The organism is Microbaculum marinisediminis (genome assembly GCF_025397915.1).
GTDB classification, from domain to species: domain Bacteria; phylum Pseudomonadota; class Alphaproteobacteria; order Rhizobiales; family Tepidamorphaceae; genus Microbaculum; species Microbaculum marinisediminis.
The window spans coordinates 1-54,537 of sequence record NZ_JALIDZ010000002.1; the positions used below are offsets into that span (position 1 = coordinate 1).

The following is a 54,537-nucleotide window of genomic DNA, read 5'->3' on the forward strand; positions in this document are numbered from 1 at the left end:
CCGCTTAGAGATCGAGGGCCAGCCGCAACATGCAGGTGAGCTGGGGCAAGGCGAAGGCGATTGTAGCCGCTTAGAGATCGAGGGCCAGCCGCAACGCTCCATGTCGTCTTGGTGGCCTCAAGTGAATTGTAGCCGCTTAGAGATCGAGGGCCAGCCCCTAAGGAACTGGCGGAGACGGAGACCGCCAATTCATTGTCGCCCTAATGCGCTGTGCGTCTTACGCGGGCCTTGAATTCCCTGATTAACTGCGATTTCTGTGTCGCTAGGTGTTGCTATCGGTCTCTATAAATCCTATCTAATTTTGTGGGTAGGGTTGAATATTGCGAGGCCATCATGGGCGCGGTCAACAAACTCTCCGCTACGCAGGTTCGTAACCTGTCGGAGCCCGGCATGTACGGCGACGGCGCCGGGCTCTGGCTTCAAGTCACGGCCGGCGCGAACGGCCCGGCCAAGAGCTGGCTATTCCGGTACATGGTCAACGGGAAGGCGCGAGCTATGGGGCTCGGTCGCGTTAGCCTCGTATCGAATGACGGCGGCGTATCCTTGGCGGATGCCCGTGAGCAGCGCCACCGCTATCATGCGATGATACGCGAGGGCCGCGACCCGATCGATGAACGCAAGGCGAGCAAGGAAGCCGCCCGCGCCGAAGCCGCCAAGATGTTGAAATTCTCCGAGGCTGCCGAGCGGTACATCAAGGCGCACAAAGCCGGATGGAAGAACGCGAAGCACGGCGACCAGTGGGAAAACACACTGAGGGATTACGCTTACCCCGTCATCGGCTCGCTATCTGTCGCGTCCATCGAGACGCCGCACGTTCTAAAGATCCTCGAACCGATCTGGACCGAGAAGACCGAGACGGCTTCGCGCGTACGGGGGCGGATCGAACGAATTCTGGATTGGGCGAAGGTGCAACGCTACCGGGACGGTGAGAACCCCGCCCGCTGGAAAGGTCATCTTGAAAACCTGCTGCCCAAGCGGTCTGCGGTGCGGCCGGTGCGACATCATCCGGCGATGCCCTACCAGGACGTTCCCGCGTTCATGCAAAAGCTGAACGCCAATGGCAGCCTGTCCGCCAAGGCGTTGGCCCTCACCATTCATACCGCGCTGCGCACCGGTGAGGTTGTCGGCGCCCGCTGGCCTGAAATCGATCTAAAGGCCAAGGTGTGGACGGTTCCCGCCGATCGGATGAAAATGAAACGTGAGCACCGCGTACCGCTTTCCGATGCGGCTATAGCCATCCTGGAAAGCCTGCCTCGCGAGGCCGGAACCGATTACGTCCTTCCCGGTGCCCGACGCGGGCGACCGATATCGACCGCCGCGATGTCCAAGGCGCTTAAGACGATAGACGGCGACGCCTACACGGTGCACGGCTTCCGGTCATCGTTCAGGGATTGGGCAGCCGAGACGACGAACTATCAGAACCATGTTGTTGAAATGGCGTTGGCCCATGTCGTCGGCGACAAGGTCGAAAAGGCGTACAGGCGCGGTGCCCTTCTGGAACAGCGCGCCCGCTTGATGCGCGACTGGTCCCGCTACTGCGAAACCCCGAATGCTGCCAAGCAGGGTGACAACGTGGTGACGATTGGGGAGGCGCGGGCATGACCGTCAAAGAGGATCTAGGGCACCCCGGCGCCAACGATATGAAATTTATCGACGCTGCGTTAACGATTGGGATAGCCCTGACAGGGATGACCGACGCAGAATATAGGGCGCTCATTGATGAGCTCGCGATGTATCGAGATGATTGCGATAAAGCAAAAAACGAGGCGATACGTCAGAGACAGGGCGAATTAGAGCAGCAAATTCAGCGAGCCAATTTCATTGAGCGCGGCACCGAGCACCTTATTGTTGATCTGGAGGCGGAAAGGTGTTTGGCATCCGGGCGCGACGCACTCGACGGCAAGATACGCAAACCCATACCGCATAGTCATTGGGAAGGTGCGGCAGCCTACATAAAGAAATGCATTGGGGAGTCGATTTCTTATGAATTTCCACCGGCCGATTTTACCGGCCCTGTAGTCGAGTGGTTCGACCCCGTTGCCAACGACAGTATGGCGGCGCGTGGGGAGGTGCCGAGCGGGCTGGGTGCATGCCTCAGGCTTCCCCAATCTATCGACCACACGCAGCCGCAACAGAAGTGGCACGATGTCCGCGTGTTCGAGTGGCAGGCGCAAGCCATCGCGGACATGATAAGAGAGCGCGACGCGCCTGCGGCTGTCGAATCCTCAACTCCCCTTGAATGCACCGACGAGGCGCTTTTAGCGTTCCTGACGCGTGAGGCCGATGGCGTGAAAAAAGAGGCTGAGTTACGGGAGAGCGCCGCACAGCACTTCGGCACTGGAACCTCTACGACGCGATGGAAAAAGGCTTGGCGTGAATTGCCGGAGCATAAGAGGCGCCCCAGAGGCTTCCATGACAAAAAACTGGAATACGACCAGCGGAATAAAGAATAGACCTCGAAAATAATTCAGGACCGGCGACAACGCACTGAAAGCCCCGAAATGCGGGGCTTTTTCTTTTGCAAGAGAATAGGACCGAGATAATCATACCAAAGTATTTTTGCGGTCCTATTTGTATATTATAGCGCGCATCTTCCGCCTCTCCTAGATTAGCCACGCTTCACCAAGACGGCGCTAGTCGTCTTACATGCTAATGGAGGCGTTCAGAGTGTCTGAGCTTCAAGAGTTTCTTAGAATCGCTGATGTGACGCGGGCGACAGGCCTGCATCGCAGTTCAATCTATCGCCTTATGACAGCCGGCGACTTTCCCGCCCCCGTCAAGGCGATGGGCCAGGGTGGAAGCCGGTGGCTAGCGTCGGAAATCGCAGCTTGGCAGGCGGGGCGCATCGCCGCCCGGAATGCCGAGAAAGTAGCGGCGTGACGCGATGGGCCAGATAAAATGCAACCCCGGTGTTGGGGACACCGGGGCCGCTGGGATTGTTCGGTTACGAAGCCTGAACTACCCACAAAATAGCAAAATCCCCGAAGAACTTCAAGCGCATTATGTGCGCCTGCATTGTGGGCTCCCCGCCTCTACTGCTGCGGCGGTGGCTGAACTGGCGTTCGCCGTCCCCGAGCATCACCGGAGGGCAGCCCCATGACAGCGAAGCGCCCAACGTTCCGGCTGACGATCCGCAAGGCTGCGGATCTATCCGGCTCTGAGCGGCTTATCACGCTGACCGGTCAGATAGCCGTTTTCGCCTGCAAGCTGATTGAAGCCGGGGGCGATGGTGTCACGGTCCGGGACTTCCCGACCGGCTGGCGTATCTCCGATTTGGTCCTGCGGCTGCGTCAGCGGCATGGCCTTATCATCCGCACGGCCGAAGAAGCGAACACCGGAATTTTCGCCGGGCATCATGCCCGTTACGTGATGCTATCCCCTGTATCGATCGACCGGGACGAGACGCAGGGGGCAGCGGCATGACGAACATCGCCGTCATTTCCCAAGGCGACCTTATCGGCCTCACCGTCCCGCACGATACCGGCGGCGGGTTTGTCTGGTGGGCTGCGTCCATCGCAACCGGACAGGGCCGCAACCTGGGTGAGTTTGCGAGCGAATACGAGGCTCGGCAGGCGGTGCTTGACGCTGCCAGGGGCGTCATAAGCATGGCGTCTCGCCCCCGCCCACAGGCGGCACCGGAGCCCCGTAACGGCCCCTGCGTAGTGCTGCCGTTCAAGCGGCATCAATCCGACGCGGCTTCCGAAAGGATCTAACCCGGTGGCCAGTGGCGGTTACATCAAGATTACGCGCGCGGTGTTCGACCATCCGAGCTTCGCGCGCGAAGCCTTCACCGAGCGTGAGGCGTGGCTATGGCTGATAGCCGAGGCGGCTTGGCGGGAACGCGCGGCGGATATCAACGGCGAAGCGGTGCCGCTAGGGCGCGGTGAGCTAGCCCATTCCGAGCGATGGCTTGCAAGGCGGTGGCGTTGGTCGCGGTCAAGAGTGCAGCGGTTCCGGGACCGCCTGGAGCGTGACGGCATGATTGAGAGCGTGCCGGGCAAGGTCGGAACCGTCGTGCGGATCGTCAATTACGACCGCTATCAAAGCGGGCCACCTAGCGGGCCACCCCAGCGCGAAAAATCGGGCCACGCAAACCCTTGTGACAACAGCGAAAACGGCGATGCGCGGGCCACCATCACCGGCGCAAGCGGGCCACCTAGCGGGCCAGAACTAGAAGTAATTACACAAGAAGGAAAAGAATATATGCGCAATGCGACCCAGGACGGCGGCAAGGTCATTTCCCTGAACGCCAAGCGCACGGGCAATGAACCGGATGCGACCAAGGCAAAACTTCCCGCCGGCGGGAAGTTTCAGGGCGTTGACGACTGGTTTGAACAGGCGTTCTGGCCAGCCTATCCGTTGAAGCGCGGAAAGAAGGAAGCACGAAGGGCGTTCGCCAAGGCGGTGGCGTCCGGTGTTGACCCTGCGGACATGCTGGCCGGCGCGGAGCGGTACGCCGTCGAATGCCGCAGGCGCGGAACACCGCCCGACAAGATCAAGTACGCCCAAGGCTGGATTAGTGGCGAGCGTTGGACCGACGAGCCGTTGGATAGCGGATCAACTGGCAGCCTTGCCGAAATCGCCATGCAACAAGCCGTAGCGGCCGGTGGCCGCACTGGTGGCACAGGGGATGACTGGTGAGCGCGACAGCCGCCCTACCCGCGTCGGTTGACCGTGAGGGCCACAGCGCCCTCCCCGCCCCTCCGCGTGAGGTAAAGGCGGAGGCGGCGATTGCCGAGCTAGCCGATACGTTGTCACTGGTGCGTCACCACCGGCATGACCGGTTTATATCGGCGAACGGCCTGGAGGAAGCCGAACGGCTCGCGGCCGTCTTCGAGGGGCAGGACTTCCAATCGAAAATTGCCCGCGCCGTGGCCTATGTCGAGGCACGAGCCCGCCCCGCCACCGGTGATGAGGTCGGTCGACAAATCGCGTTGTTGCTCGGCAGCTATCCGAACGCGCGACCGTCCGACCCGGCTGTTTATTCGCGGATGCTTATCGAAGACGTGAGGGCCGCACAGCCGACGTGGGCCGCTCTTGATAGCGCCTGCCGTCATTGGCGGCAAAACCAGAAGTGGCCCCCGTCCGTTGCCGAGCTTCTGGACGAACTCGGCAGGGCCGAAAGCCGCTGGCGTGTCCGCGCCGACATGATGCGCAGCGCGACAGAGACCATACAGCACCACCGCGAATTGATCGATCGAACGAAGGCCCGCGACGCACTGATTGAAGCCGAGCGCGCGGACCTGTCCGAACCGGAGTAAGCAATGTTCGCTGAGCCTGCGATAAAGCGAAATCCCGATCAGGCCGCTTTCGAATGCGAGCTAGCCGTTATTGGCTCGCTGCTTGTACCGCTCACCGGAGCCGAAGCCGCCGGCATCGTCCGCGCCCGGCTTCGCCCCGAGCATTTCAGCGATGGCGCACTCAGTGCGGTATATCGTGCTGTTCTCGATACCCTAGATCAGCGCGGCTGTGTGTCCCTGGCCCTGCTAAAGCCGCGCCTGCCGAGCGACCCCGAGTTTATCAGGCTGTGGCCGGGATTCATGGCCAGCGCCGCTGCGTCCGCCGCGACGGTCTACGACCTGCCCGGCTATGTCGACGCGGTTATCCAGGCAGCAAACCGCCGCATGTTGGCACAAGCGGCGTCGGACACGATGACCGCGCTTCGCGCCGGTGCAGATCCCACCGAGCACGCGCGGCTTCTAATCGAGACCGGCGACGCGGTACTGAGTGCGGCCGAATGGTCCCGCCCGTCGAATGCGAGCCTTGGCGATGCGATAGACCGGGCACTTAACGACGCCGAACAGCGCAAGGCCAACGGTAGCGTCCCCGCCATTAGCTGGGGCCTTACCGACCTGGACCGACAGACGGGCGGACTGGAGCCCGGCGACTATGCGGTGTTGGCCGGACGCCCCGGCATGGGGAAGACCGCTTTGATGATTGCCATCATGCTGGCAGCCGCCCAACGGGGCAGCGGCAGCGTTTTGTTCAGCCTCGAAATGAAGACGGAACAAATCGCCTTGCGGGCGGTATGTGCATGGGCTTCGCGATGGGGTGAGCCGATCGACTTTTTCGAGGTAAGACAGGGGCGCTACACGAGCGATGAGATACGGCGCTTGCGAGAGGCAAAAGCCGAATTGTCGAGCCTCCCCGTTCGGATTGATTCCGCCGCTGGCCTGTCTGTTCCAGAAATGACAGCCCGCGCCCGTCGCTACCGGGACGACTTCGCGCGCAAGGGGCATCGGCTCGGAATCGTGGGGGTGGACTACATCGGCCTTGTACCCGCGTCCGGCCGCTACGGCGGCAATCGGACAAACGAGGTTGGCGAGATATCGGCCGGGTTGAAGCGGCTCGGCATGGCCCTTGATGTTGCCTGCGTCGCGGCTTCGCAGCTAAGCCGGCAAGTCGAGACCCGCGACAACAAACGCCCAATGCTGTCCGACCTGAGAGACAGCGGCACGATTGAACAAGACGCCGACCTTGTTCTTTTCCCCTATCGAGAAAGCTATTACGCCGCCAAGGAACTGGAGAAACTTCGCGCCGCTCCTAACGCCGACCAAGCCGCCATCATGGACGCGGAGCAAACGGCGATGGACACCGAGAACGTTCTTGAAGTCGCCGTTGAAAAGCAACGCCAGGGGCCAACCGGGTCTGTCAGGCTGTTTTGCAACATGGGCGCCGGTGTAATCCGCGACCGTGCGGGGTGCTGACATGGCGGGGATGAACTGGTGCCGCGCGCGCCGCGCTCGCCGGAAACTGAACATCGCGGATGACGCCGAACGCCTGGAGTGGGACAGGGCCGCGCGATGGCTCAAAAGCCGAGACGGGCGCGAAGCCGCTCGATTGGCTCGCGAGCGACGCCAGGATTCAACCAGCGCAGGCCAGCGCGACGCGCATATCCGGCGGTATGCGGAACTGATTGAGGCGAAAGAGAAATCCGAGACTGCCGCAGCATCTTGCGGCACCAGTCTTTCCGACGGAAGAAGGGCAGGCCCACAGCATCAGAAGCAAACCGCCCGCAAGGTCGCCGAAGAAACGGGGGGCAGAACTTCCCGGCGCCGGGAAGTTTCGCGGGGCGTGGAACTTGTTACGCATAACGCGCAACAATTACCCCAGGGCGTTACCTGGGGCGATGAATGGCCGGACGATGCGCTAGGGGCAAGCATAGACCCCTTTGCCGAGCCCCCTGGACCGTCGCAATAAGGTCACTACGGCGGAAATTATATCCGCCTGTCGCCCGGCCGCAGCCATTGGATTTATTGCATTCTCGCGCTGCCCGTGCTATGCTACAAACAAAGCTACCCACAAAAGCTAAGGGTGGCCAGCCGGCTTGGGGGCGACATGCCGGCGCGATTGTTCCGGGAAACGCGATGCGGCTTGAACAAATGAACACGACAGACCCGCTTGGAAATTTGATCGGGGGCCAGCCATGATGGCCGCCCCCCTTGCCTCTCCCGAGACGAGCACGGCCGGGATGACGCGGACCCAGGCCATCACGCAGTTGTTGCGTATGGGCTACAGCCAGACAGAGGCAACCCGCATCGCGGATGCTGGTGACTCCAGCGCCGCGCGGGCCATGCCTACGCCCGGTGATGGCGGGACACCTGCAGCGATGGCTGCAATCAAAACGCAGGACATGGACAGGCAAAACCGTGATGAGCGGAGAACCGGCAGGGGCGGCTTTGCCCCGCAAGGCCAGTCCATCGCTAGCGCAATGATGAGCGCGCCGGACCCGCTCAATCCGGGCGGCTTTCATGCCGCTGGTAGGGGGCGGGACTACGCCGCCGCACCATTCGAGGCACAGAGTCCAGGCGCAGCGTTGGGAGCGGTTCAGGCAGCCTACGGGCGGGGAGAAATGACCGGCCATGAGGCAACGCAGGCCATCAGGGGAATTCAGCAGCCTGGGGCTACCCGTCAGGGCATGGGGTTCATGTCTGGGGTTGGTGATTTCCTTGGTGGGCTGCTTAACCCCGAAGGCGCATCCCGGACCCGCGTTGCTACGGCGCTGATGAAAGAGGGTGTCCCGCCTAATACGGCGATGCTGCTTGCCAGCGACAAGGGCTTGCTGCGGGGCTATGTGCAGTCCCGCATGTCCGGGACAAAGCCCATCGTCATCAACGACAAGCTGATTGACCCTAGCACGGGCCGCGTCCTGGGGGACTATGGCGACCCGGAGAAGCCGGCCGCGCCTATTTCGGTTGGCAAGGATTCCCGCCTGTTCGATCCGACGACGGGTCAGTGGATAGCGTCGCCCGGCGCCGATGAGATGGAAAGGCCGGACTTCAAGGACATTGCTGGAGTTCGGAAGGAAATCCAGTCGCTGCCGAGCTACAAGAACTATGCGCAGGCCGCGCCTATCTGGTCGTCAATCGTCGACGCCGAAGGACGCGACACCAAGGCCTCCGACCTGAACTTCATTTACGGTATCGGCAAGCTGTTCGATCCGGGCAGCGTCGTGCGTGAGGGCGAAATGGTCATGGTGCAGAGCACCGCGAACCTTCCCCAACGCATTCTGGCTGCAATCAGCATCGTGAACAGCAAGGGGCGCCTGACCCCTGATATGCGGTCCGAACTGTTGGCGGAAGCGCAGTCGCGCATGAATGCCTACGACGATGCGCTACGGACCGACATTCGGTCTTACCGAGGCCTTGCCCGTAGGTATGGCGTGAACCCGCGAGACATGATACCGCGCCGCGCCCCAATGGCGGAATCGGCACCGACCACACCCGGAGACCCCGAACCCGCGCCCGAGCTCGAACCCGGCGGCTTCAGCCCGGCACTACAGCACGGCAGCATGTCGCCGGCCCCGACCCGGAGCGGGGGCCGCTCTGGCACTACGTCGAGCGGCATTCGCTGGAGGCTCGAAGACTAATGCCAACGCTCAATATTGAAGGCGTTGGCCGCGTCACGGTTGACGAGAATTTCGCCACCCTGCCCCCGGATGAGCAGGAACGCGTCATCGGTGATATCGTCTCGCAAACCGGCAGCGGCGGGGATAGCGCCAATGACGTTACCGCGCTGGCCGCTGGCGAATACATCGAAGGCATTCCGATTGTCGGCCCCTACATTCGCGGTGGCGCGGATAGGCTCGGTGCGGGGATTCGATCGGCCATCTATGACACCGATTACGAGGACGAGCTGGCCTTTATCCAGGGCCGAAACGCGGATCTCGAAGAAAGCCACCCCAATCTCGCCACAGGGGCGAACATCGTCGGTGGCGTTGTCGGCATAGCTCCGGCCGTCATGGCGGCACCCGCTGCGTTCGGCGCCGGGGGCGGTTCGCTATTGGCGCGCTCCGGTGCGGGGGCGCTGTCCGGTGGTGCTATTGGCGGCGCCGACGCCGCTGTTAGATCGGACGGTGATATTGGAGAGACTGCACAAGGCGCGCTCTTTGGGGGCGCGCTAGGCGGTGTATCTCCGCTGGCTGGCGACCTTATCAGCGGCGGTTACAACCGTGTGATGAACTGGTTTCAAGGCCCGTCGCGGGCGCAGGCGAATTTCGGCCGCGCCGCACAGGCTGACGACGTTGCCGGCGACATGGCGGACAGGCTCGCTGCGCTCGGTGATGACGCCATGCCGATGGACCTTGGCCCCAACCTGCAACAACAGGCCGGGGCACTGGCAGCGACTCCAGGGCCGGGACAGCAAACCATTCGATCGGCGGTCCGCGCGCGCAATGCCGGGGCCACAGGCCGCATTACCGGTGCGCTTGACGACACATTCGGGCCGGCTCGCGACCCCGGTATGATTGACGACGCAATCCGTATTCGGCAGCGCGCGCTAGGCCCCGACTATGAGGACGCATTCTTGAATGCGCGCCGCGTCGACACGTCGCCGATAGCCCAAAACCTTGATGCGATGAAAACGCGGCTTCGGGGCGATGCACAGCGCGCCATCGGCCGCGTTCGGGACATGCTGAATATCACCGGGACCGATCAACTGGACCCGAACCCGAGAACCCTCTTTGAGACGCGCCACGCCATCGATGCAATGATGGATACGGCGGACAGGAACACCGCCCCTGCCCTAACCATTGCACGACAGCAAATCGACCGCGAGCTTACCCGCGCCGTTCCCGGTATCAAGGCGGTTGATGCCCGTCATGCCGAACTTGCGCGACAGTCGGAAGCCCTGGCCCTTGGCCAACGCGTCCTGGAGGCCGGCAAGACCGCGCCGCGCCCGACCACCTTCGCCGATGACTTCGCCAGCCGGACGCCAAGGCAACAGGTTCGAATGCGCCAGGGCGCCAGAGCCGAGATTGATAGGATCGTCGGAAACAATGCGAACGACCGCGTTGCGCTCAACAAGATCCTGAAGGGTGAAGGCGATTGGAACCGTGACCGCCTCGTGACGCTGTTCGGCGCAAAGAAAGCCGATCGGATTCTTGGCGTCATGGACCGCGAGGCCCGTTACTACGGCACGAGCCAGACCGTAACGCAAAATTCGCAGACGGCAGCCCGCCAGGCGGGGCAAGCCGAGATTGGCACCCCAGGCGGATTCCCCGAACCGCCCCAGACGATTTGGGGGACGGTCATCAAGGGTGGTCAGAAGCTCGTCGGCGCACTCCGCAACGAAACCCGCACGGCAAGCAATGCCGAGCTTGCCGACTTGCTGGCAGCCCGCGACCCTAGAACCGTCACCGCTGCAATTCGTGCCGTGCAGGCTGCACAGCGGCGCGGAGACATTACGCAGGCGGTGGCTCGCGAGACGTTGCAGGCGCTTGGAATCGGCGTCGTGCCGGCTGCCAGCGGCGCTAGCTCGATGCCCCGGAACGTCCAACCATGAACCTGCCCGACGTTGATGACACGGACCCATGACCAGTCGGCAGATTGCGCAGTCGATTGTGCAGGTAAGCGGTCACGACGCCCGCGACAGGCGGCACGTGTCGGGTCTGGTCAAGCGGGTCGGTAAGGCTTTGCCGAAAATGGACGGAAGCAGGCATGTCCAGTGCGGATCCGACGCGCATGGAAACGTCGTGTGGACGTGCTGACGGTCGGAAAGCACTAGGGGTGAAACTGTGAGACTAGGGTCAAAAAGTAACTTGACATTAACAACGGACATCATATGCTCCGTCATGAGGTCGTAAGGCCTTTCAGGTTCACCGTATGGGGGCCGCGAAAAGCCGGGTTCATCCCGGCTTTTTCGTTTTGGGATCAAAGCAATAGTATTTGATGCCAAGATGTGGCAAGTGTTCCCTTGAGAGAGCGAAGTCGGCTATTCTTCGACTGTCTCTCAGGCTTCTATAAAGCCAGAACTTCTTATCATACCTCCACCTAGAAATCGAATATATGTAGCTATCCGCGACCTGCAGCAGTGGGTGATTTTTTGGCTTGTGTTGAATCCTCCCAAGCGTTTCCTGAAAATCACTCACTCCTAATGGATTATATTTTTCACTACTTTTTGCACTAAATCCCATCCCATTAGATTTGAGATTTCTAAAATAATTAGTCACGATTTCGTTTACAGCGGGATCTTGCTCAAAAACCACGTGAAGTTTACGTTGCTCTAAACGAGCAATTTTTGCGGCGCGCTCTACTGTTATGTCGAACGCGCTGCGGCACAATAACCACTTATCATTATACTCCTCTAAGTACCCTCGCGCGACATATCCGGGGCGATCAATGACGCACCCAATGCCGATAACGGGTGATGTGCACAAGACTCCGCGCCAATCATCCCAAAACTCATCGCGAACGTGCTGGCTTTTGCGCCCAAGCCACGAAAAGCCTTTATTCTCGGATAACATATCCGTTATGTGGGCGGGTTTTCGAAGTTTCCATTTTTGTGAGAATGCAGAAACGAGCTCTCTAACCGCATTGTTGTCCTCCCCGCGAACTAAGATGCCTCCAAATCCAAACCAATCACGCCCCTTGCGCGATGCGTCGGATTTCTTGTCTGGATGACGATTCCCCGTTTCATCCATGTAAAGAGTGTAGGGCCGCTGCATGTCACGTCCTTCTGTTACATAAACTTCATGCCAGTTAAGCTGCCCGCTGCCAATACCCGGCCCAGTTCCGACTAACCGGATGTATTGGAGAGTGTCGAACTGACCAAGGACCAGCGCGACGCGCATATCCGGCGGTACGCGGAACTGATTGAAGCGCGGGAGACTGCTGCGACAGAGTGTCGTACCAGTCTCGAAGACGGCCGTAGGGCAGGCCCACAGCATCAGAAGCAAACCGCCCGCAAGGTTGCCGAGGAAACCGGACTGAGTGTCCGAACAGTACAGCGCGTTCTCAATCCCGCGCCGCCCAAGCATCCTGTATAGTTAGAGAATGCAATTCATGTTATTGTTTCGAGTGAATTTCAACCGGAGGGCGATATGGCTGAGCCTGGAAACGCGACGATTACGATGACAGTTAATTGGGCCATCGGTTTTATTGCCAGCAGTGCTATCGCTTTGGCGAGCGGTGCTTGGGTGCTTTGGACATTTACAATGGGTAGCCTGCAATCCGATGTTGCTGAAATTCGGGCTGCTGTTACTAAAACACAAGACGGAGTTACTGGAGCGCGGGACTATACGCGTGAATCAGACGCCGCCCTTCGTACGGAGTTCTCCAATCTTACGGCTGAACTCCGAGTTACCAACGCTCGCCTTTCCGATCTGACTGGTTCTGTATCGCGCTTGGACAGCAGCATTCAGGATGTCGATCAAAAGCTATCCGCGTCGGTTTTAAGGCAGCAAGATTTCGAGCGTTGGGTCGTGACTAGACTGGGGCCAATTGGCATTGCGCCGACACAGCTTATGACACCAGAAGAGTGGGGGAAGCAGCAATCGGAAATCATCCTGAAGCTTCAAAAGGAAGATGATCCTCTGACGGGCTGGTATAACGCAACGCTTAAACCCTGAGAGGACCTTCAAATTTGCTTTTGCGGCACTTGTTGTTCCGCTTGCAATCCACCTCGCATAAGCGCACGATAGGCGCGCCGATCGGGAGTTGGAGCTCCCGACCGGCACTTGCCACCCAACGCCGTGAGGAGGCGTTCGATGACCGATAACACTTCTACCAAAAACACGGCTCGGCACGAGTCCCTTCCGGCACAATCCGAAAGGGAGAATAGCCATGTCGAAGACAATCACCCGCCGCACCGCCGTCACGGGTCTGGCAGCCGCTCCGGCCGCCCTTGCCGCTACCCAAGCGCCCGCATTTGCTGCTGTCGATCCTGACGCCGACCTTTTGGCGCTTTGCCGCGATTGGCACGGGGCCAACGCTGCATTTCGCGCGTATCAGAACCCACGATGGGCTTCTGGTGAAGATCCCGACGCCGAGGCAAACAGGCTTTCCGAAGGAGCATGGGCACTGTTGCGCAGGATCGCGGATACACCTGCACGGTCAAATGCGGGGCTTATCGCCAAAGCGAAGGTTGCCCGCGCCGAGGTCGAAGGCGATCGGTGGGGCGACGGCGATATCCTCGAACAGCTAGCCATTTCCGTAATTGATGATGCCGCTTCGGGACGCGCGATATGACCGCCCCCGATCTTGTTGAATTCGCCGCTATTCCGGATGTCTTCGCGTCTGGTCTCGGGCGGGCGGAGGATGTGGGAGGCGGATGCATCCGCCTAACTTTCTTCGCAAACGACAACGGCCAACGTGTCGTGGCGGCGAAAGTCGTCATGCCGGCGGAAGCGGTCGCCGATCTGGTGAAGGCGATTCACAACGGGCGCCGACAGACCATCGATGAAGCGGGCGAAGTTGCGTCCGTAAACTGATCAATCTGGAGACCACAACCATGAATGCAACCGAAAAGCGCCTGGCCGACGCCCTTAACGGCTACGGCGATGCGACCACCTACATTTCCAATTTGTCGGTGTTGCTCGATAAGGCAGTCGAGGAACTGTTAAGCGCCGACCGGGAAAGCATCTCCGGGGCTGTGGCAGCCATTGATCGGTGCACGGCCCTGATGATTATCGCTCGGGACAGTGCGGAAGGTGAGGTCAAGGCGATGGACGCTAGGGCGGGCATCACAGCTTCCGCCCGTGAGGCGCCGGAGATGGGCGCCCCATGCGCCTAATCCGTCTCATCCTCGCATCATGGACCATGCAGGCCGGTAGTAAGGCCCTGGGCGGCGCGATTGCCATTGCCGAGCGGTACGACACCGGAGACTCATGGGCGCGCCTTGTCGCCCCTGTCGTGCGGCTTGGCGCGGCCTGTACGTCCGTTGCGGACTGGCTGGCGCCGGAAATCCGTTTGCCCCGGCGCTGAGCAGAGCACGGCGGCACCCGAGCCCGTCGCGGGGAAACTTGCGGCGGGCTTTATTGCGCCAATCGGCAGTGTGTTTTTGGGCGGTACAGCGATTGTTTAGATAGCAGGCCTGGGCTTGAATGACATCAAGCGGTCACTTGGGGATGAACCGCGACCGACGCATGTCCAACTGCCGCCGCGCAACAGCGCCCTACCCGCCCGCGCGGCGGCATCTAGTTATCTTCGGTCTACTAACAACGATTTCGCTTCGCCTCATATGCGGGGCGTCTACACTGGCCACTGTGGCGCGTAGCGCATAAGCGTGTCGTAGAACCGTTCGGACGCTTCCGACCAGGTCCAGGGCTCATCAATCGCGGACAATGGCTCCGGCAGGGGTGCCCACGGCCGCGGTTCAGGCGCCATGAAGGCGCGCTTTTCGGCGGCGACCGCACGGGCATTTGCCCGATCGATGGCTGCGGCAATCTCGACCGGAGGGGGCCAGGACAGGCCGAACCGCGCATGTATGGCGGCGGCGGCACGCAGTCTGAGTTGCGCCAGGATGGCAAGCGTTATTGGCGCTAGCGCAGTCAACGCATTCAGTTTCGGCCCCTGATCGTTGCCTAGATAGGCTTCATGGCCATCGTGCAGCAGCCCATAGGCCCGCGCCTCGGCCGGCAGCGCCTCGGCGACGAGAACGGAATGCTGCGCAACGGAAATCACAACATTCGGTGTAGCCCCGGCAAAGCGAGGGATCTTGGAGAGATGTTCCGCCAGATCCTCAGGATGAACCTGCTCGGGAGACGGTGCCAGCAAGTCGAAGGCCGCTCCGCTTGCCGTCTGCACCCAGGTAAAGGGATGGTTGGTCATTCCGTTCGATCTTCGAGCCCCATTCTCGAATTCAACTCCGCAATCGCCACCGACAAGAACCGATGCAATCGCAATGCCGGTCTTTCGGTGCCTAACAAGGTGCGGGCTAGCCGTCGTCCCACTTATGATTGTGAGCATGATTAGTGGCTAGTTTGTGAACAACAATTCCGGGACGCGGGAGCAATGCGAGTCATGCAAGCTGGTCAGTTGCGCGCCCTCCGCCAGCCAGCGGCTCTGGCCTCATCTTCGGTACAGAACCAGCGTTCCCCGTACTCAGGCCGGATAATCGTCGCCGAATAGTCCGCCTGCCCGGGCATGTGATAGATGCGCTCGCCGGAGTTGATGCTGATATTGCCCTTGATATCGCAGCCCGGCGCGAGCCCGACGGAGGCCGTCTTGTCTTTGATTATTGACAGAGCATTCGGATCCAGGACAGCCCAGGACGCTCCGGCCCCAAGACCGGCAGCCAATACAAGCGCCAGTATGTTCGGACGACCGTTGTTGTTCCTTTGCCGCGCCATACTCGTTACTCCCTAGAGGGAAGTATGCCGACACAACAACTATGAGTCGACAGAGTGCGGAATGCAGTCGGAAAGAGGCGGGTCCAGCGAAATGCCGGACCCAATTTGACCCACGGGCGCCTAAGCCCTAGTGGCAGTGGACGGAGCCGGCGCGGTTGTCCATGTGGCAGCACTGGCCAGGCGGTGAGCTCTTCCGGCAGCCTCCGCCATGGGCGTTGGCGATAGTCGGGACCACCAGGGTCGAAATCACGAACGCAAGAACAGGGATTCTCATCTGTTGCCTCCCACGATTGGTGACTTTCGGTACTTACGCAGGATGGCATACAGCCGGAAGTTGATACAAGCGATGATTGGTTGTTTGGTGAATCGCAGCTTTATATTGCAACGCTGACTTGCGGGGCTTTGGCAACGCTTCAGCGACGGCGCCATTCCCAAGGCGGTTCGAATTCCCCGCCCCATACGCCACGCCCCGCGTCCTTCGCGGTTGCCTCCGCCGCGGCATATGCGCCCTTCGAATACTGACGATAGTCGAGCGCCCAGCCCTCGCTCACCAGCCAGTCGCCGACATCCCGACCGCGCGCCTCGCATGTAGCGACGACGCGGCGATATCGGTCGATGTCCCGGACTGTGCAGGCGACCGTAGCGCCGTCCAGGTGCCTGTCGAGCGCGTTGGCTGCTTCAGCACCGCAGCGCCAAGCCTTGCCGTCCCTGGTACATGGCTGGCGGCCCTCCGGCGCGTCTATGCCCCACAACCGAATCCGCTTGCCGTGTATCTCGATGGTGTCCCCGTCGATTACGGATGCACGGCCCGTTATCGCTTCTGTCGCGGCGGCTGGCGTCAGGAGAACAAGGAACAGGAGTGGTGCCAGTTTCATTGGTTCGTCGCGCTCCGGGCATCAAGCTCACGCCGAGCGGTCGCGAGCAAATAGCCGATCAATTCAAGACCGAGGTCGTCCGCCTCTGCCTCGCATTTCGCCAACAGTTCCGCCAGTTGGGCTATCCGTTCTTCCCGGTCGCTCATTGCCGGTTTTTCCTTGGTCGCATCAGGTCGGGCAGACGAGCAACGCCCTTGACGATCCGCCGTGCCTCATCTCGGCTTAATAGCCCCGCGGCACTGCGTCGACCGGGTTCGTCTTCATAATAGACGTAGGCAAGCCGCTGGCCGGTAGCGTCTTCAACAACAAACGCGGCGCCGAGGTCTCGGATATTCCAGGGGGGCGGAAGGTGGCGTCGTGTCATCCCGCAAACCAAGGAAAAATGACCGGAGAGGCGACTCGGCTTCGGCTGTCTGGCTGCACTTTCGCGAACCTACCCGGAACGCCAATATTAGAAGTCGGCTTATATATCTCGATTATTCGGAACATTTCATGAACACACGTTCGGGTCAAGCACATGCCGTCAGGCGTCCAACCATCGAGGATGTGAATCGAATCCTAGAAAAGCCGAACGAAATCATTCCAACGCGTGATTTCGCATGAAGAATGTGGTAATATGCTACCTCAATCAGAGTGAGGCCTCACATCGCCATGACCACGCAGAACGCAAGGACCGCCCGCGCGGCCCGACTGCTTGGCCGAACCGGTGCGCCGTGGAGCTAACGCGCAATGGATAGGCCTAAGGATCATTCCCCGAACGAAAGGGCGCTGGTTCATCTAGAGGGCAGGTTGAATGCGCTGGAGGTCGTGATTCTCGCCCTGCTTACCAAGAGCGCCCCGACCGGTTCGGCCAATCAAGCCCATGTGCTGGAAGTGTTCGACCTGGCGAGCGCAACCATCACCAGCGCGCGCAACATCGAAGACAGTATCGATTGGGAATTGGCAGCGGAGAAGATGAACGAACTTCGCGAGCATTATCTTGCAGCCGCGCACTTGGCAGCCGTTGGCCAGGGCAACGAAACCGACAAGGTGACGATACAATGACGACACGCGGTAACGCCGGGAAAGGCCGGCCGAAGGGCTCACGCAACAAGACGACCACGGCGCTAAAGGAAGCTGTCCTTGAAGCCGCCCGCCTTCACGGCAGCGACGGCAACGGGACTGATGAACTGGTCGGCTATTGCCGCATGGTCGCCGCGAAGGACCACAAGGCCTTCACATCCCTGCTGGGGCGCGTGTTGCCGCTATCCGTCAGGGGGGACATCGAGGAAGGCGGACCGGTGTCCTACAAAGTAACCATCAGCTTTGATTGAGGTAGCAGCACCATGACCAATCGCGGCAATGCGGGAAAAGGCAGGCCGAAGGGCAGCCCGAACAAGGTTACGTCTCGATTGCGCGAGGCCATCATCGCCGCCGCAGATGACCACGGCCGGGATGGCGAAGGCAGCGACGGATTGAAGGGATATCTAGCGATGCTGGCACGGGACGAGAAAAAGACATTCGCCACCCTGCTAGGCCGGATCGTCCCCGCCCATGTGGAAGGCGATATGACCGTGAGCGCAAATCCTGTTGCGGACCTGATGAATCAAATTGCCGAGCGCGGCCGGCACATTACCGAGACCGACGCGCAATACGATATCCGCATGAAAGCCAGAAACGATGCCCAAGACAAAGCCGCTCACTGACGACAAGCCCGCCCCGGTTCCCGTCGAGCCCGTCAACCTTGGTGGTCGCCCCTCGAAATATGATTCGGGCTTCTGTGCCCGCGTCCTGGATCTCGGGAAGGACGGCAAGAGCAAGATCCAGATTGCCGCCTCGCTCGGTGTGAACAGGCAGACCCTCGACAACTGGTCGGATAGATACCCGGAATTCGCCGCTGCCCTGTCGGACGCTATCGAGCTATCGCAAGCGTGGTGGGAGGACAGAGGGCAAGAGGGAATCACCAGCCGGGAATTCAACGCGAACGCCTATCGGCTTCAAATGATGAACCGGTTCGGCTGGCAGGAAAAGCAGGCCAGCGACAATACGCACAGGGGCGATGCGTTCGTTGACATATGGACCGCCATTTCCAGCGGTTCCATCAAATCCGCCACCGGAAAAGCCGGATAGGGCCACCGTCTAAACTAGGTCTATTTAGGCCTAGATCCTCACCGGCCCCCACCGCCCCCCGCAAAAACGCCCTGGTATGCAGCGCCGCGACGGCAGCCGGTTATTCGGCACCGCCTACGCGCGCGACGACAGGCCCGCGACCGGGGCAAGCCCTCACGCCCTGCCGAGAATCGACGACCATCCGGCGGGATGGGCTCAAACCCCGGTTATCGCGAAACGTATTGTTGGTTAGCTTGTGGGTAGAACGGCGCCATTTCCTGAAACGCCATATACTTCAATATCTTAGATGAAAAATTGGCGGAGACGGAGGGATTCGAACCCTCGAGACGGGTTTACCCCGCCTAACGGTTTAGCAAACCGCCGCCTTCGACCACTCGGCCACGTCTCCGCTGCGCATCGAATAGCCGACCCTGCGCTCGCGAACAAGGGTGATAACCACTCATTTGCCCTATCGGCGCCGCACCGGCGCCCTGAAATTATAATGAAACACCGGTTTTGATATGGTCCGCCGCTCGACAGACCGCAAGAATTGTCAACAGGAGACGAGAATGCGCAGAACCATGCGGCTTGCGACAGCATTCCTGGTGTCCGCAGGGCTGACCACCCCGGCCCTGGCAGGCGACGCGCCGCCGGCGGTGACGACGAACGACACCGCGATCGGCAAGGTGCTCGCCGACAAGCAGGGCATGACGCTCTATATGTTCGACGAGGACCCGCGCGGCGGATCGTCGTGTTTCGGCAAATGCGCCGAGAACTGGCCGCCCCTGAAGGCATCGGGGAACGCCGGCCCGATCGGCGATTTCACCATCATCACGCGGCAGGACGGGATCGCGCAGTGGGCCTACAAGGGCAAACCGCTGTATCTTTGGGTGCGCGACAAGGCGCCCGGCGAGACCAGTGGGGACGGCGTTCGTGGCTGGCAGGCGGCGCGCCCCTGACACCAGAAGAGGAAACGTGACGCCGAGGCTCACCCTGGGAACGATACGGCTCTGGACGGGCCTGATCCTGTTCGCCTTCGTCCTGAGCCACCTGCTCAATCACGCCTTCGGCATCGTTTCGGTGCGGGCCCAGAACCAGGCGGTGGACGTCCTCCTGTGGCCATGGACGAACACGGTCGGTCTGGTGGTGCTGTCCAGCGCCGCGCTGATCCACATCGGCGTGAACCTGTACACGCTCTGGCGGCGGCGCACGCTGCGCCTGAAGGCGTGGGAAGCGGCGCAGTACATCAGCGGCCTGCTGGTGCCGGTCCTGATGCTCGACCACGTGATGGTGAACCGGGTCCTCACCGAGTTCTATCAGGCCAACACCGACTACTACGTCGTCCAGGGCAATTTCTGGCTCGCCAACCCCTGGACCGGCGTGAAGCAGGCCGTGGCCCTTCTCGTCGCCTGGACGCACGGGGCAATCGGCATCTGGCACTGGCTCAAGGTGAAGCGCTGGTTCCCGCGCGTCGAGGCGATCCTGCTTTCGCTAGCCGTGCTGGTCCCTGCCCTCGCGCTCGCCGGTTTCGTCGCCGGCAGCCGCGAGATCCTGCGCGAGGCGGCCGGCGACGCGGACTACCTGACCTTCCTGCTCGATGATGCGAACTGGACGCCGGAGAACCTCGCCATCGCGCGCGGGTTCTACTACGACGGCATGGCGATCTACGGCGCGTTGCTGGCGGCCATCGTCGTCGCCTGGATGCTCCGGCGCACCAAGACCAATCTCACCGCCGCGCGCGTCGTCTACGGCGACGGCCGGACGATGGCGCTGCTGCCCGGCGCCACGCTCCTGGAGACGCTGCGCGCCAATGGCATTCCGCACCCGTCGGTCTGCGGCGGGCGCGGGCGCTGCACCACCTGCCGCGTGCTGGTGCGCGGCGGCGCCGATGCCTTGCCGCCACCGCAAACGACCGAGGCCAGCGCGCTCAAACGGATCGACGCCGAGGATCACGTCCGCCTCGCCTGCCAGATCCGGCCGTCGACGCCGCTGTCGGTCGCCCCGTTGCTGTCGCCGAACGCCACCGCCCTCGATGGCTATCGGCCGGGGCATCTGCTCGGCCACGAACAGGTCGTCACCGCCGTGTTCGTCGACCTGCGCGGCTCGACGGGCCTGGGCGAGGCGCGGCTGCCGTTCGACACCCTGTTCATTCTCAACCAGTTCTTCGCCGAAATGGTCGAGGCGCTGCGCGACAGCGGCGGGCACTACTCGAACTTCACCGGCGACGGCCTGATGGCCCTCTACGGGTTGTCGGGAACGGTCGAGCAAGGCTGCCGCCAGGCGTTGCGCGGCGCCGGCGAAATGATCGCGCGGCTGGAGCGCCTGAACGAGACGCTGAAAGACGATCTCAAGGTGCCGCTCAGGATCGGCATCGGCATCCATACCGGCGAAGCGATCGTCGGCGAGATGGGGCCTCCCGACGCGCGGACGGTGTCCGCCATCGGCGATACCGTCAATACGGCGGCCCGGCTCGAAGGCCTGTCGAAGGACCTCGGCAAGCCGATCGTCCTGTCCGAGGAAACGGTGCGGCTCGGCACCATCGCCCTGCCGAATGCGGACGCCCAGGCGTGCGCCATTCGCGGCCGGCAACAGCCGATCACCGTCTACGCGATCGACGCTGTGCCGCCCGACTTGTGAACCTGGCCTGTGAACCCGGCGTTCGATCCCAGCCGGGCAGTCCCGACCGGGGCCCCCCGGTTCAGTGCAGGTTCAGCCATTCCCGCGCGGCGCGCTGGGCCTCCGCCACCTCGGCCGACGACATCTCGGCGGCGACTTCCTGCCGGTAAAGCGCGGCGCCGGGATATCCTTTCGCCGCGGCGATGTTGAACCATTTGTGGGCCGTGATCAGATCCGGTTCGACCGTGCGGCCGGTCGCATACATCATGCCAAGGCGGAAAAGGATATCCCCGGTTGCCGCGCCCTGCGCCAGGCCGGAGTCCTCGTAGCTCTGCATATCGAAGCGGGCCATCGATCGTGTCTCCCTGATCTGTCTGGTCCCCGGAACCGTTTACCGGTTCCTTCCCTCTGACGGCCTGCACCGTCGTGAGGAAAGCTTCGCCACCGCACTTGAATCCGGCGTAAAAAAATTCGCTTAATATTCGACGAAAAATGTCCGAATGCTTGGTAAATTCACGATCCGCTAAGCAAAAGAACGCCCGAACACTCGCGCTTTTCGTCCGCGGCCAAAATTAACGCGCCGGCAAACGTTTACCCGTTGCTCACCATGGAGTCAGGCGCGACCGAAAACCGGCCGCGCGTGGACCGGCGCCGGCCGCGCCCGGATCGCTAGCGCGCGCGCTGGCCGAACAGCACCTTCTGGGCCTCCTTGTCGTCGGCCAGATTGGTGCGCTTTTCCTCACCGACCGCCATGGCGCGCTGTACCGCAGGGCGGGCCAGGACATTGTCGAGCCAGCGCTTCACGTTCTGAAACTTCGCGATGTCGATGCCCTGGCGCTCGTAGCCGCGGGTCCACGAGACGATGGCCATGTCGGCGATCGAATAGTCGCCGGCGACGAAGTCGCGCCCCTCGAGCCGCTTGTCGAGGACGCCGTAGAGCCGGTCCGCCTCGTTCACGTAGCGGTCGATCGCGTACGGGATCTTCTCCGGCGCGTAGTTGCGGAAGTGATGGTTCTGGCCGAGCATCGGCCCGAGACCGCCCATCTGCCACATCAGCCATTCCTCGACCTCGACGCGGGCGCGCTCGTCGGTGGGGTAGAACTTGCCCGTCTTGCGGCCGAGATACTGCAGGATCGCGCCCGACTCGAACACCGAGATCGGTTCGCCGCCCGGTCCGTCGGGATCGACGATCGCCGGCATGCGGTTGTTCGGAGAGATTGCCAGGAAGGCCGGCTCGAACTGCTCGCCCTTGCCGATATTGACGTACTTCACGTCGTAGGGAAGTCCGGCTTCCTCCAGGAAGATGGTGATCTTCCAACCGTTCGGCGTGGGCCAGTAATAGAGGTCGATCGGCTTCGGCATGGGTCGCTGCACTCCGTTGCTTTTCCCGCCCTCACGGACGCAGCGCAATATGGCGCGCGGACGTCACGGGGCAAGTGGAACCGTTACTAGGCTGCGCCGGAATCATCCAGCGGCGGGGCTTTCGGCGGCTTGCGGGCGATCATCCAGCTCGCCAGCAGGAAAGCGGGCAGGAAACAGACGATGATGACCACGATCGCATGCACGAGGCCGGTTTCGAGAAGCCCCGGCCATACGGCGCCCTGCAATGCGAGGATGACCAAGTAGATCGCGTAGGACGTGATCGTGAACACGGCGAGAAAGATCAGGTACGCGCCGAGCGGTTTCGAATCCGGGTGACGCGTCTTCTGGACCCAGGGGATGAAGGCGATCAATGCCGCCAGCCATAACGCCGTGAACATCACTGCGAATACCGAGGTGGTCTGCATGGCCTCACTCCGAATCGATCTGATCGACGCTCAAGCCTAGCATTCCCCTGCGTCCGAGACCGCCTGTTCGATCCCGAAGGCCCGCTTGACCTGTTTGCCGGCCGCCGTCATGACCCGCCCGATCAGATCAGGGTGCGTTCCAGGACCAACGCGGGAATACCGGATCGATCCTCGCCGCAGTCGTCGGTCCGGTCGACGACCACGAAGCCGCGCGCCTTGTAGAAGGCGACCGCCTTGTCGTTTGCCGATTCCACTTCGAGCCGCAGGATGTCGGCGTCCGGAAAGCTGTCGACGATCTCGGCGAGCAACTGGCTGCCGATCCCCTGCCCTTGGTATGCCGGGCGAATATAGAGCTGGTGGAGCATCACCCGCTTGCCGCCGGCTTCGGATCGCGCGAAGGCCATGCCGGCGATTTCGCGTCCGTCATCGGCGACGACGAATTCCGCGTTCGGCATATCGAGCCGCTGCCGCAGAGACGACAGCGAATGCCAGTCGTCGGTTATGGCGGCGACCCTTTCGGCGCCGTAGATGCCGTCATAGGTCGCGTGCCACGTCTCCACCAGCAACGCCCGGACCCGGGGCAGGTCGGAGGCTGCGGCCGTGCGGACGAAAATCACTCGATCCCGAGCTTCTGCTTCACCAACTCGTTGACGGCCTGCGGATTGGCCTTGCCGCCGGTCGCCTTCATGACCTGACCGACAAACCAACCGGCCATGTTGGGCTTGGCCTTGGCCTGCTCGGCCTTGTCGGGGTTGGCGGCGATCACCTCGTCCACCGCCTTTTCGATGGCGCCGGTGTCGGTGACCTGCTTCATGCCGCGCTCCTCGACGATGGTGCGCGGGTCGCCGCCCTCGGCCATGACGATCTCGAACAGGTCCTTGGCGATCTTGCCGGAAATGACCTTTTCGCCGATCAGGTCGATGATCGCGCCGAGCTGATCGGCGGAGACCGGGCTCTCCTCGATCGACTTGCCAGCCTTGTTGAGCCCGCCGAGCAGGTCGTTGATCACCCAGTTCGCGGCCAGCTTGGCGTCGCGGCCGGCCGCCACCTTCTCGAAGAAGTCGGCCGTCTCGCGCTCGGCGACCAGGATGCCGGCGTCATAGGGCGTCAGGCCGAAATCGGCGATCAGCCGCGCCTTCTTGTCGTCGGGAAGCTCGGGCAGGCCGGCGGCGATCTCGTCGACCCAGGCCTGCGTCAGCTCCAGCGGCAGCAGGTCGGGATCGGGGAAGTAGCGATAGTCGTGCGCCTCCTCCTTGGAGCGCATCGAGCGCGTCTCGCCGTTCTTCGGGTCGAACAGGCGGGTCTCCTGGTCGATCAGGCCGCCGTCCTCGAGGATGTCGATCTGGCGGCGCGCCTCGTATTCGATCGCCTGACCGATGAAGCGGATCGAGTTGACGTTCTTGATCTCGCAGCGCGTGCCCAACGGCGCGCCGGGCTTTCTCACCGACACGTTGACGTCGGCGCGCAGGCTGCCCTCCTCCATGTTGCCGTCGCAGGTGCCGAGATAGCGCAGGATGGAGCGCAGCTTGGTGACGAAGGCCCGCGCCTCCTCGGAGGAGCGGATGTCGGGCCTGGAGACGATCTCCATCAGCGCGACGCCGGAGCGGTTGAGGTCCACGTAGGACTTCGAGGGGTGCTGGTCGTGCAGGCTCTTGCCCGCGTCCTGCTCCATATGGATGCGCTCGATGCCGACGGTGATCTGCTCGCCGTCGGGCAGATCGACGAGGACGGTCCCCTCGCCCACCACCGGGTGCTTGTACTGGGAGATCTGATAGCCCTGCGGCAGATCGGGATAGAAGTAGTTCTTGCGGTCGAAGACGCTCTTCAGGTTGATGGCCGCCTTCAGGCCGAGCCCCGTGCGCACGGCCTGCTCGACGCAGAACGCGTTGATCACCGGCAGCATGCCGGGCATCGCCGCGTCGACGAGGGAGACATGGGAGTTCGGATCACCGCCGAATTCGGTCGAGGCGCCGGAGAACAGCTTGGAGTTCGAGGAGATCTGGGCATGGATCTCCATCCCGATCACCACTTCCCAGGCTCCGGTTGCCCCCTCGATCAGCTTCGATTTGGCGACGTCGCGCACCGCTTCGTTCATCGTTCGCAAGTCCGTTGGATGTCTGTTGGCGCCCTTCTAATACAGATAGCGCGCGAATGGGAGGGGTGAGCGTCCGCCCGCGTCGGGGCAGGCACGTCCAAGGCGCGATGCCGCGGGCCGCGGTCGTGCCCGTGGTTGCGAGCCCCCCGGGTCGAACCCCGGGATGACGTTGGAATGGACCGCGCGTCCCCGTGAGTCGTCATGCCCGGGCTTGTCCCGGGCATTCCTGGCCCCGGCGGTCGTTCCCGTGGCGCGGGCGGTGGTCCTGGATTGCCGGAACCGATCCGGCAATGACAGGCCGAGGCATGGGTAGTCGCCCCGGTGTCAACCACGCGGGGGGCGCAATTCCGATTCAGCGCGGCGTCGGTCGCCGCAATTCAAAGAACCGCTCGTGTGCCCCAACGGGGCGCGGGCGCTCGCGAAAGCACCAGTGCGGGTAGTCCGAAACGGTGCTCCTGCGAGCGCCCGCCGCGGCGATTTCTGGACCCTCGGACCGCCTGCGGCCGTATCGCTGCGGTTCGCCGTTGTACCCCCGAAGGGGGCCTGACGCGCGCCCCGGCGACCGGCGTTGTCGTGCTGGTCTACCACGGCCCCGCCGTAGTACGGGACCGGCGATCCACATCCTCCCCGATGATCCGTCCCGACGACGGACCATGGAGGCGCCGCTCCCCTTCCGCGTGAACCCGTGTCGGATCCAGGCACGCCCCCGCGTGGAAGGGGATGGGGTCGAGTCTACGCCCGTTTCGCAAGGCGTGAAGAAAACGGGCTCGGAAATCGCGTAAGAGACTGAAATAGCGATTGGAATCGGCAGAACTGATCCCGATCCTTTCACGCGCCCGATCCCTCCGCTCATCCCCGCGAAAGCTGGGATCGGCCTGCCTGGGGCACGGCCTTTCAGCGCGGCTTGCGGATTCCCGCTTTCGCAGGAATGAGCGGAGAGGGAGAGGCCTCGCCAGCCGTCCCCTGGGCTCCGGGTCAAGCCCGGAGCACGCGGCTTCGGTATGAAGCCCGGCCGTGCCACCCGAACAAACCCGTGTCCCGGACTTGACGGGACCCATGCAGCCCATCCACGCAGGATTGCTTGCGATGTTGCCGCCGATGGGTCGCATCCAGCGCCTGCCAAACTCCTCCTCCACGTCATTGCCGGGCTTGACCCGGCAATCCCGGGCGCGTGGCACGCGAAAGCGGGTCACCCAAGCGGCGAGACGCCGAACAGCCATTCGTGCAGGAACACCAGGAACACGACATAGACCGTCGCGCCGATGACGAGCGCGACGACGTCGTTGGCCGGTGCCGGCGACAAGCCGGTGATCTGCGGTACTTCGGGGCGGCGCTTGAGCGAGATGCGGTCGCAGACCGCCCAGGCCAGGAACGAACCGAACAGGAGCACGTCGGCGAGCGTGCCGTTGGCGAGCAGGTGCGCCACCGCCCACAGCTTCACCGCGGCGAGCATCGGATGCTTCAGCGTCGTCTTAATGCGGCCGGGGATATAGGCGGCGGCCAGCATGACGAAGACCGGCATCATCAGCACCAGTGCGAGGTGGCGGGTCCAGACCGGCGGCGAATACAGCACGATCGGGTCCTGCCGGGCGAGCCCGTAGCCCCAGACGATCAGCACGAAGCCAACGAGCGCGACCAGCGAATAGACACCCTTCCAGGCGTTGTCGCCGTAGCGGGCGATCACGCCCTCGCGCCACCGAGGCGCCACGATCTTGGCCGAGTGTCCGATGAGAAAGATGGCAAGACCGGCGATGAGAACGAACATGAAAACCTCCGGGGGCGCCGTCGAACGGCGGGATGACGCGTCGACACAAGATAACGCCGATTCCCGTTTCGCCCATGCGCCAGATCGCCCGGGCGCCAGATCGCCCGGGCGGCAGTCGCATCGGCAGCCACAAACGCCTAGTCTTGCCCGCAAAGGCACATCGAAACGCGCAAACGGACGTAAACACCATGAAATATCTCGCCATCGGCGCCGGGCTGATCGCCACCGCTGTCTTCGCCAGCGCCTGCAACGGTGCCGAAACCGGAGGCGCCGGAGCCGGGACCGCTGGAACCGGGAGCGCGGCAATCGGCAGCGCGGGCCCGTCGGGCGGGAATTCCGCGACGGTCAGCTCCGGCGGGTCCGGCGTTTCGGGCGGCGGATCCAGCGGGAGCTCCAGCGGCATCGGCTCCCGGACGCTGCCGGGCTCGGGCGTTGCCGAACCGCAGCAGACCTGCAACGCCGACGCGATCCAGTGGGCGATCGGCCAGCCGGCGACCAAGGCGGTGATCGAACGGGCGCAGCGGGAGTCCGGCGCCAAGGCCGTGCGCGTGCTCAAGCCCGGCACGGCGGTCACACAGGAGTTCATGTACGGCCGGCTGAACCTGAACGTCGACGCGTCGAACGTCATCAAGACGGTGAGCTGCTGGTAGCACACTCAACGGCTGTCTAAGGGCACGGCCCAGCAATCGGGTTCACCAACGAGGCAGTGCCGCCAGCGGCCCTGCCGGGCCGCGACGGCCACGCGTCGCCCATTCAACGGGATACGTCCACCGCTCAGGACGCATTCACGAAGCGCTCTACCCGGTAGGGGGCGAGGTCGATCGGCGCCGTTTCTCCACACAGGATCCGGCCGACGATATCCCCCGTCACAGCGGACGCGGACAGCCCGAGATGGCCGTGGCCGAACGCGAAATGCAGCCCCTGCCAGTCGCGACTGCTGCCGATCACCGGCAGCGAGTCCGGCAGGCAGGGCCGGTGTCCCATCCAGAAGGGTTGCGGCGCGTCGAGACGGACGGACGGCAGCACCGCCTTGAGATCGGAGTGCAGCAGATCGGCACGGCGCGGCGTGGGCGGGGCATCGAGGCCGGCAAGCTCCACCGTACCGGCGACGCGCAACCCGGTCTCGATCGGCGTAACGAAGACTTTCCGATCGGCAGGAACGACGGGTCGCTGCAAGGCGATGCCGGAGTCCCGGAAGTCGACGTGGTATCCGCGCTGGGTCTCCAGCGGCACGGCGATACCGAGTCTCCGCAGGATGCGGGCGGACCAGGCGCCGGCGGCAAGCACGACGCCCGCGTGATCCCGCCGCCCCTGCCCCGTCACCACGCCCTCCACCGCGCGCCCCTCCAGGCACAGATCACTCACGGAGTGCCTGACGAACGAGACGCCCTCTCTCGTCAAAGCCTCGGCGATCGCCTGGGCGTGGCGCAGCGGATTGACGCTCATGCCTGCCTCGGGAATGAAAACGCCGAGCCGGTAGTCGGGACCGACCAGGGGTTCCAGCGCCTCGATGCCGGCCCGGTCGAGTTGCTCGTAGGTCACCCCGTGCTCGGCGCGAATCCGCCATTCCGCCTTGCTGCGGGCGAACTGCCGGCGGTTGCGATAGACGTGGAGCTGACCGGTCAGGCGGATGAGGTCGGGCGCACCGATCTCGCGGACCAGTGCCTTGTGGAACTCAAGGGAGGGCCGGTAGAGCCGTGCCAACGCGTCCGCGATCACCGCTACCCGGCGCGGCCGCGCCTGCGTGATGAAGGCGGCGAGCCACGGCGCGGCCTTCAGCCAGTAGTCGACGGGGATGTGGAGCGCGCTGCCCCGGTTCAGCATCATGCCGGGCACGGAGGCAAGCAGCCCCGGCATGGCCAGCGGCGCCACCGACCCCGGACTGAGCGCACCGGCACTGCCCGCCGAGCATCCGCTGCCAGGCTCGTTGGGATCGTAGACTACGACCTGCCGGCCGCGCTTGACCAGGTTCCACGCCACCGACAAGCCAATGATCCCGGCACCGATCACGGCGATACTGTCCTGCATGCGGGAGGTATCCGCGTTGAGGCTCATGATTACGTTTCACCTTTTGAGCGTGAGAAGGGGTCTCGCCCGAGCCCTGCGGCGCGCCTTCGCGCAAGCGCGCGCAGCGCCTTCTCACGTTATTGTTGTGGCCCCTGAAGCCGGGTCTGCTTCCGAAATCACCGGCAGTGCCGCGTCCGCCGAGGGCTCCAGCGTCGCAGCGAGCAATCGCCGGGTGTACGGATGGCTGGGAGATTCCAGGATGTCTCGTGTCGCGCCCTGATCGACGATCCGCCCCCGGTACATGACCAGGACGCGCGTACACATCGCCTGCACCACCGCGAGATCGTGGGAGATGAAAAGGTACGTCAGGCCAAATTCCTCCCTCAGGGACTGGAGGAACTCCAGAATTTGCGCCTGCACCGATACGTCCAGCGCGGAGGTGGGTTCGTCGAGCACGATGATCCGCGGATTGAGGATCAGCGCGCGGGCGATGCAAATGCGCTGTTTCTGACCTCCGGAGAGCTCGTGCGGATACCGACCGAGAAAACTCTGGGGCAAGCCGATCGTGTCGACCATGCGGCGCACGCGCGCCGTGATCTCCTGATGGCTGAGGTCCCCTTGTATCCGAAGCGGCTCGGCGAGAGCCCGCGAGACCATCATCCGCGGATGCAGCGCCGTATGCGGATTCTGGAACACAATCTGAACATGACGGCGCAGCGCGCGCATTTCCGTCTTGGTCAGCGTGGCGATTTCCTTGCCTTCGATCACCACCTTTCCGGCGCTCGGCGCGACGAGCCCGAGCAGCAACCGGCCCACGGTCGACTTGCCGGAACCGGATTCGCCGACGATACCGACGCTTTCGCCCGCCTCCAGCGCCAGGTTCACGTCATCCACCGCAACGACGGTGCGCGTGGCAAACAGGCCCTGCGAGACGGCGAATTCCTTGCGTAGGGCAACAAGCTCGGCGATGGGTTGCCCGCTCATTCGAACGGCTCCGGATGATGGCAGGCGACCTGGCGCCCGCCGGAGAACGTCGCGAGCTCCGGCTTCACTTTCCGGCACAGCGCCGTCGCTTTGTGGCATCGCGGGGCGAAGCGGCAACCGGGCGGCGGGTTCAACAGGTTCGGGATGTGCCCGGCGATGCCCTTCACCTGCTTCTGCGGGTACCCGAGGCGCGGCACGGCCGATATGAGCCCGATCGTGTAGGGATGCGCTGGTCGCGACAGCAGCTGCCGCTTCGTCCCCGTCTCCACGATGGTTCCGGCATACATGACGACGATGCGCTCGCACATGCTGGCGATGACGCCCAGATCGTGGGAGATCAGCAGGATCGAGGTATCGCGCGTCTCGACGATCTCCTTCAGCAGGTGCAGAATCTGAGCCTGAACGGTCACGTCGAGCGCCGTCGTCGGTTCGTCCGCGATAATCAGTTCGGGACTGCCCGCGATCGCCGCCGCGATCAGTACGCGCTGACGCATGCCGCCGGAAAGCTGGTGCGGATAGCTGTCGAAGACCCGGTCGGGTTCGGTAAGGCCGAGCCTGCCCAGCAGGTCGATCGCCTCCGCCTTGCGCCGCGCCCTCGACCCGCCGTCCCCCTTGACCCGCTCACGATGGCCGATCGCCTCCATCATGTAGCTTCCCGCGGTGTACAGCGGGTCGAAGAAGGTCATCGGATCCTGGAAGACCATGCCGATCTCGGTGCCGCGCACCTGCCGCAACCGCTTTCGGGTGGCCGACAGAAGGTTCTCGCCCTTCCACCGGATCGAGCCCCGGCGGTACCGGGCGATGGCGCGCGGCAGCAGGTCCAGAACGCTTTTCGCGAGAACCGATTTTCCGCAGCCGGTCTCGCCCACGACCCCGATGGTCTCCCGGCGGCCGACGGCAAGGTTGATATTGTCGAGGACCTGAACGGTCCCGTCGTAGGTGGCGAGTTCGAGCGAGAGGTCGCTGACGGACAGCATGGTCTCCGTCCGGTTCCCGCTTCCGGCCGAAACGTGTCTCATCGCGAGGTCCTCGGGTCGAGTACGTCGCGCAGGCCGTCTCCAAGCAGGTTGAAGCCGAGCACGCTGAGATAGATCGCCATGCCCGGGAAGAAGGCGAACCACCACCATTCGGGAAGGTAGCCGCGCGCGACGCTCAGCATCGCCCCCCATTCCGGGGACGGCGCCTTGGCGCCCAGCCCGATGAAGCCAAGACCGGCCGCGGCGAGGATCGCGGCTCCCATGTCCATGCTCGCCTTCACGATCAGCGGCGAGGCGCACCCCGGCAGCAGATAGCGGAAGATGATGCGCGGCGTGGAGGCGCCAAGCGCGCGGGCGGCCTCGACATAGGGCTCCTTCTTGATCGCCAGCGTCTTGCTGTCGATCAGCCGGACGTACCCGGGCCACCACACGACGGCGAGCGCGATCATGGTGTTGACGATGCCGGGTCCGAGCACCGCGACGATTGCGATCGCCAGGACCAGGCTCGGCACCGAAAGGAAGAGATCCGTCAGCGCCATGATGGTACTGCGCACCCAGCCGCCAAGGTAACCGCCGAGTATGCCCAGCGGCACGCCGACCAGCGCAGCGCCCACGGTGATGATGAGGCCGACCTGAAGCGAGATCTGGGTTCCGATGATGACACGGGAGAGCACGTCATTGCCCATGTCGTCGGTGCCGAACCAGTGCTGCCAGCTCGGCGGCTGAAGCATCTCGGCCATGTTGACGGTTCCGAGGGCGGCCTCGGGATATGGCGCGATCCATTTGCCGAAGAGCGCCAGAATCATGAACAGGACGACGATGGCGAGCCCGAGCATCGAGGAGAAACTGCGCGACAGGAGCCATACGGCCCGGCGCAGTTCCCTGTACCGATCCAGCTTTTCTTCCGCTTCGAAGCCGGCCCGCTCCGATCCCGGGGCTACAGTCGTATCGGTCATGGTCAGCCCTGCCGTAGCCGCGGGTCGAACCAGGCATAGGCCAGGTCCACGAGGAAATTCGCCAGCATGACGTTGAAGCCGATGATCAGGGTGACTGCCAGAACCGGCTTGAAGTCCGACATCAGCACCGAATTGACCATCAGGAGCCCCAGGCCCGGCCAGTCGAAGACCGTTTCGACCAGGGCGGTCCCGCCGAGCATCCAGCCGTAGCGCAGGCCGATCAGCGCCAGCACGGGCAGCATCGCGTTGCGCAGCGCGTGACGGATCTGGATGCTGAACGTGCCGAGCCCCTGGGCGCGGGCGCCGAGTACATAGTCGGAAGCCATGGTCTCGATCATTTCAGACCGCGCGACGCGGGCGACCGAGGCAAGGCACGGGAAGGACAGCACCAGCGCCGGCATCGCGATGTAGCGCAATGCCTCCAGCGCCGTGCCCCACTGCCCCCGCAGGAGAGAATCCAGAATGAGCAGATGCGTGATCGGCTCCGGCCGTTCGGTAATGAGGCCGAGCCGGCCGCTGACCGGCAGCCAGCCGAGCTTCACCGCCATGAGGAGCTGAAGCAGCAAGCCGAACCAGAACATCGGCAGCGCGATCCCCGACACGGCGAAGACCCTGACGGCGTGGTCAATAACGGTGTCTCTCCACACCGCGGCAAGAACGCCGATGAAGACGCCCACGACGACCGCGAAGCCCATGGCGACGAGCACCAGCTCCATCGTGGCGGGAAAGGCCTCGGATATGTGATCGATGACCGGTCGCGTGGTGGAGATCGAGCGACCGAGATCGCCGGCGAAAACATCCGAGACGTAACGCCCGAATTGCTCCCACAGCGGCCTGTCGAGCCCATATTCGACGCGGATCGTCTCGACCATGGACTTCGTCGCGTTGGGTCCGGCCGCAAGCGCGGCCGGATCCCCGGGAGCGATGTTCGCGATGAAGAACGTGATGCAGAGCAGGCCGAACATCATGGTTCCGAGAACGAGGAGCCGCCTGACGAGATAGAGGGTCATCGCCTGGTCCTTGTCCGGCCCGCCGGCTCAGTCTTCGATCCAGAGGCTGCCGAAATCGGCGAAGCCCGACGTCTTGATCGAGGTGTACTCGTACCCCTTGACGTAGTCGCGGTGCGCGAGGCGAACATTGGGCACGTAGCCGAAGATCTCCGGCTGATCGGCCGTGATCCTGTTCTGGATCTCGGCATAGATCGGGGCGCGCTGATCCCAGGCCGCCGTCGTCCTGCCCTTCTCGATCAGGGTGAAGACCTCCGGATTGTCGTAGTGGCTGACGCCGAACCACTGCCCCCAGGCGCTCTTGTGGTACTGGGACGACGCCGAGTCGGGATCGGACGTATAGGTCGCCATGAACAGGCCTGTCATATCGGCGGCCGTCTCTATGCTCTGCGCGTTCGCGACCATGTTGGCCCACAGCAGCGGCGTTATGCGGACGCTGATACCCAGGTCCTTCAGGCTATCGAGCAGGATCAACCCGACGCGGCGGGTCTCGTCATTGCCCTGCTGGTGCACATATTCGAGCTCGAGACCACCATCGGCCCATTCGGTCTTGGCCAGGTAGGCCTTGGCCTTCTCGAGATCCCGCCGCGGGAAGTCCGCGACCTCGACATGGCCGTTAAGCACGCTGGGGAACGGGCTGGTCATCAGCGTCGCATCCCCCGAGTAGAGTTCCGGAAGCGCTTCATAGTCGAATGCGTAAGCGATGGCCCGCCGGAGATTGACGTCCTTGGTCGGTCCGTCCTGATAGTTGAACTTGATCGCGAAAGGGCTGGCACCGACGTTGTTCTCGATGACGATCCCCGGAACGTTCGCGACCTGCTGGTAGTCCGCCGTCGTCAACCCTTCCACGATGTCCGCCTGCTTCGTCATCAACGCGGTCCGCTGCGCGGAAGGCTCGCGAATGACCTGATAGATGACGCCACCGAGGCGCTTGTCCTCGCCTTGCGGCCAGCCGCGCCAGTAATCGTCCAGGGCTTCGAGCTGGTAGACCGCGTCCGCACGGAACTGCTTGACCCGGAAGGGGCCGCTTCCCGCCGTGTTGGTCATCATCCAGGCCTGGCCGAGATCGCCGTCGGCCGCCTGCGCCTCGACCTGTTTCGGGTTGACGATCATCCACCACGGCAGATAGCCGATAAAGCTGGGCGACGGGACGTCGAACTTGAACCGCACGGTGTGCGCATCGACGACTTCGATGGCATCTTCCTTGAGATTGCCGGAGAGCATCCATGCAACCGCCTTGTTGATCTCCAGCGCCCGCGCGAACGAGTACTTGACCGCCTCCGCGTCCACCGGATCGCCGTTCTGGAACTTCGCGCGCGGATCGAGCTTGAAGGTCCATTCGGTCGCGTCGTCGTTCATCTCCCAGCTCTCGGCGAGCCAGGGCACGATCTCGGACGGACTGCCCTTGTACTTCACCAGCGGCTCGTAGATCGCGGACTGGAACACATGATGCGGCGAATCGAACCGCTGGTGCGGATCGAAGTTGCTGACGGGCGTCCGTCCCCCCCAAACCAGGATCTTGCGCCCGTTCTCGACCTCGTAGGCCATGCCATCGGTCGAGGTCGCGGCAAGCGCTAGCCCCGCAGCCACCAGGGCGGCCAGTGCGGTCGGGCCGGCCCCGATCAATTTACGAGTACGCATTCCAGTTCTCCCTTGCTGTGTTCCCCATCGTTATCTTTGCTCGGCGACCGGCTTGCGGGCGCGCCGCCCACCGTTCGCCGTCCCCTCTGGAGCCGGGGTGTCGGCGCCGTCGATCGCGACGCCATAGACTTCGCGGGCCTGCTCAGGGCTGACGTAGCCGCCCTTTACATCCGCAAGAACCTGATCGACCGGGCGATCGTGGGGATCGCCATAGCCGGCGCCCCCGCCAACGCGGACTTCGACGACCTGGTCGGTGGCGGTGAGCATGTCGACCGAGCCGCTGCCGTAATCCTGGAGGAGCCCGCCGTCCTCGCCATACATGCGAAAATGCGCGCCCCCGCCGGCGAGCCCGCCCGCCATGCCGACGGCGTTGAAACCCACGCCCTCCGGATAGCAGTTCACCATCACGCGGGGACCCCGGGACCGGATGCGACGGGCGCGCATCTGCTGTCCGAGACCGGCTCGGGTGCGCCCCGGTCCGGCGCTCTCGGGCACATAGGCCTTTTCGAGCACGAGCACCGGCGCGCGCGTCTCGAGCACCTCGACCGAGCCGTTGGACGCGCTGGTCGGCCAGAGCAAGGCGGACTTGCCGTCCTGCCGGGAGGATGCCCCCTGCCCTCCACCCAGATAGAGGTGCTCGCTGAACTGTCGCCCGGTCTCGTCCTTGCCGAAGAAATGAATGATCGCGGGAAGTCCGCTATAGGCCTGGACGGCATCCGGCATCGCTTCGGCCAGCGCCTGAAAGATGTTCCCCACCAGGTAGGACCCGGTGAGATGGCGCAGCCCGACGGATGTTCCGTGGCTGCAGTTCACGATGGTGCCCTCCGGGGCCTTCACCGTCAGCGCCCGGTAGCAGCCCGCCGACGCGCGGATCGAAGGCGTAAGCAGGCATTTCAACGCAAAGAACGTCTTGGCCTGGGTGAAATTGAGCGTGCAGTTGAGCCCGCCCTGCAGGAGCTCGGGCGGCGATCCCGCGTAATCGACCTCGATCTCGTCGCCATTCACCGTGATCGTAACGGGGAAGGTATGACGGGTGCCGTTGCTCAGCGGCTCGATTTCGCTGCGGTAGACGCCATCGGGAACCGCCCGGATCGCATCGCGCATGGCCCGCTCGGCGCGCGACTGGATCACGTGGGCCAAGGCCCGCAGATCTTCCAGACCATACTCCTCGAGGAAGGCCTCGAGTCGCCGCGCGCCGACGGCATTGGCGGCAACCAGCGCCTCTATGTCGCCGATCACCTGTGCCGCATTGCGAACATTGGATCGAATGAGTCGGAAGAGATCTTCGTTCGCCTTGCCGGCGCGATATAGCTTCATCGGAGGGATCTGGATGCCCTCCTCGAAGATCTCCCGCGCCCGCATCCGGTCCTTGGTTCCGCCGATGTCGCTGACATGGCCGATGGATCCGATCATCGCGACGACCTTCCCGTTGCGGAAGACCGGCGTGACCACCCCCACGTCGAACAGGTGACCGGCACAGATCCAGGGGTCGTTGGTCACCAGCACGTCGCCGGGCTCAAGCGTGTGCGCGGGGAACTCCTTCAGCAGCTCCTGAACGGCCGACATGAGCGTGATGTTGAAGACCGGCATGGCGCGCGGCGAATGAGCGAGCGACTGCCCCTCGGCATCCAGGATCTCGCAGGCGAAGTCCTGCATTTCACCGATGATCAGCGAGAACGCGGTGCGGATGACCGTCAGCCAGGATTCCTCGGAGATGCTGATGAGCCGGCTCCACATAATCTCAAGGCCGATCGGATCAGCCTCGAGCCGTGCGATTTCCTGCGGAAGCGACGCGGATGCCTCCGGGCGCCGAAAGGCTGCCGTCCCCTGCGACAGGTGGATGACCAGGCTGCCGCCTGCACCGACCTCGACATGGTCGCCGGGCGGAACGACGGTGGTTGATTCATCTTCCTCGATGATCGCAGGTCCGTGGATCTCCTGCCCGGGGACCAGGGCGTAACGGTCGTGGACCGGGGTGTCGACGAATGATCCGGCCTCCGGGAACCAGACCGGCCGCGTTCCCTTCGAGGCACCCGATGCGGTGCTGGGTCGGGCCAACGAAGCAAGCGCCAGCTTCGGATCCGGACCGAGTGCCGTCACGCGCCAGCTGATCACCTCGATGTCGGCATTGCTCGGCTCGCGCTCGTAGAGCTGCCGATATTCCCTTGCGAACAGGTCGGCGATGTGCGGAACGGTGTCCGTTCCCAGAGCGCCATCGGGCACGGGGACCTGGAGGTTGTGGACCTGGCCGGCCAGCCGCAGTTCCACCTGGCGCCGTATCTCGATCGTGCCCGCGTCGACACCGGCCTCCGCCACGAGAAGGCGCCCGTCGGCCTCCAGTTCCCCCAGAAGATCATTGACCGCGGCCCAATCAAGCCCGGCAAGCAGCCCGGGAGCGGAGCGGACCGCCTCGTGGCCGACCCGACCGCCCAGGAAACCCACCGCCGAGGCGACGCCGGAGGCTTGCGGCACCACAACCTTCGCCATGCCGAGCGACTTGGCGACGCGGATCGCGTGGGCGGGGCCGGCACCACCGAACGCAACCATCGTGTAGCCGCGCGGATCGCGTCCCTTCTCGACCACGTGCGCGCGCGCCGCACCACCCATGTTCTCGCAGACGACCGCAAGCACGCCCCAGGCCGCCGCCACGGAACTGTCGGACAGCGTCTCGGCAATCGGCGCGAAGGCGCTTTCGGCCGCGTCTCGGTCGAGTTGCATCCGCCCGCCGAGGAAGGAGGCGCCGTCGAGATAGCCGAGAACCAGATTGGCGTCGGTCACGGTCGGCTTCTCGCCGCCACGCCCGTAGCAGGCCGGCCCCGGCGTGGAGCCCGCGCTCCGCGGACCGACCTTCATCAACCCCAGCTCGTCGAAATGGGCGATACTGCCGCCCCCTGCCCCGATCTCGATCATGTCGATGACCGGCGCGCGGACCGGCAGGCCGCTGCCACGCTTGAAGCGATGCTCGCGCGCCGCCTCGATCATCGGCGCAACGTCGGCGCGGCCATCCTCGATCAGGCAGACCTTCGCGGTCGTCCCGCCCATGTCGAAGGCTATGACATCGTCATGGCCGGCGATGCGGCCGAAGTATCCCGCCGCAATGGCCCCGCCCGCCGGGCCGGATTCGAGAAGCCGGATGGGGAAGCGTCGGGCCATGGCCGGCGACGCCAGCTGGCCCGAGGACTGCATCAGGTAGAGCGATCCGGAGAAGCCGCGTTCGCGCAGCGCCCCTTCGATGCTGCATACATACGGGTCGATCAACGGCATCACATAGGCATTCGCCGTCGTCGTGGTGGCGCGCTCATACTCGCGCACTTCGGCACAGACCTCGCTCGACAGGCAGACGGAGAGATCCGGATATTCGTCCGCCGCGATCGCGGCCACGAGGCGCTCATGCGTGTCGTTCTTGTAGGCGTGCATGAAGGACACAGCCACCGCCTCGGCTCCCGCGGCCACCGCAGAGGCCAGCAGGTCGCGCACCTGCCGCGCAACGATCGGGGTCACGACGGAGCCATCGGCAGCAATGCGCTCGTCCACCTCGAAGCACATGGACCGCTCGACCAGCGGATCGGGGAAACGAATGAACAGGTCGTGGGCGTCGTAACGCTGCTCGGTGGCCATCTCGAGCACGTCGCGAAATCCACGGGTGGTCAACAGCGCCGTCTTCGCGCCGCGACGTTCGATGATCGCGTTGGTGACGATGGTGGTGCCATGGACGATGTCGGCGATATCGGCGAACGATTTGCCGGCTTTCGCAACCAGCGCCTCCAGCCCCGCGATCGAGCCCGCGGCCGGGTCCTGCGAGGTGGTGAGCGCCTTGTGGGTATGCAGCCGACCGCTTTCCGTCTCCAGCAGGACGAAGTCGGTGAAGGTCCCTCCGATGTCGAACCCGATACGGCACTCACGCTTAGGTGTCATCGGTGACCATCCCTCTTGTGTCGCTATGCGATATTTATTATCGTAATACGATAATGCTAGCCGGAGGTCGAACTCTGTCAAGAGGGGTCGTTGCGGTGAATGCGATCGAAAACACGGCGGCTCGCCCGAAGCCGCGCAAGGAAGACACGGGCGACGGCCGATTTCTCGGGTCCGTCGAAAAGACGTTCCAGGTGCTGTCGGCTTTCAATGCCAAGCGAAAGCCGCTCAGCCTCACCGAGATCGTGCGGCTGAGTGGAATCGAGAAAAGCGCCGCACAGCGCGTGGTCTTCACCCTGCGCGCGCTCGGCTACATTCGGCAGTCGGAGACCACCCGCCTCTACAGCCTTTCGGCCCGCATGCTCGAATTCGGTGCTTCGTTTATCGCGTCGAGCCATCTGCACGAGGTCGCCGGCCCCATCCTCGAGGCCGTGAACGCGAGCTGCGAGGAGACCGTCAATCTGACGGAGCGCGAGGGAGAGGACGTGGTCTACGTGCTGCGCTATCCGAGCAGGCACGTGGTCAGCGTCGACCTGTCCTCGGGGTCGCGGCTGCCGATCTACTGCACGGCGCCAGGCCGCGCGATACTGGCCTATCTCGACGATGAGGAAGCGCGGCGCATCCTCGCGACAAGCGACCTGAAATCGCGCACCCCCACGACCAAGACCGACCCTGAGGAAATCCTGGAAGCCTGCGCAAGGGTCCGGGCCCAGGGCTACAGCCTGACGAACCAGGAAGCCTTTGTCGGCGACATCTCGGTCTCCGCGCCGGTATTCGACGAAAGCGGCGCGGTGCTCGCCGCCGTCAATATCGCGGTGCCCTGGCCGCGCTGGTCCGTCGAGCGCGTAGAGGCCGAACTCGCCCCGGTCGTCGTCGGCGCCGCGAATGCGATCTCGCTTGCGATGCGCTCAACCTGATTGAGGGACTCGCCATGACGTCTTCGCGACTTACAGACTACGTAGCCGAGCTGAACGAATGGGTCTCGATCGAGACGCCCAGTGCCGAACGAAAATCGGTCGCCCGGCTGCTCGAGCTGGTCGCGGCGCAGTGCGCCCGATCGGGCCTCTGCGTCGAATGGGCGGGCGGCGGCGACGGGGCGTGCCACACCCTGCTGGCACGCGGCGGCCCCGCCGGACCGGGGCCCGGCATCCTGGTGCTCGCCCACCTCGACACGGTGCATCCGTGCGGAACGCTCCAGTCTGCGTTGCGCTGGCGCATCGAGGGAGATCGTCTTTACGGGCCGGGGGTCTACGACATGAAAGGCTCGGCGCTGATGGCGCTCGCCGCCTGGTGCAGGCTTCGCGAAACGGGCCGGTCGAGCAAGGTGCCCGTCACCTTTCTGTTCTCGCCCGACGAGGAGATCGGAAGCCCCTCCTCTCGCGCGGTCATCGAAGACGAAGCCAGACGGGCTCTGGCGGCACTCGTTGTCGAGCCCGCGCGCGACGGCGGCAAGATCGTCACGTCCCGGAAGGGCGTGGCGCGCTTCGTCATCACGGCGAGCGGACACGCCGCCCATTCGGGATCGAACTTCGAGCTCGGCCGCAGCGCGGTCAGCGAAATCGCCGCGCACATCCCCACGATCGAGGCCCTGACGGATGTAGAGCGGGGCATCACCGTCAATGTTGGAACGATCCGCGGAGGAACCAGCCCGAACACGGTGCCGGCGCACTGCCGTATCGAGGTGGATATCCGCCTGCAGCGGCTCGATCAGGTCGAGCCGACGCTTGCCGCCATCCGCTCGCTCACTCCACGAGATCCGGACGTCACGCTCGAAATCACCGGCGAACTCAACCGCCCACCCTTCGACCACGGGCCTGAATCGCAGAGGCTGTTCCATCATGCGCGGACGGTCGCCGCGGCACTCGGCATTGAACTCGTGGGCATGGCCGCCGGCGGTGCGAGCGATGGCAACTTCACGTCCGCAATCGGCGTGCCGACGCTGGACGGATTGGGAGTGGACGGTGCCGGGGCGCATACCCTCGAAGAGCACATCCTGCTGTCATCGGTGGTCCCGCGGATAGACCTCTTCGCGTCCCTGCTCGAGACGACCGACCTCGGCAGCCTCCAAACCGCACCCACCGCCTAGTCCGCGCGCACAAAACCGGGACGTTGTCCGCGGCAGCCTGCCATGCCGTTCCGATCCCGCACGCGCGCGCGCAGATTGGTCTCGTCGCGTGCCCGGCGGAAGCGGCGGCCTCGGCTCACAGCTCGTCGGGGTATGGCGGCGTCGCGGAATCGAGCCCTGCGGCGATCTCCGCGCAGGCGGCCTGCTGTCGCGCCAGGATGGCATCGTAGTTCGGCGTCGCGCTGCGGCGCGATACGGCGGCCACGGTGACGCAGGCGACCGCCCGGCCCTCGCCGACCAGGATCGGGCAGACGATATCGGTGACGCCGACGATGTCGCGGCTTTCGCGGATGATGCTGCCTTCGGCATGCACCGCATCGAGCGAGGAGACGAGACTGGCCTGGTCCGGCGGATCGCGCATCAGGACGAGGCTTTCGGCGATCATGCGCTCGCGCAGATGCGGCGGCTGGAAGGCCATCAGGATCAGCCCCGAATGGGCGTCGGCCAGCGGCCGCCGGTAGCCGAGCTTGAGCGAGAAGTTCATGTCGGCGCCGCCCGAACAGGCGACGATGATGACCGTCTCGCCGCGATGGGCGACGACCAGGTGCGCGGCCTGCTGCACCTCGCCGGCGAAGCGGTCGATGATCGGCGTCGCCACGGTGACGAGCTCGCGCGCCCGCGCCGTCTTCATGCCGAGGCCGAACAGCTTATTGGACAGCAGCAGCCGGTCTCCGACGGGCTCCCGCTCGACATAGCCGCGCGCCACCAGCACGTGAACCATCCGGAAAATCTCGCCCTTCGACCGGCCGAGCACCTCGGCGACCTCGCGCGTGCTCATCGGCGCCCCGTGGGCGGCAAGCGCCTCTAGGATATCAAGCCCCTTTTCCAGCGCGGGGGCGGCGTAGCTGGTCATCGCTCTTGTCATCACATCAATTCATATACACGCATTGACAACATATATGAAGCAGCCCTAACGTTTGATAGATCAAAAAGACGCATGGACTGGCCGGACATTTAGTCCGTCCACTGGGAGGAGGTCTATGCACAAATGGATTATAGTTTCAAATTTGCAGCGATCTGGCGCTATCGGGATGAAATCTACGAAGGCGTATTCCTGACGCTGCAGCTCTCGGTCGCCACCATGGTGCTGGGGCTCATCATCGGTCTGGCGTTCGCGGTGATGCGCAACGCGCAGGCGGCCTGGCTGCGCGGCATCGCGCGGGGCTATGTCGAGGCCATCCGCAACACGCCACTCCTGGTGCAGCTGTTCATCGTCTTCTACGGCCTGCCCTCCATCGGAATCCGGCTTGCCGCCAACGAAGCGGCGCTGATCGCCCTGTCGGTCAATCTCGGCGCATATTGCGCGGAGATCATTCGGGCGGGCATCGAATCCGTGCGCGTCAGCCAGGTCGAGGCCGGCCGGTCGCTTGGCATGACGGCCAGCCAGACCTTCGTTCACGTCGTCCTGTTCCAGGCGATGAAGGCGATCTACCCGGCCATGGCGAGCCAGTTCATCCTTCTGATGCTGGCCACCAGCATCGTCTCCTCGATCGGCGCCACCGAGCTGTTTCACCAGGCCGCCTTCATCGAGTCGCGCACCTACCGCTCCTTCGAGGCCTACGCGCTGATCACCATCGTCTATCTCGGCCTCACCCTCGTCTTCCGCGCCCTGTTCTCGGCGATCTACTGGACCGTCTTCATCCGGAGGCCGGCACGATGATCCGCGAATTCGCCCTGTCCGATTTCGGCTTTCTGCTTCTGGCCACGCGCTGGACCGTGCTGCTGGCCCTGGCCGCCACGGTGGGCGGCGGCATTATCGGCCTTGCCATCGCCGTGCTGCGCATCGTGCCGGTGGCGCCGCTCAACTGGTTCGCCATCGGCTACATCAACCTGATCCAGGGCACGCCGCTGCTCGGCCAACTGTTCGTGCTGTTCTTCGGGCTGCCGCTGATCGGCCTCTCGGTCGACGCCTGGACGGCGGCGGTCGTGGCGCTCTCGCTCTATTCCAGCGCCTTCTTCGGCGAGATCTGGCGTGGCTCGCTGCAATCCGTGCCGCACCGCCAGTGGGAAGCCGGCGCCGCCCTCGGCCTCACCTACCGGCAGCGCTTCACCGACGTGGTCCTGCCGCAGGCGATACGGATCTCCATCGCGCCGACGGTCGGCTTCCTCGTCCAGATCGTCAAGAACACCTCGCTCACCGCCCTGATCGGCTTCGTCGAACTGACGCGCGCCAGCCAGATCATGACGGCCGCCACCTTCGCGCCGCTGACGGTCTATCTGGCGGCCGCGGCCATCTATTTCGTCCTCTGTCTCGGCCTGTCCTGGGCGAGCCACGTGCTGGAAGGGAAGATCCATGTCGCTCGTTAGCCTACGCAACGTGGTCAAGCGCTTCGGATCGCACGAGGTGCTCAAGGGCATCACGCTGTCGATCGACGAGGGCGAGACCGTCGCCGTGATCGGCCGGTCGGGCTCGGGCAAGTCGACCCTGCTGCGCTGCGTCAACGCCCTGGAGACGGTGCAGGAAGGCGACCTGACGGTGGCCGGCATCGAGGTGACGGCGGCCAATGCCGACCTGAACCTGCTCCGGGCGCGCGTCGGCATGGTGTTCCAGAGCTACAACCTGTTCCCGCACCTGACGGTCGAGCGCAACGTCAAGCTGGCGCTCAAGCGGGTGCGCAAGATGCGCGACGCCGAGGCCTCCGAGATCGCCCACGCCATGGTCGCCAAGGTCGGTCTCGCCGAAAAGCTGCATGCCTATCCGGACGAGCTGTCCGGCGGCCAGCAGCAGCGCGTCGCCATCGCCCGATCGCTCGCCATGCAGCCCAGCATGATGCTGTTCGACGAGATCACGTCGGCGCTCGATCCCGAACTCGTCGGCGAGGTCCTGCGCGTGCTCGAGGAACTCGCCCGCGAGGGCATGACCATGATGCTCGTCACCCACGAGATGAACTTCGCCAGAACCGTCGCCGACCGCGTCATCTTCATGCACGAGGGCCGTATCCACGAGGACGGGCCTTCGCAGGAGGTCCTGCGGAATCCGAGGACGCCGGAGCTGAAGGCTTTTCTCGCCGCCGTCCTGCACTGACCGGCGCCACCGTCGGCCCGATGTCCGGGCCGTTGCATGACCCGCGGCCGACGAACGCCGCCAACAAGGACCGGAACCGGCCGCAGCTCAACCAGTATCCAACACAGGGAGGAAGTCTATGTTGAACGGATTGATCAGGATCGCCGCGGTCGCGGCCATCACGGCCGGCCTTGCCGGCCCGGCCCAGTCGGCCGAGCTCCAGGACATCATCGACAAGGGCACGGTGCGTATCGGCGTGCCGATCGACGTGCCGCCCTTCGGCTTCATGGATGAAAACAACGAGCCCACCGGCCTCGATGTCGAGGTCGCCCAGGCGATCGGAGAGGCACTCGGCGTCGAGGTCGAGCTGCAGCAGATCACCGGCGCCAACCGCGTGCCCTACCTGGTGACCGACCGGCTCGACATGGTGATCGCGGCAATGGGCGCCACGCCTGAACGGGCCCAGCAGGTCGCGTTCTCGTCGCCCTACTCGGCGCTCTCGATCGGCGTCTTCGGACCGGCGGACATCGCGGTGACGACGCCGGCCGAGCTCGGCGACACCAGCATCGCCGTGGCGCGCGGCACCACCCAGGACATCGAGCTGACCGCGGCGGCGCCGGACGCCAACATCATGCGGTTCGACGACGACGCGACCGCGGCGGCCGCCTACCTGTCCGGCCAGACGCAGCTGCTCGCCACCGCCAATGTCGTGGCCAAGGAGCTCAGCGACCGCGACCCGAACGTCGAGCTGCAGGCCAAGTTCATCCTGCGCATGTCGCCGACCCATATCGCCATCCAGCAGGGCAATCCGGAGTTGCTGCGCTGGCTCGATACCTTCGTCTTCTACAACCTGACGACCAAGCAGCTGTCGAAGATCACGGAGAAGTGGCTGGGCCAGCCGCTGCCCGCCAACTTCCCCTCCATGTGACTTGCCCCCGGGGCCGGCCGACGCGCCGGCCCCGCCTATCGTTTCCTCGCAGGACCTTTCCCATGGCGCGCATTTCCACAGTCTCCGCGTCCGTCGATTTCGAACAGGACGGCAAGCAGACCGGATATCTCACGATTCCGCACTCCCCGCACGAGGATGCCTGGGGGGCGACGCGCCTTCCCGTCTGCGTCATCCGCAACGGCGCCGGACCGACCGCGATCCTGATGGCCGGCAATCACGGCGACGAGTATGAGGGACAGATCGCGCTCGGCGAACTGATCCGCACACTCGACCCCGCGGGCATCTCCGGACGGCTGATCATCCTGCCGGCGCTCAACCTGCCGGCCGTGGTGGCGGGACGGCGCACGTCGCCGGTCGACGGGCTCAACCTCAACCGCACCTTTCCGGGCGACCCCGCCGGTTCGATCAGCCAGCAGATCACCGCCTACCTGAGCGATGTCATCTATCCCCTCGGTGACGCTCTCGTCGACCTGCATTCCGGCGGCTCGTCGCTCGACATCCTGCCGAGCGCCATCGTCGAGCCGGCGTCCGACCCCGCCCACATGCGCCGCAACGTGGAGGCGGTCATGGCCTTCGACGCGCCGCTGACTGTGGTCATCAGCAACCTGGGCGAGCCGCGCACGTCAACGGCCGCGGCGGTGCGGGCCGGACTGACCACGGTCGGCACCGAGATGGCGGGCCAGGGCACGGTGTCACGCGAGACTCTGGCGCTGTGCCGGCGCGGCGTGCGCAACGTGCTGGCGCATGTCGGCATCCTGCCGGCCGACGCCGCGACCCGGCACAACGAGTCCGCGCGGACGGTGCTCGAGATTCCCGGGTCCGCCGGCTACGTCTATGCAACACGCGACGGCATCTTCGAAGGCGCGCACGCCCTCGGGGACAGTGTCCAGGCGGGCCAGCAGGCCGGACTCATTCACGACATTCACGCCCCCTGGCGCGAGCCCGAGCCCGTCTTCTACGGCGCCAACGGCATCCTCTTCGGCCGTCGCCAGCCTGGCAGGGTCACGCATGGCAATTGCTGCGCCGTCGTTGCCGCACCGTATGCAGGGGACCTGTGAGATGATCACGATCGACGATATCGAAGCCGCCGCCGCGCGCATCGCCGGCCAGGTCCGCCGCACGCCGACCCTTGCCGCGGACTGCCTCAAGGAGCCCTTGCCCGTCGCAGCCGACGTGATCCTGAAGCTGGAGCTGCTGCAGGCCACCGGCTCGTTCAAGGCGCGCGGCGCCACCAACCGGCTGCTGGCCACGGACCCGTCTGTTCTGGCCAAGGGCATCGTCGCAGCGTCCGGCGGCAATCACGGCCTTGCCACGGCGCGGGCGGGCTTTCTCGCCGGCGTGCCGACGACGATCTACCTGCCGGACAACGCGACGCCGGCCAAGATCGAAAAGCTGGAGGCCTGGGGCGCGACGACGCACATCGTCGGCTCGGCCTGGCACGAGGCCAACGCCGCGGCGCTCGACCATGTGGCGCGCACGGGTGCTGCCTATTTCCATCCCTTCGCCGACCCCTTCGTGGTCGCGGGCCAGGGCACCGTGGCGCTCGAAATCCTGGAAGACATCCCCGACGTCGATGTCGTGCTGGTCGCGGTCGGCGGTGGCGGCCTGATCAGCGGTGTCGGACGCGCCATCAAGTCGCGGCGCCCGGCGACCCGCGTCATCGGCGTGGAGGCGGCAGGCTGTCCGCTACTCCTGCGCGCACTCGAAGCCGGCAGCAATATCGGCCTCGATCAGGTGACCACCTCCGTCGCCACGATGGCCTGCGCGAAGACCGAAGACGCGATCTTCGAGACCGTGCGCGACACCGCCGACGGCTTCGTCCTCGTCAGCGACGAGGAGATGCTGCGCGCGGCGCGCTGGCTGTGGTTCGAGATGGGCCTCGCCGCCGACCTCAGCGGCGCGGCGGCAATCGCGGCGCTTCGGGAAGGCCGCGTTGCGCTTGCCGACGGCGAGACCGTCTGCGCCATCGTCTGCGGCGCCGGGCCGGACGCCCTCGCCGCAGGCGAGCCGTAGGCGTTTCGGCCGTCCAGGCACTTCTCCGTCAGCCCCCTGACGGCGATGGCCGCCGCCGGACGCTTCATTGGCGCGGCGGCGATGCCTTCGCCGTCAGGCGTAGATGTTCATGTATTTCATGCAGATGACGCGAAGACAGGACGAGATGTTCTTGTCGTTCGCGACCAGGCACTGGTCGTGGATTCGGGCGATCAGCTGCGGCAGCGAGATTTCCATCCGGTCGGCCATCTCCTCGAGCACGGTCCAGAACACGCGTTCCAGGCGGACCGTGGTGCTGTGGCCATGGATACGGAAACCTCGTTTTTCCGGCAGGAACTCGCTAACCTGATCAATCGAACAGGCGTTGAACATGTGGCCCAGGAAGTCGTCCGGATCGATTTCAACGTAGATCGACATTCCGTCTCGGTCCCGCCCCGCGCATCCGGTACGTGCCGGATCGCACCTGACCCGTGTTCCCCTCGCCGACTGTTGATCCTTACATGTTTGAGGGGTGTTTCCAATAATTACTACCACCGGGCGTCGGCGCCCTCCTAGGCTTCGGAGAGGTGCCGCAAGACCGCAAGATGGCACTGAGGGAGGATGTCTTGGCCAGTGAGTTCTTCAAGAAGACTCTTGATCCGGTAATCGCTCTGGCGGCGATCGCCGTTCTCAATATCTTTCTGTTCCTGATCGTGGGAGCGTGGACGGTCGGTGGCGGCGAGACCATGATGACCGGACTTGCCGCGCAGGCCGTCATCGGCGACGAGCTGCAGCGCCTGCCGTTCTGGACGCTCGTTTTCCCACCCGATCCGACCTACTGGAAGATCTACATCAGCCTCGGAATGCTCTTCGGCGCCTTCGTGGGGGCGATCCTCAGCAAGGAATTCTATATCCGGATACCCCGCCGGCTGTCCGAATGGGTGATGATCACCATCGGCGGCCTGATGATGGGCATCGGCATCCGTCTCGCCTTCGTCTGCAACGTGTCGACCTTCTTCGGCCTGACGCCGGAGATGAACATGGGCGGCTACCTCGCCATCAGCGGCATCATCGCCGGGGCCTGGGTCGGGTCGATGATCTACAAAAAAGTTCTGGAGGGCTGAACCATTACCGCCATCGGGGAATGCATCATCGCTTTCATCTTCGGCTCGATCGTCGGCCTGCTGGTTCAGCGTTCGCGCTTTTGCAACACCGCCGCCCTGCGCGACGCGATCCTTTTCAAGACCTACCGCAATACCAAGGCCTTGCTGGTCGCCATGATGATCCTGACCTTCGGGTTCACGCTGTTCATCACCTTCGGCGAGGGCAAGACGCTGCATTTCGACGTCGGCCTGAACACCTTCGCGGGCCTGTTCATCTTCGGCATCGGGATGGTCCTGGCGGGCGCGTGCACGGTGTCGACCTGGGTCAAGACCGGCGAAGGCAATGTCGGCGCCCTGTGGGCGCTGCTGTTCACCTTCATCGGAATGTTCCTGTTCTCGATGCTCTGGTCGATCAACTACTGGCCGCCCGCACCGGCGTCGATGACGGGCGAACCGAACCTGGAAGCCCTCCAGCTCGGCTTCGCGAACGCCGCGACGCTGCAGGAGAAACTCGGCATACCGGCCGTCGTTTTCGGGCTGGTGCAGATGGGCGTGCTGTTCCTCATCTACCGCGCGATCAGGCGCAAGGAGGACGCGCAGGCGGCGCACCATCGCCAGGTTCAGGAAAGCCGCAAGGTGGTCACCGCGCAAGCCGCGGAATGATGTGAACGAAGAACCCGAGAGGACGACAAGACATGGGCCTGTTCAGCAGAAAGAAGAGCGAAACGACCGGCGCCGCCCCGACGGGTCAGGCGACGCTGAGTGACGGCTCGCGCATTACCATCGCGCAGAGCGTGGATTGCCTGGGCGACAGCTGCCCGCGCCCGCAGCTGATGACCAAAAAGGCGATCGGCCAGGTCGGCTCGGGCGATGTCATCGAGATCGTTCTCGACAACCCCTCCTCGGTCGAGGCACTGCCACCGATGTGCGACGAACTCAACGCCGCCCATCTGGAGACGATCCAGGAACCACGCTGCTGGAAAGTCTACATCCGGAAGGACTGAGCGAATGACGCCCGCAAAGCTCTTCATGCATCTCTATGTGGTTGCCTCGCTGGTCGTGGTCGTGGGGGGGCTTGGGTGGATGTACGTCTCACCGCCGCCCAGCATGTTCCTGGACCGCGACGGCGTGGCCCACTTCACGCCGGAGGTGGAACACCCCGTCACCGGCGAAGGCGTCAGCGTGAACAAGCTCATCAAGCACTACCGCGGCGACTGAGGACGGATCATGGACTTCGAAACGACGGCCCAGCTGGTTTTGGCGATCGCGGCGTTCGCTGTGCTTTACGTGGGTTTCCTCAAGGACTCACTGTGAGAAACGGAGGCGGGAAATGGATCGCTCGAGCCTAATTTTCTGTACGGGAAGCCTCGTCGCCTGCCTCGGAGCGGCGTGGCTGTTCTTCCCGCTTGCCGCCCTCGATCCCGAGACGGTCGCGATGGCGCAGACACCGCAGCCCGCCGAGACGCTGCCGATGATCGACGTGGGTCAGGGCTTCGGCGAACTGCCGGCCGTCGAGCTCATCGGCTACTACGTGGAAAATCCCCCTGCCCCGCCCGCGGCCGGCGCCGCGCCGGAACCGGTCATCAGGTTCGGAGGGTGCTGAGTTGGGCAGGCGGAAAAACCGGGCTATCGGACCAGGCGCGCTGGCGCTGGCGATGGGCACGGCTTTTCCGCTCGCCGCACAGCCGATTGAAATTACGGACGTCGTCGCCACGGATGCCCGGGTGATCGACATCCGCGCCGAGGACGACTGCCTGGCGACTTCCCTGCCCGGCGCCCGGTGCCTGCCGGCCCCGTGGCTGCTCGACGGCGGAGACGGTGCACCGATCGGATTTCATGCGCTGCGCTGGCTGCTCGGCACCGTCGGCCTGACCGGACGGGAACCGCTCGTGGTATACGCCGGGCCGGAGGGCGCGTCGGACGATGCGCTGGCGGTGGCCGCGCTCGCCTATCTCGCGGGGCAAGACACCGTATCCGTCCACGACGGCGCGGCGGTCGTAACCGGTCCGGGTGGCGAGGGCCGGAGTTTCAGCCGGGAGGCGGTCTACACCGCGCCGATGCGCATCGGGTCGATGGCCGTGTCGGACGACGCCGCGCCGGACGATGCCGGATCCTTGCGCAGCCGCCTGATCGAATTCACCCGCGATGGCGCCGCCGTCGCCTTTGCGCCGCAACACTGAAGATGGAGCCGACCGGACCGACCATGGACGTTCTGTTGCATATCACGACCGCCGACGCCGCACCGATCGCCGCCGGGCTTGGCCGCGCTCTGACGTCGCAGGAGGCGAGCTGGAGTTGCTTCCTTACCAATGACGGCGTGAAAGCGCTGGACAATGCGGACTTCGCTGCGGCCAGCGCAGGCGCGGCACGCGTCGTCGTCTGCGAGCATTCGTGGGAACACCATATGGACAGCCGCGCCTGCCCGGCGGAACAGGGCAGCCAGACCGTGAATTCGGCGCTGGTGGCGGAAGCGGCGCGCATCGTGAGCCTCTAGGGAGACTATCGTGGAGCCGAAGAAAATTCTCGTACTGGGCCGACGCGATCATACCGAGGCGATGCGCGTGGCCGCTGGGCTGACCATTTTCGGCCATGACGTGCGGTTGGTGTTCATGACCGGACCGGTCGAAGAGACCGAGGCAAATGCCGAGCAGACCGAACTTCTGGAACTGGCCGAGATTGTGCCCGAGACGACCGTGGCGGCGATGGGTGACGACCTCGCCCTGCTCGATGCCGCGGCCCTGGGCAGCGCCATCGCCACGGCCGACCGTGTCGTGAATCTATAGGGGCCGCGCGATGAAGATCCTCGAATTGCAGACAGGCCTGTTTCCAGACGCGGCGCTGGTCGCGCAGGCCGTGGAGACTTTGCATGCCGGAAACGCCGTCGAGAAGGCAGACGTCACACGCCTGTCTCGCGACGACGAACACGGCTGGGCGGAGGTGGCACGTGCCATCCTGGCCGCTGACCTCGTCGTCACGCTTTGACGCGATGGCCGGGCGGCTGAATGAGAAAGGGAGGACCTGAAAATGACCGGACTTGCTAGCACTGCGAGAGCCATTGCGGCTTCGATTGCGCTCATGGCCGCAACCATCCTGGCGGTGACCACCCTGGTGGCTGCGCCCGCCACGGCGGCCGAGCCTCTGGTGGACGTGGACTGGGTCAAGGCCAATACCGGACAATCCGGCGTCGTGTTCGTCGATGCCCGGGGCCAGACAGACTTCCTGCGCGGGCACATCCCCGGCGCGGTGAATACCGACTACGCGAAGGACGGCTGGCGCGTGAAGAAAGGCGACGTGCCCGGCGTGTTCCCCGACGATCCCGCGCAACTCGCGGCGCTGATCGGCAGCCTCGGCATCGACAATTCCACCCATGTCGTGCTCGTCGCGCCGGGTGGGACGTCGTCCGACATGGGTATGGCCACGCGCATGTACTGGACCTTCAAGGTCCTGGGCCACGACAACGTGTCGATCCTGAACGGCGGCATGAACGCCTATCTCGCCGAGCTGGATGCCAACAAGAACCCGGCCAATCCGCTCGAGAAGGGGGCGGCCAAGGCCGAGCCCAAGACCTTCAACATGGCCCTGAGACAGGACATGCTGCTGGACGACAACGCGGTCAAGGCGGCGCTGGATGCCGGCACGCTGATGGTCGACAACCGGACCAACGACCAGTACCTGGGCGTGAACCGCCACGGCGCGTCCAAGGCCTCCGGTACGATCCCCGGCGCCGTCAACCTGCCGCAGAGCTGGATGACCGAGAACGGCGGCGGCACGTTCCGCGATGCCAAGACGCTCGCCTCGCTCTACGAGGCGGCCGGCGTGCCCACGACGGGCAAGCAGGTCAGCTTCTGCAACACCGGCCACTGGGCGTCGATCGGCTGGTTCGTGTCGTCCGAGATCCTCGGCAACAAGGACGTGCAGATGTATGACGGCTCGATGGTGTCCTGGACGAACGCCGGCATGCCCACGGAGCAGAAGATCTCCACGGGGCAATGACATACCAGGTGGCATAATGGCGCCCAGGCGCCGCACTATCGGACCTGCGATGGCCGCAACGCCGAGGGGCGTTGCGGCCATCGTCGCGCTCGTTCTGGGGCTTGCGACCGCAGGTGCCGGTCATGCCGGGGACGATGCGCGTGTCCTGGCGAGCGAGCTTCGCATCGCGTTGGGCGACGTCGACCGCCTGGCGGAAGCCGACCTCCCCGCGGCGCACAAGATCGGGCTGGCCGAGCGGCTTGCCGGTTCCCTGGGGCTCCTGCCCTGGCTCCTGCAAAGGGCCGGAGACGCGGACGGGGCACGGGCTCTGAGCGAATACCAGGTGACAAACCTGGAGCCCGCCAACACCGAACCGCTCGCGGCACTGCTGGCGACGCTCTCGGATCGCCATCCGCTCGACCTGGCCGGGACCGCAGCGCCCGCGGTCACGGCGACCGCCATGCGCGAGGCCCGGGTGATCCACCAGACCTACTGCGCCGGCTGCCATGACGGAGCGGAAAACGGCGATCCCGACCTCACGCTTCCGGCCCGCGACCTCTTTTTCATGGCCCGGACGGAACGGCCCGACATCTTCGTCGCCCGCATTTTCAACGGCGTCAAGGGAGACGAGACGATCGGTTTTCGGAACCCGTTGACCGACGAACAGCTCGCCGCCCTCCGAGCGTTCTATTCCGACGATTGACCGGTCCCCGCCCCCACTCAGTCCCGTGACAGCAGCCGCAGGCCGAGGAAGGCGACGAGGATCGACAGGGCGATCGTCAAGGTGGCGATGGCGTTGATCACCGGGTTCACGCCCTCGCGCAGCATCGACCAGATATGCATCGGCAAGGTGTTCTCGCTGCCCGTCAGGAAGAACGTCACCGGGATCTCGTCGAAGGACAGCACGAACACCAGCAACGCGCTGCCGAGAAGCGCCGACTTGAGGTTCGGCAGCGTCACCCGCCAGAAGGTGGTCGCCGGGCCGGCGCCCAGATCGAGGCTCGCCTCCTCTATGCTGCGGTCGAAACGGCGCAGCCGCGCGTAGACCTGGGTGACGACGATCGGCAGGCACCACACCGAATGCCCGATGGCGACGGTGAAGAGGGAAAGCCGCGTATCGAAGCGGCTCAACAGCAGCAAGAGCGCCAGCCCCGTGACGATGCCCGGCACCACCAGAGGCAGCAGAATCCCGTGCTCCAGCAGGCGTTTGCCGGGAAAATTCACGCGGTCCAGGCCGAAGGCCAGCGGCACGCCCAGGATCAGCGTCAGTGGCACCACCGTGCCGGCGACGATCAGGCTGTTGCCGACCGAGCGCCACAGGTCGCTATCGGCAAACAGCGCCCGGTACCAGGCGAGGCCGACGCTGTCGATCGGGAAGACGAGCAGTGGCGAGTCGGAAAAGGAGAACACCACCAGTACCGCGATGGGCAGGTAGAGAAAGGCAAATGCCGCGACAGCCGTGACCAACAGACCACGGCGGACCGGGCGGGTCAGGAGGGGATCGTAACGGGCCTGCATGGCGGTCCTACCGTTTCTCAAGCCGTGCGCCGATGCCCACGATGGCCAGCACGATGACCACCACCACCATCGCCAGCGCGCTGCCGAAGGGCCAGTCGAAGGCGGTGCCGAACTGGCTGATGATGACGTTGGCGATCATGATTTCGTTCGGCCCGCCCAGCAGAGACGGCGCGACGAAATCGCCAAAGCTCAGCGCGAAGGTGAAGGTGCCGCCGGCCACCACGCCGGGCAGGCTGAGCGGCAAGATCACGCGCCGGAACGTGGTGAAGGGCCGCGCACCAAGGTCCAGGCTCGCCTCTATCTGGTCGCGCGACAGCTTCTCCAGCGACGCATAGATCGGCAGGGTCACGAAGGGCACGAAGATGTAGACCAGCGTCAGCACGACGCTGAACTGATTGTACAGGAACAGGTCCAGCGGCCCGTCGGTCAGCCCCAGCGAGGTCAGCGTGCTGTTCACCAGACCGGAGCGGCCGAGGATGATCTTCCAGGTGTATGCCCGCAGCAGGAAGCTGGTGAGCAGCGGGATCACCACGAGAAAATAGAGCATCTGCCGGTGACGGCGGGCCACGAAGGCGAGAAAGAACGCCAGCGGATAGCCGATCGCCAACGCGAACAGCGTGACCAGGAGCGCGGTTGAGAACGAGTTCCACAGCACCTGCCGGTAAAGTGGGTTCTCGACGATCCGGGCGTAGTTGTCGCCCGTCAGCGTGCGCGAGATGACATAGCCGTCCACCTGCCAGACGCTGTGCAGCAGGATCTCGCCATAGGGAATGACCAGGAAGACCAGCAGGTAGAGCAGCGGCGGGCCGACCAGGAGCCATCCACCCGGGATCCGCCAGCCGCGCGCCGCGCCGGCGTCCTGAACCGTGGCGCCGCTCATCGTGCGGGCGTTTCGGGAAAGACGAGAAGCGCGTCGGGAGCGAGCTCGAGGCGCATCTGTGTGCCCTCGTCCAGCGGACCGGGCCAGGCTGCAAGGGCTTCGGGACTGACCTCGGCCGTCAGCGTATCGCCGCCGGGCAGGCGCAGGATCAGGCGATTGGCGGTGCCGACATAGGCGATCTCGCTGAGGCGCGCCTCGACGACGTTGGTTTCCGCGCCGTTGGTGGCGAGCCGTATCTTCTCCGGACGTATGGCGACAAGGCCCGCGTCCGCGGGCGTCGCCCCCTCGGGCAGTCGCAGTCGCGTGCCGTCGGACAGCACGACGCCGCCCGGCACGGTGTCGGCGATGGGCAGGAAGTTCTCCGTGCCGACGAATTCGGCCACGAACCGTTCGCAGGGACGCTCGAAGATGTCCGCCGGCGTGCCGATCTGGCGGATCTTGCCGGCATTCATGACCGCGATCCGGTCGCTCATCACCAGCGCTTCTTCCTGGTCGTGCGTGACGTAGACGAAGGTGATGCCCAGGCCGGTCTGGATCCGCTTCAGCTCGAGCTGCATCTCGCGCCGCAACTTGGCGTCGAGCGCGCCCAGCGGCTCGTCCAGAAGCAGGACCCGCGGCTCGTTAACCAGCGCCCGCGCCAGCGCCACCCGCTGCCTCTGCCCGCCGGAAAGGTTGTCGGGCCTGGCCGCGGCCTTGTCCAGCAGGCCGACGCGCTCGAGCATCTCGGAGGTCCGCTG

General features: G+C 64.3%; 63 protein-coding genes and 1 tRNA gene (1 of these 64 only partly in view). 40 read left to right on the top strand and 24 right to left on the bottom strand.

Annotated features, from left to right (window positions below; translation table 11 throughout):
• Positions 1–333: 333 nt before the first annotated feature.
• The 10 genes from MUB46_RS03265 to MUB46_RS03310 all read left to right on the top strand — a co-directional run bounded on the left by MUB46_RS03265 (position 334) and on the right by MUB46_RS03310 (position 10,782).
• Positions 334–1,602 carry a tyrosine-type recombinase/integrase gene (locus MUB46_RS03265; protein ID WP_261614447.1) on the top strand — a complete coding sequence of 423 codons (1,269 nt, stop codon included), beginning with the start codon at positions 334–336 and terminating at the stop codon, positions 1,600–1,602.
• Positions 1,599–2,453: a hypothetical protein gene (locus MUB46_RS03270; RefSeq protein ID WP_261614448.1), complete on the top strand. Its 855-nt coding sequence runs from the start codon at positions 1,599–1,601 to the stop codon at positions 2,451–2,453. The genes MUB46_RS03265 and MUB46_RS03270 overlap by 4 nt, the downstream gene beginning before the upstream one ends.
• A gap of 199 nt (positions 2,454–2,652) precedes the next feature.
• The gene (locus MUB46_RS03275) at positions 2,653–2,880 is read left to right on the top strand and encodes a helix-turn-helix transcriptional regulator (RefSeq protein ID WP_261614449.1); all 228 of its coding nucleotides are present in this window, start codon (positions 2,653–2,655) and stop codon (positions 2,878–2,880) included.
• 216 nt (positions 2,881–3,096) lie between these two features.
• Positions 3,097–3,423, top strand: a complete 327-nt coding sequence (locus MUB46_RS03280) for a winged helix domain-containing protein (RefSeq protein ID WP_261614450.1) — start codon at positions 3,097–3,099, stop codon at positions 3,421–3,423.
• Positions 3,420–3,713, top strand: coding sequence for a hypothetical protein (locus MUB46_RS03285; RefSeq protein WP_261614451.1), 294 nt, complete (start codon positions 3,420–3,422; stop codon positions 3,711–3,713). The genes MUB46_RS03280 and MUB46_RS03285 overlap by 4 nt, the downstream gene beginning before the upstream one ends.
• Before the next feature lie 4 nt (positions 3,714–3,717).
• Entirely contained in the window at positions 3,718–4,641 is a 924-nt protein-coding gene (locus tag MUB46_RS03290; protein WP_261614452.1) for a hypothetical protein, read from the top strand.
• A complete protein-coding gene (locus MUB46_RS03295) occupies positions 4,638–5,261 on the top strand; it encodes a hypothetical protein (protein ID WP_261614453.1) in 624 nt (207 codons plus the stop codon). The genes MUB46_RS03290 and MUB46_RS03295 overlap by 4 nt, the downstream gene beginning before the upstream one ends.
• 3 nt (positions 5,262–5,264) lie before the next feature.
• Entirely contained in the window at positions 5,265–6,707 is a 1,443-nt protein-coding gene (locus MUB46_RS03300; protein WP_261614454.1) for a replicative DNA helicase, read from the top strand.
• 764 nt (positions 6,708–7,471) lie between these two features.
• Positions 7,472–8,869, top strand: a complete 1,398-nt coding sequence (locus tag MUB46_RS03305; protein WP_261614455.1) for a hypothetical protein — start codon at positions 7,472–7,474, stop codon at positions 8,867–8,869.
• Positions 8,869–10,782 carry a hypothetical protein gene (locus MUB46_RS03310; RefSeq protein ID WP_261614456.1) on the top strand — a complete coding sequence of 638 codons (1,914 nt, stop codon included), beginning with the start codon at positions 8,869–8,871 and terminating at the stop codon, positions 10,780–10,782. The genes MUB46_RS03305 and MUB46_RS03310 overlap by 1 nt, the downstream gene beginning before the upstream one ends.
• A gap of 343 nt (positions 10,783–11,125) precedes the next feature.
• On the opposite strand, the gene MUB46_RS03315 is transcribed toward MUB46_RS03310, so the two are convergent.
• Positions 11,126–12,256 carry a DUF3800 domain-containing protein gene (locus MUB46_RS03315; protein ID WP_261614457.1) on the bottom strand — a complete coding sequence of 377 codons (1,131 nt, stop codon included), beginning with the start codon at positions 12,254–12,256 and terminating at the stop codon, positions 11,126–11,128.
• Between the two features lie 63 nt (positions 12,257–12,319).
• Between MUB46_RS03315 and MUB46_RS03320 the strand changes: the two genes are divergently transcribed.
• From MUB46_RS03320 to MUB46_RS03335, 4 genes are all read left to right on the top strand, one after another.
• Positions 12,320–12,847: a hypothetical protein gene (locus MUB46_RS03320; RefSeq protein WP_261614458.1), complete on the top strand. Its 528-nt coding sequence runs from the start codon at positions 12,320–12,322 to the stop codon at positions 12,845–12,847.
• Between the two features lie 214 nt (positions 12,848–13,061).
• Positions 13,062–13,466 carry a hypothetical protein gene (locus tag MUB46_RS03325; RefSeq protein WP_261614459.1) on the top strand — a complete coding sequence of 135 codons (405 nt, stop codon included), beginning with the start codon at positions 13,062–13,064 and terminating at the stop codon, positions 13,464–13,466.
• Entirely contained in the window at positions 13,463–13,708 is a 246-nt protein-coding gene (locus MUB46_RS03330; protein WP_261614460.1) for a hypothetical protein, read from the top strand. Before MUB46_RS03325 ends, MUB46_RS03330 begins: the two co-directional genes overlap by 4 nt.
• A 20-nt stretch (positions 13,709–13,728) precedes the next feature.
• Entirely contained in the window at positions 13,729–14,010 is a 282-nt protein-coding gene (locus MUB46_RS03335) for a hypothetical protein (protein WP_261614461.1), read from the top strand.
• Positions 14,011–14,468: 458 nt separating this feature from the next.
• On the opposite strand, the gene MUB46_RS03340 is transcribed toward MUB46_RS03335, so the two are convergent.
• The 4 genes from MUB46_RS03340 to MUB46_RS03355 all read right to left on the bottom strand — a co-directional run bounded on the left by MUB46_RS03340 (position 14,469) and on the right by MUB46_RS03355 (position 16,589).
• Complete coding sequence (locus MUB46_RS03340; RefSeq protein ID WP_261614462.1) at positions 14,469–15,047, bottom strand: hypothetical protein; 579 nt, start codon at positions 15,045–15,047, stop codon at positions 14,469–14,471.
• A 203-nt stretch (positions 15,048–15,250) separates the two neighbouring features.
• A complete protein-coding gene (locus MUB46_RS03345) occupies positions 15,251–15,568 on the bottom strand; it encodes a sunset domain-containing protein (RefSeq protein WP_261614463.1) in 318 nt (105 codons plus the stop codon).
• 413 nt (positions 15,569–15,981) lie between these two features.
• On the bottom strand, positions 15,982–16,443 hold the full coding sequence (locus MUB46_RS03350) for a thermonuclease family protein (RefSeq protein ID WP_261614464.1): 462 nt from the start codon (positions 16,441–16,443) through the stop codon (positions 15,982–15,984).
• The gene (locus MUB46_RS03355; protein WP_261614465.1) at positions 16,440–16,589 is read right to left on the bottom strand and encodes a hypothetical protein; all 150 of its coding nucleotides are present in this window, start codon (positions 16,587–16,589) and stop codon (positions 16,440–16,442) included. Before MUB46_RS03355 ends, MUB46_RS03350 begins: the two co-directional genes overlap by 4 nt.
• 643 nt (positions 16,590–17,232) lie before the next feature.
• On the opposite strand from MUB46_RS03355, the gene MUB46_RS03360 reads away from it, so the two are divergent.
• From MUB46_RS03360 to MUB46_RS03375, 4 genes are read left to right on the top strand one after another with little or no spacing between them, the layout of a single operon-like run.
• Positions 17,233–17,487 carry a hypothetical protein gene (locus MUB46_RS03360; protein WP_261614466.1) on the top strand — a complete coding sequence of 85 codons (255 nt, stop codon included), beginning with the start codon at positions 17,233–17,235 and terminating at the stop codon, positions 17,485–17,487.
• On the top strand, positions 17,484–17,756 hold the full coding sequence (locus MUB46_RS03365) for a hypothetical protein (RefSeq protein ID WP_261614467.1): 273 nt from the start codon (positions 17,484–17,486) through the stop codon (positions 17,754–17,756). The genes MUB46_RS03360 and MUB46_RS03365 overlap by 4 nt, the downstream gene beginning before the upstream one ends.
• A gap of 12 nt (positions 17,757–17,768) precedes the next feature.
• A complete protein-coding gene (locus tag MUB46_RS03370) occupies positions 17,769–18,128 on the top strand; it encodes a hypothetical protein (RefSeq protein WP_261614468.1) in 360 nt (119 codons plus the stop codon).
• Entirely contained in the window at positions 18,103–18,552 is a 450-nt protein-coding gene (locus tag MUB46_RS03375) for a DNA-packaging protein (RefSeq protein WP_261614469.1), read from the top strand. Before MUB46_RS03370 ends, MUB46_RS03375 begins: the two co-directional genes overlap by 26 nt.
• 295 nt (positions 18,553–18,847) lie before the next feature.
• On the opposite strand, the gene MUB46_RS03380 is transcribed toward MUB46_RS03375, so the two are convergent.
• Positions 18,848–18,940 (bottom strand) — tRNA-Ser (locus MUB46_RS03380).
• A 160-nt stretch (positions 18,941–19,100) separates the two neighbouring features.
• Between MUB46_RS03380 and MUB46_RS03385 the strand changes: the two genes are divergently transcribed.
• A complete protein-coding gene (locus tag MUB46_RS03385; protein WP_261614470.1) occupies positions 19,101–19,490 on the top strand; it encodes a COG4315 family predicted lipoprotein in 390 nt (129 codons plus the stop codon).
• 16 nt (positions 19,491–19,506) lie between these two features.
• On the top strand, positions 19,507–21,168 hold the full coding sequence (locus MUB46_RS03390) for an adenylate/guanylate cyclase domain-containing protein (RefSeq protein WP_261614471.1): 1,662 nt from the start codon (positions 19,507–19,509) through the stop codon (positions 21,166–21,168).
• A 61-nt stretch (positions 21,169–21,229) separates the two neighbouring features.
• Here MUB46_RS03390 and MUB46_RS03395 read toward each other — a convergent pair whose 3' ends face one another.
• The 6 genes from MUB46_RS03395 to MUB46_RS03420 form a co-directional block, all read right to left on the bottom strand.
• Positions 21,230–21,499 carry an SEL1-like repeat protein gene (locus MUB46_RS03395; protein ID WP_261614472.1) on the bottom strand — a complete coding sequence of 90 codons (270 nt, stop codon included), beginning with the start codon at positions 21,497–21,499 and terminating at the stop codon, positions 21,230–21,232.
• A 317-nt stretch (positions 21,500–21,816) separates the two neighbouring features.
• Positions 21,817–22,509 (bottom strand): glutathione S-transferase N-terminal domain-containing protein, encoded by a 693-nt coding sequence (locus tag MUB46_RS03400; protein ID WP_261614473.1) that lies wholly within the window; start codon positions 22,507–22,509, stop codon positions 21,817–21,819.
• 86 nt (positions 22,510–22,595) lie between these two features.
• Positions 22,596–22,934 (bottom strand): hypothetical protein, encoded by a 339-nt coding sequence (locus MUB46_RS03405; RefSeq protein WP_261614474.1) that lies wholly within the window; start codon positions 22,932–22,934, stop codon positions 22,596–22,598.
• A gap of 122 nt (positions 22,935–23,056) precedes the next feature.
• A complete protein-coding gene (locus MUB46_RS03410; protein ID WP_261614475.1) occupies positions 23,057–23,551 on the bottom strand; it encodes a GNAT family N-acetyltransferase in 495 nt (164 codons plus the stop codon).
• The gene (gene gatB, locus MUB46_RS03415; protein WP_261614476.1) at positions 23,548–25,029 is read right to left on the bottom strand and encodes an Asp-tRNA(Asn)/Glu-tRNA(Gln) amidotransferase subunit GatB; all 1,482 of its coding nucleotides are present in this window, start codon (positions 25,027–25,029) and stop codon (positions 23,548–23,550) included. Before gatB ends, MUB46_RS03410 begins: the two co-directional genes overlap by 4 nt.
• Before the next feature lie 1,189 nt (positions 25,030–26,218).
• Positions 26,219–26,794: an NnrU family protein gene (locus MUB46_RS03420; protein WP_261614477.1), complete on the bottom strand. Its 576-nt coding sequence runs from the start codon at positions 26,792–26,794 to the stop codon at positions 26,219–26,221.
• A 188-nt stretch (positions 26,795–26,982) separates the two neighbouring features.
• Between MUB46_RS03420 and MUB46_RS03425 the strand changes: the two genes are divergently transcribed.
• The gene (locus tag MUB46_RS03425; protein ID WP_261614478.1) at positions 26,983–27,444 is read left to right on the top strand and encodes an I78 family peptidase inhibitor; all 462 of its coding nucleotides are present in this window, start codon (positions 26,983–26,985) and stop codon (positions 27,442–27,444) included.
• Between the two features lie 124 nt (positions 27,445–27,568).
• On the opposite strand, the gene MUB46_RS03430 is transcribed toward MUB46_RS03425, so the two are convergent.
• The 7 genes from MUB46_RS03430 to MUB46_RS03460 form a co-directional block, all read right to left on the bottom strand.
• Positions 27,569–28,849, bottom strand: a complete 1,281-nt coding sequence (locus MUB46_RS03430) for an NAD(P)/FAD-dependent oxidoreductase (RefSeq protein ID WP_261614479.1) — start codon at positions 28,847–28,849, stop codon at positions 27,569–27,571.
• An 84-nt stretch (positions 28,850–28,933) separates the two neighbouring features.
• The gene (locus MUB46_RS03435) at positions 28,934–29,785 is read right to left on the bottom strand and encodes an ATP-binding cassette domain-containing protein (RefSeq protein ID WP_261614480.1); all 852 of its coding nucleotides are present in this window, start codon (positions 29,783–29,785) and stop codon (positions 28,934–28,936) included.
• Positions 29,782–30,804: an ABC transporter ATP-binding protein gene (locus MUB46_RS03440; RefSeq protein WP_261614481.1), complete on the bottom strand. Its 1,023-nt coding sequence runs from the start codon at positions 30,802–30,804 to the stop codon at positions 29,782–29,784. Before MUB46_RS03440 ends, MUB46_RS03435 begins: the two co-directional genes overlap by 4 nt.
• A complete protein-coding gene (locus MUB46_RS03445; RefSeq protein WP_261614482.1) occupies positions 30,801–31,718 on the bottom strand; it encodes an ABC transporter permease in 918 nt (305 codons plus the stop codon). Before MUB46_RS03445 ends, MUB46_RS03440 begins: the two co-directional genes overlap by 4 nt.
• Positions 31,719–31,720: 2 nt before the next feature.
• Positions 31,721–32,728, bottom strand: coding sequence for an ABC transporter permease (locus MUB46_RS03450; RefSeq protein ID WP_261614483.1), 1,008 nt, complete (start codon positions 32,726–32,728; stop codon positions 31,721–31,723).
• Between the two features lie 27 nt (positions 32,729–32,755).
• Positions 32,756–34,366 (bottom strand): ABC transporter substrate-binding protein, encoded by a 1,611-nt coding sequence (locus MUB46_RS03455; RefSeq protein ID WP_261614484.1) that lies wholly within the window; start codon positions 34,364–34,366, stop codon positions 32,756–32,758.
• 30 nt (positions 34,367–34,396) lie between these two features.
• Positions 34,397–38,281 carry a hydantoinase B/oxoprolinase family protein gene (locus MUB46_RS03460; RefSeq protein WP_261614485.1) on the bottom strand — a complete coding sequence of 1,295 codons (3,885 nt, stop codon included), beginning with the start codon at positions 38,279–38,281 and terminating at the stop codon, positions 34,397–34,399.
• Between the two features lie 95 nt (positions 38,282–38,376).
• Between MUB46_RS03460 and MUB46_RS03465 the strand changes: the two genes are divergently transcribed.
• Both MUB46_RS03465 and MUB46_RS03470 read left to right on the top strand, forming a co-directional pair.
• Entirely contained in the window at positions 38,377–39,195 is an 819-nt protein-coding gene (locus MUB46_RS03465) for an IclR family transcriptional regulator (RefSeq protein WP_261614486.1), read from the top strand.
• A 14-nt stretch (positions 39,196–39,209) separates the two neighbouring features.
• Positions 39,210–40,364: a M20 family metallopeptidase gene (locus MUB46_RS03470; RefSeq protein WP_261614487.1), complete on the top strand. Its 1,155-nt coding sequence runs from the start codon at positions 39,210–39,212 to the stop codon at positions 40,362–40,364.
• 115 nt (positions 40,365–40,479) lie between these two features.
• Here MUB46_RS03470 and MUB46_RS03475 read toward each other — a convergent pair whose 3' ends face one another.
• Positions 40,480–41,268: an IclR family transcriptional regulator gene (locus MUB46_RS03475; RefSeq protein ID WP_261614488.1), complete on the bottom strand. Its 789-nt coding sequence runs from the start codon at positions 41,266–41,268 to the stop codon at positions 40,480–40,482.
• A 123-nt stretch (positions 41,269–41,391) separates the two neighbouring features.
• Here MUB46_RS03475 and MUB46_RS03480 point away from each other — a divergent pair, with 123 nt between their 5' ends.
• The 6 genes from MUB46_RS03480 (at position 41,392) to MUB46_RS03505 (ending at position 46,369) form a co-directional block, all read left to right on the top strand.
• Positions 41,392–42,063 (top strand): amino acid ABC transporter permease, encoded by a 672-nt coding sequence (locus MUB46_RS03480; protein WP_261614489.1) that lies wholly within the window; start codon positions 41,392–41,394, stop codon positions 42,061–42,063.
• Positions 42,063–42,710, top strand: coding sequence for an amino acid ABC transporter permease (locus MUB46_RS03485; RefSeq protein ID WP_425256218.1), 648 nt, complete (start codon positions 42,063–42,065; stop codon positions 42,708–42,710). Before MUB46_RS03480 ends, MUB46_RS03485 begins: the two co-directional genes overlap by 1 nt.
• A complete protein-coding gene (locus MUB46_RS03490; protein WP_261614491.1) occupies positions 42,697–43,428 on the top strand; it encodes an amino acid ABC transporter ATP-binding protein in 732 nt (243 codons plus the stop codon). Before MUB46_RS03485 ends, MUB46_RS03490 begins: the two co-directional genes overlap by 14 nt.
• Positions 43,429–43,546: 118 nt before the next feature.
• On the top strand, positions 43,547–44,335 hold the full coding sequence (locus tag MUB46_RS03495) for a transporter substrate-binding domain-containing protein (RefSeq protein ID WP_261614492.1): 789 nt from the start codon (positions 43,547–43,549) through the stop codon (positions 44,333–44,335).
• 62 nt (positions 44,336–44,397) lie between these two features.
• Positions 44,398–45,414: a succinylglutamate desuccinylase/aspartoacylase family protein gene (locus MUB46_RS03500; RefSeq protein WP_261614493.1), complete on the top strand. Its 1,017-nt coding sequence runs from the start codon at positions 44,398–44,400 to the stop codon at positions 45,412–45,414.
• 1 nt (position 45,415) lies between these two features.
• Positions 45,416–46,369 carry a threonine ammonia-lyase gene (locus MUB46_RS03505; RefSeq protein WP_261614494.1) on the top strand — a complete coding sequence of 318 codons (954 nt, stop codon included), beginning with the start codon at positions 45,416–45,418 and terminating at the stop codon, positions 46,367–46,369.
• Positions 46,370–46,462: 93 nt separating this feature from the next.
• On the opposite strand, the gene MUB46_RS03510 is transcribed toward MUB46_RS03505, so the two are convergent.
• Positions 46,463–46,765 (bottom strand): ribbon-helix-helix domain-containing protein, encoded by a 303-nt coding sequence (locus MUB46_RS03510; RefSeq protein WP_261614495.1) that lies wholly within the window; start codon positions 46,763–46,765, stop codon positions 46,463–46,465.
• Between the two features lie 167 nt (positions 46,766–46,932).
• On the opposite strand from MUB46_RS03510, the gene MUB46_RS03515 reads away from it, so the two are divergent.
• The 11 genes from MUB46_RS03515 (at position 46,933) to MUB46_RS03565 (ending at position 52,105) form a co-directional block, all read left to right on the top strand.
• Positions 46,933–47,451, top strand: a complete 519-nt coding sequence (locus MUB46_RS03515; protein WP_261614496.1) for a YeeE/YedE family protein — start codon at positions 46,933–46,935, stop codon at positions 47,449–47,451.
• 60 nt (positions 47,452–47,511) lie between these two features.
• Positions 47,512–48,093: a YeeE/YedE family protein gene (locus tag MUB46_RS03520; RefSeq protein ID WP_261614992.1), complete on the top strand. Its 582-nt coding sequence runs from the start codon at positions 47,512–47,514 to the stop codon at positions 48,091–48,093.
• A 32-nt stretch (positions 48,094–48,125) separates the two neighbouring features.
• Positions 48,126–48,434: a sulfurtransferase TusA family protein gene (locus MUB46_RS03525; protein WP_261614497.1), complete on the top strand. Its 309-nt coding sequence runs from the start codon at positions 48,126–48,128 to the stop codon at positions 48,432–48,434.
• Positions 48,435–48,438: 4 nt separating this feature from the next.
• Entirely contained in the window at positions 48,439–48,648 is a 210-nt protein-coding gene (locus MUB46_RS03530; protein ID WP_261614498.1) for a hypothetical protein, read from the top strand.
• A 112-nt stretch (positions 48,649–48,760) separates the two neighbouring features.
• The gene (locus tag MUB46_RS03535; RefSeq protein ID WP_261614499.1) at positions 48,761–49,033 is read left to right on the top strand and encodes a hypothetical protein; all 273 of its coding nucleotides are present in this window, start codon (positions 48,761–48,763) and stop codon (positions 49,031–49,033) included.
• A 1-nt stretch (position 49,034) separates the two neighbouring features.
• Positions 49,035–49,610 (top strand): hypothetical protein, encoded by a 576-nt coding sequence (locus MUB46_RS03540; RefSeq protein ID WP_261614500.1) that lies wholly within the window; start codon positions 49,035–49,037, stop codon positions 49,608–49,610.
• Between the two features lie 23 nt (positions 49,611–49,633).
• A complete protein-coding gene (locus MUB46_RS03545; protein ID WP_261614501.1) occupies positions 49,634–49,924 on the top strand; it encodes a hypothetical protein in 291 nt (96 codons plus the stop codon).
• A 10-nt stretch (positions 49,925–49,934) separates the two neighbouring features.
• On the top strand, positions 49,935–50,213 hold the full coding sequence (locus MUB46_RS03550) for a hypothetical protein (protein WP_261614502.1): 279 nt from the start codon (positions 49,935–49,937) through the stop codon (positions 50,211–50,213).
• Positions 50,214–50,223: 10 nt separating this feature from the next.
• Positions 50,224–50,412 (top strand): hypothetical protein, encoded by a 189-nt coding sequence (locus MUB46_RS03555; RefSeq protein ID WP_261614503.1) that lies wholly within the window; start codon positions 50,224–50,226, stop codon positions 50,410–50,412.
• A 93-nt stretch (positions 50,413–50,505) separates the two neighbouring features.
• A complete protein-coding gene (locus MUB46_RS03560; RefSeq protein ID WP_261614504.1) occupies positions 50,506–51,423 on the top strand; it encodes a sulfurtransferase in 918 nt (305 codons plus the stop codon).
• Positions 51,424–51,472: 49 nt separating this feature from the next.
• Positions 51,473–52,105, top strand: a complete 633-nt coding sequence (locus MUB46_RS03565) for a c-type cytochrome (RefSeq protein WP_261614505.1) — start codon at positions 51,473–51,475, stop codon at positions 52,103–52,105.
• A 17-nt stretch (positions 52,106–52,122) separates the two neighbouring features.
• Here MUB46_RS03565 and MUB46_RS03570 read toward each other — a convergent pair whose 3' ends face one another.
• The 3 genes in view from MUB46_RS03570 to MUB46_RS03580 are tightly spaced (each overlapping or abutting the next) and all read right to left on the bottom strand, a layout consistent with a single transcriptional unit that may run on beyond the window.
• Complete coding sequence (locus MUB46_RS03570; protein WP_261614506.1) at positions 52,123–52,941, bottom strand: ABC transporter permease; 819 nt, start codon at positions 52,939–52,941, stop codon at positions 52,123–52,125.
• Entirely contained in the window at positions 52,928–53,800 is an 873-nt protein-coding gene (locus tag MUB46_RS03575; protein ID WP_261614507.1) for an ABC transporter permease, read from the bottom strand. Before MUB46_RS03575 ends, MUB46_RS03570 begins: the two co-directional genes overlap by 14 nt.
• Positions 53,797–54,537: the 3' portion of an ABC transporter ATP-binding protein gene (locus MUB46_RS03580; RefSeq protein WP_261614508.1), read on the bottom strand. It continues 375 nt past the right edge of the window; the window shows 741 of its 1,116 coding nt (coding positions 376–1,116); its start codon lies off the right edge, out of view; its stop codon occupies positions 53,797–53,799. The genes MUB46_RS03575 and MUB46_RS03580 overlap by 4 nt, the downstream gene beginning before the upstream one ends.

What these genes read in the sequence shown, in the direction of transcription:
- MUB46_RS03265 (WP_261614447.1), top strand. Translation starts at nt 334, where the DNA reads ATGGGCGCGGTCAACAAACTCTCCGCTACGCAGGTTCGTAACCTGTCG.
- MUB46_RS03270 (WP_261614448.1), top strand. Translation starts at nt 1,599, where the DNA reads ATGACCGTCAAAGAGGATCTAGGGCACCCCGGCGCCAACGATATGAAA.
- MUB46_RS03275 (WP_261614449.1), top strand. Translation starts at nt 2,653, where the DNA reads ATGGAGGCGTTCAGAGTGTCTGAGCTTCAAGAGTTTCTTAGAATCGCT.
- MUB46_RS03280 (WP_261614450.1), top strand. Translation starts at nt 3,097, where the DNA reads ATGACAGCGAAGCGCCCAACGTTCCGGCTGACGATCCGCAAGGCTGCG.
- MUB46_RS03285 (WP_261614451.1), top strand. Translation starts at nt 3,420, where the DNA reads ATGACGAACATCGCCGTCATTTCCCAAGGCGACCTTATCGGCCTCACC.
- MUB46_RS03300 (WP_261614454.1), top strand. Translation starts at nt 5,265, where the DNA reads ATGTTCGCTGAGCCTGCGATAAAGCGAAATCCCGATCAGGCCGCTTTC.
- MUB46_RS03305 (WP_261614455.1), top strand. Translation starts at nt 7,472, where the DNA reads ATGACGCGGACCCAGGCCATCACGCAGTTGTTGCGTATGGGCTACAGC.
- MUB46_RS03310 (WP_261614456.1), top strand. Translation starts at nt 8,869, where the DNA reads ATGCCAACGCTCAATATTGAAGGCGTTGGCCGCGTCACGGTTGACGAG.
- MUB46_RS03315 (WP_261614457.1), bottom strand. Translation starts at nt 12,256, where the DNA reads ATGCTTGGGCGGCGCGGGATTGAGAACGCGCTGTACTGTTCGGACACT.
- MUB46_RS03320 (WP_261614458.1), top strand. Translation starts at nt 12,320, where the DNA reads ATGGCTGAGCCTGGAAACGCGACGATTACGATGACAGTTAATTGGGCC.
- MUB46_RS03325 (WP_261614459.1), top strand. Translation starts at nt 13,062, where the DNA reads ATGTCGAAGACAATCACCCGCCGCACCGCCGTCACGGGTCTGGCAGCC.
- MUB46_RS03330 (WP_261614460.1), top strand. Translation starts at nt 13,463, where the DNA reads ATGACCGCCCCCGATCTTGTTGAATTCGCCGCTATTCCGGATGTCTTC.
- MUB46_RS03335 (WP_261614461.1), top strand. Translation starts at nt 13,729, where the DNA reads ATGAATGCAACCGAAAAGCGCCTGGCCGACGCCCTTAACGGCTACGGC.
- MUB46_RS03340 (WP_261614462.1), bottom strand. Translation starts at nt 15,047, where the DNA reads ATGACCAACCATCCCTTTACCTGGGTGCAGACGGCAAGCGGAGCGGCC.
- MUB46_RS03345 (WP_261614463.1), bottom strand. Translation starts at nt 15,568, where the DNA reads ATGGCGCGGCAAAGGAACAACAACGGTCGTCCGAACATACTGGCGCTT.
- MUB46_RS03350 (WP_261614464.1), bottom strand. Translation starts at nt 16,443, where the DNA reads ATGAAACTGGCACCACTCCTGTTCCTTGTTCTCCTGACGCCAGCCGCC.
- MUB46_RS03355 (WP_261614465.1), bottom strand. Translation starts at nt 16,589, where the DNA reads ATGAGCGACCGGGAAGAACGGATAGCCCAACTGGCGGAACTGTTGGCG.
- MUB46_RS03365 (WP_261614467.1), top strand. Translation starts at nt 17,484, where the DNA reads ATGACGACACGCGGTAACGCCGGGAAAGGCCGGCCGAAGGGCTCACGC.
- MUB46_RS03370 (WP_261614468.1), top strand. Translation starts at nt 17,769, where the DNA reads ATGACCAATCGCGGCAATGCGGGAAAAGGCAGGCCGAAGGGCAGCCCG.
- MUB46_RS03375 (WP_261614469.1), top strand. Translation starts at nt 18,103, where the DNA reads ATGCCCAAGACAAAGCCGCTCACTGACGACAAGCCCGCCCCGGTTCCC.
- MUB46_RS03385 (WP_261614470.1), top strand. Translation starts at nt 19,101, where the DNA reads ATGCGCAGAACCATGCGGCTTGCGACAGCATTCCTGGTGTCCGCAGGG.
- MUB46_RS03395 (WP_261614472.1), bottom strand. Translation starts at nt 21,499, where the DNA reads ATGGCCCGCTTCGATATGCAGAGCTACGAGGACTCCGGCCTGGCGCAG.
- MUB46_RS03400 (WP_261614473.1), bottom strand. Translation starts at nt 22,509, where the DNA reads ATGCCGAAGCCGATCGACCTCTATTACTGGCCCACGCCGAACGGTTGG.
- MUB46_RS03405 (WP_261614474.1), bottom strand. Translation starts at nt 22,934, where the DNA reads ATGCAGACCACCTCGGTATTCGCAGTGATGTTCACGGCGTTATGGCTG.
- gatB (WP_261614476.1), bottom strand. Translation starts at nt 25,029, where the DNA reads ATGAACGAAGCGGTGCGCGACGTCGCCAAATCGAAGCTGATCGAGGGG.
- MUB46_RS03420 (WP_261614477.1), bottom strand. Translation starts at nt 26,794, where the DNA reads ATGTTCGTTCTCATCGCCGGTCTTGCCATCTTTCTCATCGGACACTCG.
- MUB46_RS03425 (WP_261614478.1), top strand. Translation starts at nt 26,983, where the DNA reads ATGAAATATCTCGCCATCGGCGCCGGGCTGATCGCCACCGCTGTCTTC.
- MUB46_RS03430 (WP_261614479.1), bottom strand. Translation starts at nt 28,849, where the DNA reads ATGAGCCTCAACGCGGATACCTCCCGCATGCAGGACAGTATCGCCGTG.
- MUB46_RS03435 (WP_261614480.1), bottom strand. Translation starts at nt 29,785, where the DNA reads ATGAGCGGGCAACCCATCGCCGAGCTTGTTGCCCTACGCAAGGAATTC.
- MUB46_RS03440 (WP_261614481.1), bottom strand. Translation starts at nt 30,804, where the DNA reads ATGAGACACGTTTCGGCCGGAAGCGGGAACCGGACGGAGACCATGCTG.
- MUB46_RS03445 (WP_261614482.1), bottom strand. Translation starts at nt 31,718, where the DNA reads ATGACCGATACGACTGTAGCCCCGGGATCGGAGCGGGCCGGCTTCGAA.
- MUB46_RS03450 (WP_261614483.1), bottom strand. Translation starts at nt 32,728, where the DNA reads ATGACCCTCTATCTCGTCAGGCGGCTCCTCGTTCTCGGAACCATGATG.
- MUB46_RS03455 (WP_261614484.1), bottom strand. Translation starts at nt 34,366, where the DNA reads ATGCGTACTCGTAAATTGATCGGGGCCGGCCCGACCGCACTGGCCGCC.
- MUB46_RS03460 (WP_261614485.1), bottom strand. Translation starts at nt 38,281, where the DNA reads ATGACACCTAAGCGTGAGTGCCGTATCGGGTTCGACATCGGAGGGACC.
- MUB46_RS03470 (WP_261614487.1), top strand. Translation starts at nt 39,210, where the DNA reads ATGACGTCTTCGCGACTTACAGACTACGTAGCCGAGCTGAACGAATGG.
- MUB46_RS03475 (WP_261614488.1), bottom strand. Translation starts at nt 41,268, where the DNA reads ATGACAAGAGCGATGACCAGCTACGCCGCCCCCGCGCTGGAAAAGGGG.
- MUB46_RS03480 (WP_261614489.1), top strand. Translation starts at nt 41,392, where the DNA reads ATGGATTATAGTTTCAAATTTGCAGCGATCTGGCGCTATCGGGATGAA.
- MUB46_RS03490 (WP_261614491.1), top strand. Translation starts at nt 42,697, where the DNA reads ATGTCGCTCGTTAGCCTACGCAACGTGGTCAAGCGCTTCGGATCGCAC.
- MUB46_RS03495 (WP_261614492.1), top strand. Translation starts at nt 43,547, where the DNA reads ATGTTGAACGGATTGATCAGGATCGCCGCGGTCGCGGCCATCACGGCC.
- MUB46_RS03500 (WP_261614493.1), top strand. Translation starts at nt 44,398, where the DNA reads ATGGCGCGCATTTCCACAGTCTCCGCGTCCGTCGATTTCGAACAGGAC.
- MUB46_RS03505 (WP_261614494.1), top strand. Translation starts at nt 45,416, where the DNA reads ATGATCACGATCGACGATATCGAAGCCGCCGCCGCGCGCATCGCCGGC.
- MUB46_RS03510 (WP_261614495.1), bottom strand. Translation starts at nt 46,765, where the DNA reads ATGTCGATCTACGTTGAAATCGATCCGGACGACTTCCTGGGCCACATG.
- MUB46_RS03515 (WP_261614496.1), top strand. Translation starts at nt 46,933, where the DNA reads ATGGCACTGAGGGAGGATGTCTTGGCCAGTGAGTTCTTCAAGAAGACT.
- MUB46_RS03525 (WP_261614497.1), top strand. Translation starts at nt 48,126, where the DNA reads ATGGGCCTGTTCAGCAGAAAGAAGAGCGAAACGACCGGCGCCGCCCCG.
- MUB46_RS03530 (WP_261614498.1), top strand. Translation starts at nt 48,439, where the DNA reads ATGACGCCCGCAAAGCTCTTCATGCATCTCTATGTGGTTGCCTCGCTG.
- MUB46_RS03535 (WP_261614499.1), top strand. Translation starts at nt 48,761, where the DNA reads ATGGATCGCTCGAGCCTAATTTTCTGTACGGGAAGCCTCGTCGCCTGC.
- MUB46_RS03545 (WP_261614501.1), top strand. Translation starts at nt 49,634, where the DNA reads ATGGACGTTCTGTTGCATATCACGACCGCCGACGCCGCACCGATCGCC.
- MUB46_RS03555 (WP_261614503.1), top strand. Translation starts at nt 50,224, where the DNA reads ATGAAGATCCTCGAATTGCAGACAGGCCTGTTTCCAGACGCGGCGCTG.
- MUB46_RS03560 (WP_261614504.1), top strand. Translation starts at nt 50,506, where the DNA reads ATGGCCGCAACCATCCTGGCGGTGACCACCCTGGTGGCTGCGCCCGCC.
- MUB46_RS03565 (WP_261614505.1), top strand. Translation starts at nt 51,473, where the DNA reads ATGGCCGCAACGCCGAGGGGCGTTGCGGCCATCGTCGCGCTCGTTCTG.
- MUB46_RS03575 (WP_261614507.1), bottom strand. Translation starts at nt 53,800, where the DNA reads ATGAGCGGCGCCACGGTTCAGGACGCCGGCGCGGCGCGCGGCTGGCGG.